This is a genomic window from Burkholderia sp. AU15512, assembly GCF_002223325.1.
Classification (GTDB): domain Bacteria; phylum Pseudomonadota; class Gammaproteobacteria; order Burkholderiales; family Burkholderiaceae; genus Burkholderia.
In genome coordinates, this window is sequence record NZ_NKEX01000003.1 from 226,883 (window position 1) to 284,553 (window position 57,671).

Here is a 57,671-nt window from a genome sequence, read left to right on the forward strand (position 1 = left end):
CTATCACGACCAGTGCCAGCAGACAGGCGCGCTGCTGATGGCCGCGCTCGGGCTGTCGACGACCGAATGCCGCGTCACGTTCCAGTCGCGTTTCGGCAAGGCCGAATGGCTGCAGCCTTACACCGCGCCGACGCTGCGCGAGTTCGGCGAGGCCGGCGTGCGGCGGGCCGACGTGTTCTGTCCCGGTTTCACGGCCGACTGCCTGGAGACGATCGAGGAGATCGGCATGGAAGTGCGCGACGAGTTCCTCGCCGGCGGCGGCAAGGCGTTCCACCGGATTCCGTGCCTGAATGGCGCGTCCGCGTGGATCGGCGCGCTCGGCGAGATCGTCGCCGAGAATCTGCAGGGCTGGCCGGTCAGGGCCGCGCAGCCCGAAACGGTGAGTTGAACGCGATGAATTACAAGATTTCGACCGAACCGGGCGCGAAGCTGCGCATCGACAAATGGCTGTGGGCGGCCCGGTTCTTCAAGACGCGCTCGCTCGCGACCGATGCGGTCGACAAGGGGCACGTGAAGATTGGCGGTGCGGCGGTCAAGCCGGCGAAGGAAGTGCGGGTGGGCGACGAGGTCGAGATTGCGATCGACGGCATCGTCTGGCACATTGCCGTGCTCGGCGTATGCGACGTGCGCGGGCCGGCGAGCGTCGCGCAGACGCTTTACGCGGAGACGGAAGCGGGGCGGGCCGCGCGGCTCGCCGAACTGGAGCGGCGCCGCACGTATCGTGAGCCGGCAGCCGAATTGCACGGCCGGCCGACGAAGCGCGACCGGCGCATCATCGACAGATTTTCTGGTGGGAGCTGAACATCTGGTCGAATGTCGCCCGCGCGCTTCCGTATTCGGTCGTGCGGTCGGTGACGGCTCCCGACAGGCAGATGGTGGTGGTGCCGGCAATGAGTACCAGCGCGACCACCGAGATCGCAAACGTCAGTTTCATGGTACTCCCCTCGCGTTGAAGGGTGAAAACGGCGCCAGGTGGATGTCAGGCGTCAGTCAGCTAGGGGTAAACACGCTTTTCCGACGCTTGAGTGGAGTGTAGTGCAGCGGGCCTGTGCCAAGCTAGTACTTGCCAGGTAAGCGTTGTTACCGGCCGTTTCGCCCGGTCTGGCGGACTATGCGGCCGATGCCCCGGCGTGACGCGCGGTTGTTTCGCGGTATTGGAGAATGCCGGCGAATAACCCTCTTGAAATCGTCGTTTTCACCCTTATTTGCACCAGCAATGTGCGGTGCCACCGGATATACGGTCCGGCGGTTGCCGATTTGGCTTCAACCTCTAATCGACTTTCAGCGACATGGAAAACACGCAAGAGAACCCGGCATCCAAATCGGCCGAAGAGATCGGCAGCGAGAAGCAGGCGGCGCAAGGCGCTGCTCCCGCCGCCGAAGCAGCCGACGCGGCGCTCGCGGAGGCTCAAGCCAAGGTCGCCGAGCTGCAGGAGAGCTTCCTGCGGGCGAAGGCCGAAACCGAGAACGTCCGCCGCCGCGCGCAGGACGACGTCTCGAAGGCGCACAAGTTCGCGATCGAGAGTTTTGCGGAGCACCTGCTGCCCGTGCTGGACAGCCTGGAAGCGGCCGTCAACGATACGTCCGGCGACATCGCGAAGGTGCGCGAAGGCGTCGAACTGACGCTGCGCCAGCTGACGAGCGCGCTCGAGAAGGGCCGCGTCGTCGCGCTGAACCCGGTCGGCGAGAAGTTCGATCCCCACCAGCACCAGGCCATTTCGATGGTGCCGGCCGACCAGGAGCCGAATACCGTCGTCGCCGTGCTGCAAAAGGGCTACATGATCGCCGACCGCGTGCTGCGTCCGGCGCTCGTCACCGTCGCGCAGCCGAAGTAAGGCCCGCGATGCTGCCTGCCGGCGTCGATCCGGCCGCGTTCGACGCGTTCGACATGCAGGCGCTGGACGCCGGCACGTTCGACGCGGCGATCGACGGCGCGGGCGATGCGCTCGCGGTGGTGTTCTTCTGGGGCGTCGACTGCTTCAACTGCGAGATCGCGAAGAAGGCGATGCTCGCCCAGCCCGACGCGATCCGCGCGCTGGACCTGAAGTGGTTCCATTGCAACGTGTACGAACACCACCAGCTGGGGCGCCGCTTCGGGCTGCACGGCGTGCCGACGTGGTTCTTCTTCCACCGCGGCAAGCGGCTCGGCCGCGCGACGGGCTGGCATGGCCTCGCGCAGTTCCAGGCAGCGGTGTCGGCGGCACGCGCGAAAATCGCCGCGGCGGGCGGCAATCCGCCGGGGGCGATCCGCTAGCCGGCGGCGATTGAAAAAATTTAATACCCGCATCGCACGTCGGGTCTTGAAAACGAACCGGACGGACGCATTTCGGGAACAGAGTTGAATTCTGGCGCGCGAAACTGCCCCAAAACGCGGGGTTTTGCGCAGCAAACAAGCATTTCTGGAGATTAGGAAAAAATGGGAAAGATCATCGGTATTGACCTCGGCACCACGAACTCGTGCGTCGCCATCATGGAAGGCAACCAGGTCAAGGTCATCGAGAACTCGGAAGGCACGCGCACCACGCCGTCGATCATCGCCTACATGGACGACAACGAAGTGCTGGTCGGCGCGCCGGCCAAGCGCCAGTCGGTGACCAACCCGAAGAACACGCTGTTCGCCGTGAAGCGCCTGATCGGCCGCCGCTTCGAAGAGAAGGAAGTCCAGAAGGACATCGGCCTGATGCCGTACGCCATCATCAAGGCCGACAACGGCGATGCATGGGTTGAAGCGCACGGCGAGAAGCTCGCGCCGCCGCAAGTGTCGGCGGAAGTGCTGCGCAAGATGAAGAAGACGGCCGAAGACTACCTCGGCGAGCCGGTCACGGAAGCCGTGATCACGGTGCCGGCGTACTTCAACGACAGCCAGCGCCAGGCAACCAAGGACGCCGGCCGCATCGCGGGCCTCGAAGTCAAGCGGATCATCAACGAGCCGACGGCGGCTGCGCTCGCGTTCGGCCTCGACAAGGCCGAGAAGGGCGACCGCAAGATCGCCGTGTATGACCTCGGCGGCGGTACGTTCGACGTGTCGATCATCGAAATCGCGGACGTCGACGGCGAAATGCAGTTCGAAGTGCTGTCGACCAACGGCGACACGTTCCTCGGCGGCGAAGACTTCGACCAGCGCATCATCGATTACATCATCGGCGAGTTCAAGAAGGAGCAGGGCGTCGACCTGTCGAAGGACGTGCTCGCGCTGCAGCGCCTGAAGGAAGCCGCTGAAAAGGCGAAGATCGAGCTGTCGTCGAGCCAGCAGACCGAAATCAACCTGCCGTACATCACGGCTGACGCGTCGGGCCCGAAGCACTTGAACCTGAAGATCACCCGCGCGAAGCTGGAAGCGCTGGTGGAAGACCTCGTCGAGCGCACGATCGAACCGTGCCGCATCGCGATCAAGGACGCAGGCGTCAAGGTGTCGGACATCGACGACGTGATCCTGGTCGGCGGCCAGACGCGCATGCCGAAGGTGCTGGAGAAGGTGAAGGAATTCTTCGGCAAGGATCCGCGCCGTGACGTGAACCCGGACGAAGCCGTCGCAGTCGGCGCGGCGATCCAGGGCCAGGTCCTGTCGGGCGACCGCAAGGACGTGCTGCTGCTCGACGTGACCCCGCTGTCGCTCGGCATCGAGACGCTCGGCGGCGTGATGACGAAGATGATCAGCAAGAACACGACGATCCCGACGAAGCACGCCCAGGTGTACTCGACGGCGGACGACAACCAGGGCGCCGTGACGATCAAGGTGTTCCAGGGTGAACGCGAAATGGCAGCCGGCAACAAGCTGCTCGGCGAGTTCAACCTCGAAGGCATCCCGCCGGCACCGCGCGGCGTGCCGCAGATCGAAGTGACCTTCGACATCGACGCGAACGGCATCCTGCACGTCGGCGCGAAGGACAAGGCGACCGGCAAGGAAAACAAGATCACGATCAAGGCGAACTCGGGTCTGTCCGAGGCTGAAATCGACCAGATGATCAAGGACGCGGAAGCGAACGCAGCGGAAGATCACAAGCTGCGCGAGCTGGCTGATTCGCGCAACCAGGGCGACGCGCTGGTCCACAGCACGAAGAAGGCGCTGACCGAGTACGGCGACAAGCTGGACGCGGGCGAGAAGGAAGCCATCGAAGCGTCGCTGAAGTCGCTCGAGGAAGTGCTGAAGGACTCGTCGGCCGACAAGGCTGCGATCGACGCGAAGGTCGAGGAACTCGGCAAGGTGTCGCAGAAGCTCGGCGAAAAGATGTACGCCGACATGCAGGCACAGCAAGCAGGTGCGGCCGGCGCAGCGGGCGCAGCGGAAGGCGCGGCCCACGCGGGCGGTGCGCAACAGGCTGCCGACGATGTCGTCGACGCCGAGTTCAAGGAAGTGAAGAAGGACTAAGCCGGGTTGCCCCGGTGCCGCACGCCGCGCGCCACCCGCGCGCGGCGCGGCTGACGGGTTGGCTGACAAGCGGTCTGTCTTTCCTTCCGGATGGCCGGATCGACTCCACGCCTGGCGGGCTTCGCGGCCCTCCGGGCACATTTGTTTTTTGGCGGGTGCTGCACGCGCCGTCCGCGGCGGGCGCAGCGCCAGACGAGTCGAGAGACTTTACTGCAGGCGAAAGGAGCCGCCGCGTGCGCGATGCGTGGCGGCACAGTGAATCGATATGGCGAAACGGGATTACTACGAGGTTCTGGGCGTCGCGAAGAATGCGAGCGACGACGAAATCAAGAAGGCGTATCGCAAGCTTGCGATGAAGTATCACCCTGACCGCAATCCGGACAGCAAGGATGCGGAAGAGCATTTCAAGGAGGTGAAGGAAGCCTATGAAATGCTGTCGGACGGCCAGAAGCGGGCAGCGTACGACCAGTACGGCCACGCGGGCGTCGATCCGAACATGGGCGGTGCGGGCGCACAGGGCTTCGGCGGCTTCGCGGACGCGTTCGGCGACATCTTCGGCGACATCTTCGGCCAGGCGGCGGGCGGCGCCGCGCGCGGCGGCCGTGGCGGCCCGCAGGTGTATCGCGGCGCCGACCTGCGCTACAGCATGGAAATCACGCTCGAGCAGGCCGCACACGGCTACGACACGCAGATCCGCGTGCCGAGCTGGGTGTCGTGCGAGGTCTGCCACGGGTCGGGTGCGAAGCCCGGCACGAAGCCGGAAACCTGCCCGACCTGTCACGGCCAGGGCACGGTGCGCATGTCGCAGGGCTTCTTCAGCATCCAGCAGACCTGCCCGAAGTGCCACGGCACGGGCACCTACATTCCCGAGCCGTGCGTGCATTGCCACGGGTCGGGCAAGGTGAAGGAAACCAAGACGCTCGAAGTGAAGATCCCGGCCGGGATCGACGACGGGATGCGGATCCGCTCGGCCGGCAACGGCGAGCCGGGCATCAACGGCGGGCCGCCGGGCGACCTGTACGTCGAGATCCACATCAAGCCGCATTCGGTGTTCGAGCGCGACGGCGACGATCTCCACTGCCAGATGCCGATCCCGTTCACGACCGCCGCGCTCGGCGGCGAGATCGAGGTGCCGACGCTGGCCGGCCGTGCGTCGTTCCCGGTGCCGGAAGGCACGCAGTCGGGCAAGACGTTCCGCCTGCGCGGCAAGGGCATCAAGGGGCTGCGTTCGAGCATCGCGGGCGATCTGTACGTCCACGTGCAGGTCGAGACGCCGGTGAAGCTGACCGACAACCAGCGCGACCTGCTCAAGCAGTTCGAGAAATCGCTGGCCGAGGGCGGCGCGCGTCACAGCCCGCAGAGCAAGAGCTGGTTCGACCGTGTGAAGAGCTTCTTCGAGTAACTCGAGTAACAGCATGACTGAAGGCAACGAGAGCGCGTCGTTCGCGCTCTTGGACGATTGCGACTCGACCGCGCTCGCGCGGTCGAGTCGTTTGTATTCGGGGTTCGTGCGCGAACGCGTGTGCACGGATCCGGCTCGGCTCGACGAGGTCGACGCGGCGGTGGCGCAGGATCTGCGCGACGGGCTGCATGCGGTCGTCGTCGGCGATTACGAATTCGGACGCAACCTGCAACGAGCGCAGCCGGGCCATGCCCCGCTGCGCTTTTTGCTGTTTGCGCGCTGCGAGCGCCTGTCGCGCGACGAAGTCGACGCGTGGCTCGCTCAGCAGGATGGCGGCGGCGCGCCGTCGATCGCGGGCGTCGCGCATGTCGAAAAGAGCGTATCGCGCGATGCGTTCGATGCGGCGATCGCCGCGGTGCACGACGCGCTGCGCGCGGGCGATTCGTATCAGGTCAACTACACGTACCGGCTGAACTTCGACGTGTTCGGCACGCCGCTCGCGCTGTACCGGCGGCTGCGTGCGCGCCAGCCCGTGCGCTACGGCGCGCTGATCGCGTTGCCCGACGGGACGTGGGTCGTGTCGTGCTCGCCCGAGCTGTTCGTCGAGAAGCACGGAGACGTGCTGCGCGCGCGGCCGATGAAGGGCACGGCACCGCGTTCGGCCGACCCTCGCGACGATGCGGCGGCGGCCACGTTCCTCGCGAACGACCCGAAGAACCGCGCGGAAAACGTGATGATCGTCGACCTGCTGCGCAACGACGTGTCGCGGATCGCGCGCACCGGCACGGTTCGCGTGCCGGCGCTGTTCTCCGTCGAGCCGTATGCGTCGGTGTGGCAGATGACGTCGACGGTCGAGGCAGGCTGGCGCGCCGGGACGACGTTCGCGCAGACGCTGCGTGCGCTGTTTCCGTGCGGATCGATCACGGGCGCGCCGAAGCACAAGACGATGGAACTGATCGACGCGATCGAATCGACGCCACGCGGGCTCTATACGGGCGCGATCGGCTGGCTTGACGCTGCGAAGCAACGCGCCGATTCCGACGCGCCGGGCGATCGCCTGGCCGGTTGCGGTGATTTCTGCCTGTCGGTCGCGATCCGTACGCTGACGCTCGATGCTGCCAGTGATGGTGACGACAGCGAAGGTGATGGCAGCGCCGGTGTGGCCGACGCCGAAGCACGCCATCCGACAACGGTGATCGCCGCCCGGCGCCGCGGCACGATGGGCGTCGGCGCGGGCATCGTGCTCGACAGCGTTGCAGCCGACGAATATGCGGAGTGCGAATTGAAAGCGCGATTCCTGACGGACGCCGATCCCGGCTTCCAGCTGTTCGAAACGACGGCCGCCACGCGTGCGGACGGCATCCGGCATCTCGATCGTCATCTCGCGCGGCTGCAGCGTAGCGCGGATGCGTTCGGCTTCCGCTTCGACGCCGATGCGTTACGTCGCGAGATCGACGCGCGCTGCGCGGCGCTCGACGGCGACGGCGCGTACCGGATGAAGCTCGCACTCGCGAAGGACGGCACGATCGAGATCATCGCGGCACCGCTCAAGCCGCTGCCGGCGGGGCCGGTCGGCGTGCTGCTGGCGTCCGCGCACGGCTTCGAGCCGACCCGTGCGGGCGATGCGCTGCTGCTGCACAAGACCACGCGCCGCGCCGAATACGATCGCGCGTGGCAGGCGGCGGAGGCGCTCGGCGGCTTCGACATGCTGTTCGTCAACGAGCGCGGCGAGGTGACGGAAGGCGGGCGCTCGAACCTGTTCGTGAAGCTCGATGGCCAGTGGGTGACGCCGCCGCTCGAGTCCGGCGTGCTGCCGGGCGTGATGCGTGGCGTGCTGCTCGACGATCGTGCGTTCGGCGCGACGGAGCGGGTCGTGACCCGCGACGATCTCGCGCGTGCGGAGGCGCTGCTGCTGACCAATGCGCTGCGCGGCGCGCTCGACGCGGTACTGAAGTAACCGGCGGATAATCGACCGCTGCCGGCAGCGTGAGAAAGAAAAAACGCGGCGCCCCGCAAAGGGCGCCGCGTTTTTTTCATCGAGGCGCCGGCGAACGCATCGCCGGCACCGCGCCGGACGTCAGAACGAATGCTCGGGGCCGGGGAACGAACCGTCCTTCACCGCGCGCACATACGCTTCGACGGCCGCCTGGATGTTCGGCTCGCCCTGCATGAAATCCTTCACGAAGCGCGGCCGCTTGCCGGGGAACACGCCGAGCATGTCGTGCAGCACGAGCACCTGGCCCGAGCAGTCGGCGCCTGCGCCGATGCCGATCGTCGGCACGCGCAGCATCTGCGTGACTTCGGAACCGATCAGTGTCGGCACGGCTTCGAGCAGGACGACCTGCGCACCGGCCGCTTCGACCGCACGCGCGTCGCGCAGCAGTTGCGCCGCACCGGCTTCGGTCTTGCCCTGCACCTTGAAGCCACCGAACGCATGCACCGACTGCGGCGTGAGGCCCACGTGCGCACACACGGGCACCGCGCGCTCGACGAGGAAGCGGATCGTCTCGGCGAGCCATTCGCCGCCTTCGAGCTTGACCATCTGCGCCCCGGCGCGCATCAGCTTGACGCTGCTTGCGAATGCCTCCGCCGGCGTGCCGTACGTGCCGAACGGCAGGTCGGCCATGATCAGCGCGCGCGGCTGCGCACGGGCGACACAGGCGGTGTGATACGCGATGTCGTCGAGCGACACGGGCAGCGTGGTCGTGTGGCCCTGCAGCACGTTGCCGAGCGAATCGCCGATCAGCAGCACGTCGACGCCCGAACGGTCGAGCAGTGCGGCAAAGCTCGCGTCGTAGCAGGTGAGCATCGCGATCTTCTCGCCGGCGTCGCGCATTGCCTGCAGCTTGGGCACCGTGACGGCAGGCCGGCTCGATTCCTGGAGATAGGTCATGGGAAATCCGGTTCGAATGGGGGTGGAACGACAGGCGAGGACGCGTCAGCGCGTCGTCTCGCCCTTGACGAAGAATTCCTTGCGGCCGCGCATCGTCTCGATGCGCTCGACCAGCAGGGCGAGATCTTCGGGGGAATCCAGCGGATTCAGGTGTTCGGCGGCGACCGTCAGCACCGGCGTGCGGTCGTAGTGGTAGAAGAATTCGTTGTACGCGTCGACGAGCGAGCGCAGGTACGCATCGCTGATCTGCAGCTCCATCGGCAGCCCGCGCTTCTGGATGCGCGAGAACAGCACTTCGGGGCTCGCCTGCAGGTAGACGACGAGGTCGGGCGACGGTGCCTGCGGCACGTCCACGTGCGTCGCGACCGAGCGGTAGAGCTGCCACTCGTCTTCCGGCAGGTTCAGCCGCGCGAAGATGTCGTTCTTCTGCGGCATGAAATCGGCGATGACCGGGCGGCCCGTGTCGAGCGCACCGATCAGTTCGCGGGCCTGCTGCGCGCGCTGCAGCGCGAACGATAGCTGCACGGGCAGCGCGTAGCGCGCGGTGTCGCGATAGAAGCGTTCGAGGAACGGGTTGTCCTGCGGGCGCTCGAGCAGCGTCTGCATCGACCAGCGTTCGCCGAGCAGGCGCGCGAGCGTCGTCTTGCCGACGCCGATCGGGCCTTCGATCACGAGATAGCGGTGCGGGGCGCGCAGGTCGGGCGCGGTGACGGTAAGGGGAGTCGGGGTCATCGGCAGCGGTTCTTGTCGGCGTCTTCGCTGGCAGCGAGCGCCTTCTGCATCAGGCACTGGCAGGTCTGCACCTTCTCGACGCGCTGGTCCGCGACGGCGGCAAGGAAGGTGTCGGCTCGGCCGCGAGCGGGGATGTCGAGTGCCGGCTCGATCTCGACGAGCGGCACGAGCGCGAACGCACGGTCGGTGAGGCGCGGATGCGGGACGATCAGGTCGGGCTCGTCGATCGAATCGTCGCCGAACAGCAGGATGTCGAGATCGAGCGTGCGCGGCGCATTGCGATACGGGCGCTCGCGGCCGAAGTGATGTTCGATCTTCTGGCACAGCGCGAGCAGCTCGCGGGCCGACAGCGTCGTGTCGAGCTTGACGACGCAATTGTAGTAGTCGTCGCCGCCCGCTTCGAAGGGCGCCGTGCGATACAGGCTCGATTTGCCGAGGATCGAGATGGTGCGCTGCTGCGCAAGGCACACCACCGCGTCCTTCAGGGTCTGGCGCGCATCGCCGAGATTCGCCCCCAGTCCGATATATGCAACCGTCATGGCATCACTTCCTACGTCGTTCGCCGGCGAGCGCGTCAGTCGTCGGAACCGCCCGAGGCGTCCGGTGCCGGCTCGGCGGCACCTTCACCCGGCTTGCGGTTTCGCACGCCGCCGCGGCGGCGCCGCTTGCGGGGCGATTTTTCCTTCGTGCCGCCCTGCGTCAGCAATGCCTCGCGAGCGGCCGCGTCGCCTTCGATGAAATCCGTCCACCACTGTCCGACTTCCGCATCGAGCTCGCCGGATTCGCAGCGTAACAGGAGGAAATCATACCCCGCTCTAAACCTTTGGTGTTCCAGCAGCCGCATCGCGCTGCGGCCCGAGCGTTTCTCGAGGCGCAACTGCAGGCCCCAGATCTCGCGCATGTCGGCCGAGTAACGCTTGTGGATCGCGAGTTTCTCGGTCTGCATGTCGAGCACGTCGTCCATCGCGCGATGGAGTGCCGGCACCGGAATTTCACCTTCGGCCGTGTATTGCTCGAAGCGCTGGCGCATGTCGTGCCACAGCAGCGTCGCGAACAGGAAGCCCGGCGAGACCGGCTTGCCGGCGCGCACGCGTGCATCGGTGTTGTTCAGCGCGAGCGTGATGAACTTCTCGCCCTGCGGCTGTTCGAGCACCACGTCGAGCAGCGGCAGCAGCCCGTGGTGCAGGCCCTCCTTGCGCAGCCGCGTCAGGCACGCGAGTGCGTGGCCCGACAGCAGCAGCTTCAGCATTTCGTCGAACAGGCGCGCGGCCGGCACGTTGTTGATCAGGTCGGCGAGCGCGTTGATCGGTTCGCGCGTATGCGGCTCGATCTCGAAACCGAGCTTGGCCGCGAAGCGCACGACGCGCAGCATCCGCACCGGATCCTCGCGGAAGCGCGTGGCCGGATCGCCGATCATCCGCAACAGGCGGGCGCGCACGTCGGCCATCCCGTCGTGGTAGTCGAGCACCGTCTGTGTCGACGGGTCGTAGTACATCGCGTTGATCGTGAAGTCGCGGCGCGCGGCGTCTTCGTGCTGCTCGCCCCACACGTTGTCGCGCAGCACGCGGCCGCTCGCGTCCACCGCGTGCGTGCGGCGATCGAGTTCGTCGCGCTTCAGGCGCTTCGGCGGCTCGGCAGCGGCCGCCTCGGGCGGCGCATCGACCAGCGCGCGGAACGTCGACACCTCGATCAGCTCCTGGCCGAACTGCACGTGCACGATCTGGAAGCGGCGGCCGATCAGGCGTGCGCGGCGGAACAGGCGCTGCACCTCGGTCGGCGTTGCGTCGGTCGCGACGTCGAAGTCCTTCGGCGCGATGCCGAGCAGCAGGTCGCGTACCGCTCCGCCGACGATGAAGGCACGGAAGCCCGCCTGCTGCAGCGTGTCGGTCACGCGCACGGCGTTCTTCGAGATCAGCGCCGGATTGATGCCGTGCACGCTGGCCGGCACGACGGTCGGTTCATGGTTGCTGCGCGGTTTTTTCGCGCCGCCGCCGCGGGCGCCCTTCGGGGCGCGCGGGGTAGCAGGGGCCGCTTCGTCGGCCGGAGCCGTTGCGGGAGACGTTTGCTCGGTTTCGTCCTGGCCGAGCAGCTTGCGGATGAATTTTTTGATCACGACGTTCAGAAGAGATCGAGGATGCGCCAGCCGCGGTTGCTTGCATGCGCACGCAGCGTGTCGTCAGGGTTGGTCGCGATCGGGTCGGTGACTTTCTCGAGCAACGGGATGTCGTTGTGCGAGTCGCTGTAGAAATAGGTGTGCGGGAAGTCGCTCCATTGCTTGCCGAGCGACGCGAGCCACGCTTCGGTCCGCACGATCTTGCCTTCGCGATAGCTCGGCGTGCCGGTCGGCCGGCCCGTGTACGGCGAATCGGGATGCCCGTCGGTCGTTTCGACCTCGCAGGCGATCAGCGTGTCGACACCGAACGCGGACGCGATCGGGCGCGTGATGAATTCGTTGGTCGCCGTCACCACGCAGCACAGGTCGCCCGCATCGAGGTGCTTGCGCACGAGCTCGAGCGCGGCGGGTGTCATGGCGGGCCGGATCACCTCGTGCATGTACTGATCGTGCCATTCGGCCAGCTGCGCGCGCGAATACTTCGCGAGCGGCGTGATCATCGCCGTGAGGTACGCGTGGATGTCGAGCTTGCCGGCCTTGTAGTCGGCGAAGAACTGATCGTTCTGACGCGAGAAGCTTTCCGCGTCGACGATGCCGAGCTTCACCATGAAGCGGCCCCATTCGTGGTCGCTATCGGTCGGGATCAACGTGTGATCGAGGTCAAAGAGTGCCAGATTAGTCATGGAAGCGCATTTTACTCGAAGCGGTTCGGGCCCGTGCCCGGTGGTGTGATGTCGTCGCCGGGACGCGCCAGCATGCGGCGCAGCAACGGCAGCGTGACGGCGCGTTTCTGCTCGAGCGAAAAGCGATCGAGCGCGTCGAGCAGCGCCATCAGGCTCGGCATGTCGCGGCGGAAATGGGTCAGCAGGTAGGCGGCGATGTCGTCGGTGAGCGCGATCCCGCGCTCCTTCGCCGCGAGCTTGAGCACGGCGATCTTGCCGGCGTCGGACGGCGGCGACAGGTGGAACACGAGCCCCCAGCCGAGGCGCGTGCGGAGATCCTCGCGCACGTCGAGCGCGAGCGGCGCCGCGGGGCCCGCCGCGACGAACGCGCTCGACGGGTGCGCGCGCACTTCGTTGAACAGGTTGAACAGCGCGACCTGCTGCGTGTCGCTCATCCGGTCGCAATCGTCGATCGCGTAGATGCCGATGCGCGGGTCGAACGTGAACGCGCCGAGCGGGCTCTGCGGCGTCAGGTAGCGCGCATAGCCGTACGACGCGTCGCTCACGAGCGCCTGCAGCAGATGGGTGCGGCCGCAGCCGGGCTCGCCCCAGATGTAGAACGACCGGTCCGGCACGGGGCCCGCCGCGAGCGCGAGGTCGAGCTTCTGCAGGCGCGAGATGAGCTCGTCGTTCTCCTCGTTCATGATGAAGTTGTCGAACGTGGCGGGCGGCGGCGTGCCGAGATCGAGCGTCAGTTGACGAGACACAACAGTCACAATGCGGGTCGGTTGAAAATACGCGCGCCGTACGCCGGGCACGCGCCGGGGCTTGCGTCTTCACGGGCTTCACGCGCGGCCGCACGCACGGCGCCACGCCGGTTTCGGCGCGGTTCGCTCGGCGATGAAAACGGGGACGTGTTGACCAAGATGCAATCCCTGACGATTCGGTGCTGGGAATTCCGGCCAACGGGCCGGCTTCGGGTAAAATCGCATTTTACCGACCTTCTCGCATTCCCCCATGAATCCTCCGAAATCCGCTCCCGACGCTCAGGGTCTGTCCTATCGCGACGCAGGTGTCGACATCGACGCAGGCGACGCACTCATCGACAAGATCAAGCCTTTTGCGAAGAAAACCCTGCGCGACGGCGTGCTCGGCGGCATCGGCGGGTTCGGCGCGCTGTTCGAAGTGCCGAAGAAGTACAAGGAGCCCGTGCTCGTATCGGGCACCGACGGCGTGGGCACCAAGCTCAAGCTGGCGTTTCATCTGAACAAACACGACACCGTCGGCCAGGATCTCGTCGCGATGAGCGTGAACGACATCCTCGTGCAGGGCGCCGAGCCGCTGTTCTTCCTCGACTACTTCGCGTGCGGCAAGCTCGACGTCGACACCGCGGCAACGGTCGTCAAGGGCATCGCGCAGGGTTGCGAACTGTCGGGCTGCGCGCTGATCGGCGGTGAAACCGCCGAAATGCCGGGCATGTACCCGGACGGCGAATACGACCTGGCCGGCTTCGCGGTCGGCGCGGTCGAGAAGAGCAAGATCATCGACGGCAGCACGATCGCCGAGGGCGACGTTGTGCTGGGCCTCGCATCGAGCGGCATCCACTCGAACGGCTTCTCGCTCGTGCGCAAGATCATCGAGCGCGCGAACCCCGACCTGTCGGCCGATTTCCACGGCCGCTCGCTGGCCGACGCGCTGATGGCACCCACGCGCATCTACGTGAAGCCGCTGCTCGCGCTGATGCAGAAGCTGTCGGTGAAGGGCATGGCGCACATCACGGGCGGCGGTCTCGTCGAGAACATCCCGCGCGTGCTGCGCGAAGGCCTCACCGCCGAGCTCGACCAGAACGCCTGGCCGCTGCCGCCGCTGTTCAAGTGGCTGCAGGAACACGGCGGTGTCGCCGATGCGGAAATGCACCGCGTGTTCAACTGCGGCATCGGCATGGCCGTGATCGTGTCGGCGGCCGATGCCGACGCAGCGATCGCCGACCTGACCGCCGCCGGCGAACAGGTGTGGAAGATCGGCACCGTGCGTGCGACCCGCGAAGGCGAGGCGCAGACGGTCGTGGTCTGACGCACTGCCTGCAGCAGATGCAGCAAGGAAAGCCGCCCGGAGTCGATCCGGGCGGCTTTTTTTCATGCCGACGGGCGCGGTGCGCCTGAGTTCGCGGCGCGTGCACCGGCCAGCAACGGCGGGACGAGCAGATAAAGCAGTGCGGCCGCGGCCCAGACGAGCCCCGGCCACGTCGCGCGTGTCGCCGCGTAGGTCGCGGTGACGACCGGCGGCCCCGCGACGCCGATCAGGCTCGCCACGCTCGCGAGCGCGCCTTGCAGTTCACCCTGGCGCGCATCGTCGACCTGCCGCGCGAGCATCGCCTGCAGGGCCGGCAGCGTCATGCCGCCTGCCGCGAACAGCGGCAGCAGCGCGAACGGCACCCACGCGGCGGTCGCGAATGCGATCGCCGCGAGCCCGAGCGCGTCACCCGCGAGGCCCAGAGCCAGCGCGCGGCGCTCGCCGAGTTGCGCGATCAGCGGCCCGATCGCGAATGCCTGCGCGAGTGCGTGACACGCGCCGTAGCCCGCCAGCGACAGCCCCGCGATCGGCGTCGACCAGCCGAAATGCGCCTGGCCATACAGGATCCACAGTGTCGCCGGCGCCTGCGACACCAGCGCCACGATCACGTAAATGCCGATCAGCGGTGCGAGCGCGGGCGCGCCGGTCAGGCGGCGCAGGCTCGCGAACGGATTGAGTGCGCCAACCGCATGGCTTTCGCGGGCCGAACGCGGTCGTGATTCCGGCAGCGCGCGCCAGACGAGCACGAGATTGAGCGCATTGAGCACGGCGGCCGCGACGAACGGTGCGCGCAGGTGTAGCGCGCCGAGCAGGCCGCCGATCAGCGGACCCGCGATGAAGCCGATGCCCATCATCGCGCCGAGCTGGCCGAAGCGTCGTGCTCGATCGGGTTCGGCGGTGACGTCGGTGACATAGGCAGTCGCGACCGCGACGTTCGCGCCGGTGATGCCCGCGATCAGCCGCCCCACGTAAAGCCACGCGAGGGTCGGCGCGAGCGCCATCAGCAGGTAGTCGAGCGCGGCGCCCGCGAGCGACGCGAGCAGGACGGGCCGGCGGCCGAAGCGGTCGCTCAGCGCGCCGAGCAGTGGGGCGCACAGGAACTGCGCGAACGCGTACAGCGCGAGCAGGATCCCGTAATGGGTGTCGGTGCTGCCTGCGTCGGCGAGCGAGCGCAGCAGCCCGGGCAGGATCGGCATCACGATCCCGACGCCGATCGCGTCGAGCAGGACCGTGGCCAGGATGGCAATCAGGGACGGATTCAAGAGCGTGACTCTATCGGTGATAGAGTGGCAATTATTCCACAGCTTTCCCTATCGGTGATAGAGATGAAGGACACAGGGGCGCGGCTGACGCGCGACACGGTATTGCGCGCGGCGCTCGAGCTGCTCGACGAAGTCGGCATCGACGGGCTGTCGACGCGGAAGCTCGCCGAGCGGCTCGGCGTGCAGTCGCCGACGCTTTACTGGCATTTCAGGAACAAGGGCGAACTGCTCGATGCGATGGCCGAGGCGATCATGCTCGAGCGTCACGATGCGTCGCTGCCGCGGCAGGGCGAAGCGTGGGATGCGTGGCTTTTGGACAACGCGCGCAGTTTCCGTCGTGCGCTGCTGGCCTATCGCGACGGTGCGCGCCTGCATGCCGGTACGCGGCCGCGCGCGCTGCATTTCGGCTCGATCGAACGCAAGGTCGCGCTGCTCGGCGACGCGGGTTTCGCGCCGGACGAGGCGGTCGACGTGATGTATGCGCTGGGCCGCTTCGTGGTTGGATGGGTGCTGGAAGAGCAGGCGGAAGCGGACGGCGACGCCGATGCGCCGCTGCCGGACGCGGCCGAGTATCCGCTGCTCGCGAAGGGCTGGGCCGCGCTGCGCGCGCGCGGCGGCGATGAAGCGTTCGAGCGCGGCGTCGCCTTGATCGTCGACGGCGCCCGCGCGCATCTAGCAGTGCGCGAGCGCGGCTGACGCGGTCAGTCCGGCGTGCGGCCGTCGAGCACGCGTTCGAGCGCGTCGAGTGCGCGGGCCGTCGAGTCCGGCGCGATGCAGTCGACGACGATCCGCTCCGGCATCGCGCGCAGCCAGGTGATCTGGCGCTTGCAGAGCTGGCGCGTCGCGAAGATGCCCTTGTCGCGCATCGTCCGGTAATCGGTATCGCCGTCGAGGAATTCCCACGCCTGCCGGTAGCCGACGCAGCGCATCGACGGCAGGTCGGGATGGAGATCCTCGCGACGGCGCAGCCGTTCGACTTCGTCGATGAAGCCCGCGTCCAGCATTGCGTCGAAGCGCTGCGCGATCCGTTTGTGCAATACCGCGCGATCCGACGGTTCGAGCGCGACCGGCACGAAGCGGTAAGCGGCGGCCGCATCGTCGGTGCGGCGCGGCGCGGCAAGCAGCACCGACATCGGCTGCCCGCTCAGCATGAACACTTCGAGCGCACGCTGGATCCGCTGCGAATCGTTCGGCGCGAGTCGCGCGGCCGTGTCGGGATCGACCTGCGCGAGCCGCGCGTGCAGCGCGGGCCAGCCATCGCGCTCGGCTTCGGCATCGAGCGTCGCGCGCACGTCCGGATCGGCGCCCGGCAGGTCGTTGAGTCCCTGCGTCAGCGCCTTGTAGTACAGCATCGTGCCGCCCGCGAGCAGCGGCGTGCGGCCGCGCGCGGCGATCTCGCCGATCAGGCGCAACGTGTCCGCGCGGAAACTCGCGGCCGAATACGCGTCGGCCGGATCGATGATGTCGATCAGGTGATGCGGCACGCTCGCGCGCTCGTCGAGCGAAGGCTTCGCGGTACCGATATCCATGTCGCGGTAGACGAGCGCCGAATCGACGCTGACGATCTCGATCGGGCGGCGCGCGGCGAGCGCCAGCGCCGCGGCTGTCTTGCCCGATGCGGTGGGGCCGAGCAGGCAGGCGATCGTCGTCGGGCTGGGGTTGGCGTGCTGTGCTGCGCTCATTGTCCGCGCATGAAGAGGCGGTCGAGGTCGTTCAGCGTGAGCTGATACCACGTCGGCCGGCCGTGATTGCACTGGTCCGCGCGTTCGGTCGCTTCCATCTGCCGCAGCAGCGCGTTCATCTCGTCGAGCGTCAGGCGCCGGTTCGCGCGCACCGCGTGGTGGCACGCGAGCGTGCCGAGCAGTTCGTGCTGACGCTCGGTGAGCACGCGCGAGCCGCCGAACGCGTGCAGATCGGCGAGCACCGCGCGCGCGAGCGACTGCAGGTCGGCATCCTTCAGTAGCGCCGGGACCGCGCGGATCGCGAGCGTCGTCGGCGACAGCACCGCCAGGTCGAAGCCGAGCGATTCGAGCGTGTCGCGCTCTTCCTCGACCGTCCCGATCTCGACCGGCGTGGCCGTCATCGAGATCGGCAGCAGCAGCACCTGCACGGCGACCGAGCGGTCGGCGAGCGCGTTCTTGAACTGTTCGTACAGGATCCGCTCGTGCGCCGCGTGCATGTCGACGATCACGAGGCCGTGCGCATTCTGCGCGAGCACGTAAATGCCGTGGATCTGGCCCAGCGCGAAGCCAAGCGGCTGCTCGTCGTGCGTGGTCGCGGCGATCGGCGATGCGGTGAAGCCCGACAGCGGTGCGATCGGCGCGTCGGCCGAATCGCGTGCGAGGGTCGTCGTGCCGTCCGGCGTGCCGGCGCCCGTATCCTTGCGGCCGAACAGCGCGTCATAGAGCGCGAGCGGCTGCGCAACGGGCAGCGTGCCCTGGGTCATCCGCGCCTGACGCATCCATGTGTTGCCCGACGACGAGGACGACGACGGCGACGAGAAGCCGCTACCGCCGTTGCCGGTTGCGTGGCCCTGGCTCTGCCCGAGCGGTGTGTCCAGGAACGAAGAAGGCCCGCGTGGCGTCGGTTCGATATGTGCGGCATGGCCGCCCGCCGTGGTTTCCGGCGACGCGCCCGCGTGGCGCGCCAACGCGCGCTGGACCGCATGGAAAACATATTGGTGGATCGAGCGCGAATCGCGGAAGCGCACCTCGATCTTCGACGGGTGCACGTTCACGTCGACGGCTTCGGGCGGCAGGTCAAGAAACAGCACATACGACGGGTAGCGGTCGCCGTGCAGCACGTCCTCGTAGGCCGCGCGCACTGCGTGCGTCAGCAGCTTGTCGCGCACGAAGCGGCCGTTGACGAAGAAGTATTGCTGGTCGGCGCGACCGCGGCTTGCGGTCGGCAGGCCGGCGCAGCCGTAGACCGCGAGCGGGCCGGCCTGCTCGTCGAGCGGCAGGTGCGCGGTCGCGAAGCTGTCGCCGAGGATCTTCGCGACGCGCTGCGCCGGCTCGGTCGCGTTCCAGTGTTCGACCGCCTTGCCGTTGTGCAGCACCGAGATCGCGACGTCCGGCCGCGCGAGCGCCGCGCGGCGAATCATTTCCAGGCAGTGGCCGAACTCGGTCTGCTCGCTCTTCAGGAACTTGCGCCGCGCGGGCGTGTTGAAGTACAGCTCGCGCACCTCGATCGTCGTGCCGGTCGCGCCGGCGGCCGGCGACAGCACGCCCGTCTGCGCGTCGATCTTCATCGCATGCGCGGCATCGGCCGTCCGGCTCGTGATCGACATCTCGGCGACCGACGCGATCGACGCGAGCGCTTCGCCGCGGAACCCGAGCGTCGCGACCGCCTCGAGCTCCTCGAGCGAGCGGATCTTGCTGGTCGCATGGCGCATCAGTGCGAGCGCCAGCTCGTCCGGCGGAATCCCGCAGCCGTCGTCGGTGATCGAGATGCGCTTGACGCCGCCTTCTTCCAGCACGATGCGCAGCGTGCTGGCGCCGGCGTCCATCGCGTTTTCGAGCAGTTCCTTGACGACCGACGCCGGGCGTTCGACGACCTCGCCGGCGGCGATCTGGCTGATCAGCTGGTCGGGCAGGGGCTGGATTGCGCGCAGCGGGCGCGGAGCAGGGGCGGGCGCGGCGCCCGCGGCCGTTTCGGTGATATCGGACATGGCCGAATTATAGCGAGGCGGCGAATGCGTGCCGGGGCGACCGGCGGTTACGTTTTTTCACGGAGCCTTAAGGGAGTTTCGGTATCATGGGTCCGTAACACGCCCGGCCTTGACCGGTGGGCGCTTCAGCCTTTTCGGCCGTTCCGGCCCTATCGCCTTCGAGGAATCGCATTTGGATACGCTGCTTCATTTCGTCAACCTTGTCCTGCATATCGACGCCTTCCTCGGCGATTTCATCCGGCAGTACGGCGCGTGGGTTTATCTCGTGCTGTTCCTGATCGTGTTCTGCGAGACGGGGCTCGTCGTGTTTCCGTTCCTGCCCGGCGATTCGCTGCTGTTCATCGGCGGCGCGTTCGCGGCGACGGGCGAAATGAATGTCGGCCTGCTGATCGTGCTGCTGCTGGTCGCGGCGATTTCCGGCAATACCGTGAACTACCTGATCGGCCGCTGGGTCGGCCCGAAGGTATTCAATACGCATATCCCGGTGCTCGAGCGCTTCCTCGATCGCGCCGCGCTGCAGAAGACCCACTCGTTCTACGACAAGCACGGCGGCAAGACGATCGTGCTCGCGCGCTTCATTCCGGTCGTGCGGACGTTCGCGCCGTTCGTGGCGGGGGCATCGTCGATGAGCGCCGCACGTTTTCAGCTTTTCAACGTGATCGGTGCGCTGGTGTGGGTGCTGCTGCTCGTGCTGCTCGGCTATTTCTTCGGCAACATCCCGTTCATTCGCCAGTACCTGAACGTGATCGTGCTGGTCGGGATCGGAGCGGCGGTCGTGCCGGTCGCGCTTGGCGCGGTGTGGAAGCTGGTGCGGGGGAAGCAGTCGGATAATGCGCCGAAGGCGGGCGGGCGCTGAGCGGGAGCGTTTCGTTCTCGTCTCGGTGCAGTAAAAAAAGCGTGGCGGGTGCCACGCTTTTTTTTCGTCCGGCGACGCCGTTACGCGTTGCGATGCGAGATCGGGGTTTCGGGCGTCGGGTATTGCGCGTCGCGGAACGTCTCGATGATCACGCGGTTGGTGTCGCAATACACCTGCCAGTAGTTCTCGGGTGCCGTGGACGGGCGCACGAACAGCAGCGGGCCTTCCGGCGTGAACTGCAGCACGCCGACGTCCGGCGCCGGAGTGGTCAGCACGTTCGGGATCTGCTGGATCGACGTCTTCAGGCGGTTGATCGCGTCGACCGCATCGACGCTGTTCGCGATCTTCGCGGTCAGGTCGACGCGGCGGTGCGGCGTGGCACTGTAGTTCGCGATGTTGTCCGAGAAGATCTTGTTGTTGCCGACGATCGTCACGATGTTGTCGGGCGTGACGATCGTCGTGCCGAACAGGCCGAGCTCCTTGACCGTGCCCGTGACGCCGCCCGCGTTGATCACGTCGCCGATCTTGAACGGACGCAGCACCTGCATAAACACGCCTGCGGCGAAGTGCGCGAGCAGGCCGCCCCAGGCGGTACCGATCGCGAGGCCGAGGCCGGCGAGCAACGCGGCGAACGAGGTCGTCTGCACACCGAAGATCTGCAGGATCGCGAGGATCAGGAGGATCGTCAGCAGCACGCCGACGACGGACGTCAGGTAGTCGGTCAGTGTCGGGTCGACCTTGCCGCTGCGGCGCACGACCTTGCCGAGCAGGCGGGTACCGATGCGGATCGCCCAGCGGCCGACGAACCACAAGACGATCGCGGCGAGGAGGTTGAGGCCGAAGTCGAGACCGCGGGTCATCAGGAATTGCTGGGCTGTGGCGAGATCGATCATGCGTTCTCCGGATAGGGGATCGGGGCGCGATGTGCGCGTGGCTGCGCAGTTATACCGGTGCGACGGCGGCACAGCAACCGGGGCGAGTCGTTGGACTGTCAGGGATTGTCAGGGTAAATGATATTGGCAACCCGATGATCGTGAGGCGTTCGACAATTGCCTTCCCGGTGTCGATCAGATGGAAGCCGTGCCGACATGTCGCATGCGCGATCGTTCGCATGCTTGCTGACGGCGGTCGCGTCTAAACTCGAGAGACAACGCTCGACGGCACATCTCCTGTTGCGGAGTTAGACGGCGGTCGGCTCGGCGACCGAGAAGGTGACGTGCTGTGGCGCTGCGAGTCGCTGCTGGCGTGACAGAACCCATGTTCCAGGCGTTACTTCGGTGAAACCACATGTCGAATAGACCACTCGACCAAGCGCGTTCGCCGGTGTTTCGACGACGCGACCGACCGCATCGGAATGTGTGTGAATCGCCGACGTGATAGCGGCCAACAGGGATTGCTCGACACCGAGTCCGAAGACGCGGCAGCTCATGACATACTGTTCGATACGCTCGTTCTGCACGATCGCGACGGCGACGAGGCCGTAGTCCGTGTACTTGTCGATCACGTGTGCGACATGCATCATCGTGCCGGTATCGAATGCGCGAGCGCACTCGTCGAATGACCATCGGCGCCCCGTCGTATTGAACTGGTTGGATTTGTTGACCAATTCGAACGCACGCGTGAATCTGGCATCGCTTGTATTCGTCACGTGATGTACCGTTACCTTTACTTGCAGAGATTGCAGGAATTCATCGCGACTCATTTTCGCACGAGCATTTTCGCGCTTGATCTGAGCCTGAATCATTTCAGTGCGGCGGCCGGATTCGTCGGAGACGTGCGCAACCTGTGTTTCGCCGGACCAGAGAAGCACGCGGCGCAGACGATAGATATCGCTGCCGAGAACCCGCATGCCTGGAAACGCCTCTGCCACGGCGGCCCGCTCGACCGGATTGTCATCGATGAAGACAACGTTTCTCGGAAGCAGATTCGTTTCAGCGAGAATTTCCTGGACGTTTTCAACCTTTGTTTTCCAGTTAATCTTGATCGACGCGAAATCGGACATCGAGATCACGCCTCCGACGAAGCCCTCCGTACCCCACAATTCTCCGATGCGTTGTTCGTCGTTCTTGCTCGCGATGGCAAGCAAGATGCCGCGGCGTTTCAGGAATTGAAGGGCTTCGATGAAGCCGAGCGGATAGCCTTCGATGGCGTTGAAGCGAATACCCTCTTCGGCGATCACGCCTCGCCACAGCGTATCGTCGAGGTCGACGATGATGAGCTTGACGGAGTCGATTTGTCTCGCGGACGTGTACATCGCCCGCAGCTCATGCCATACGGCCGCGCAAAACTGGCTCGTCTTGACTTCGTATTGTTGACTATATTGCGCGGGCGGTTCGATGCGTTGACTGTCGAGTGGGTAGTCGAAATCGAAGATCATCGTGCCGTGCGCGTGCACCCAGATGCTGTCATCTTGAATGTATTTCTTGCCGATCGTCGCCGAAATGGAGTCGATGTCGATCGTGTAGGTATTTGGGCGTGCGGCAATCTCTTCGGCGATCAGTTCGTTCAGCTTCTCGGTGTAGAACACGGGATTGCGCAGATCGTATCGCGGCAACATGCGTCCCATGGCGTTCTGCTGAGGAACTAGGAAGTTCGCGACGAATGTCAGGATCTGCTGCGAATCGTTGTAGCTCAATGCGCCGCTCAGCAGTTGCAAAAGACGTTGTCGAGACTCGGTGAACGTATCGACGTAGCTCTGCGGATTCTGATAGTTCAGGTGTGCCGTCATCGTTTCCGGCGCGACGGTGCGCATTGGAAGCACGATGAGCTGAAATGCGTATTCTTCGATCGGATGCGGCGGGCTGGGCGGCAGCTGGCCTGCAAAATTGTAGGGGATGTAGTCGACTTTCGCGCCTTCGAATGCGAACGCGGCGTAGGGCGCGAGCAATTCCGAGAAACATGACCCGATAACCAGTATTTTCGATGCACCGTGCCGGCTGATGGAAAGATCGTTGGGTACGCGATGCAGCCAGTCGTCGAGCGGTTGTGCTGCGGGAGACGTGGTTTCTGTCATGAGTGGATCCACCTCGTCAGATGATGGCATCGAAGCATGTAAGGGAACCGGGCTTCCAGCGACGGGGGAAAATCCAAGCTGGATCGACGTGTTTGGCGGTGAGCGGACCGGCAGTGCGTCGCTACGGCCGCATCCATTCTTGTAGCGCCGCCGAATGGCGAAAATGTGAACCCGGATGCGTCGTCGCTCGATTTCCTGTCAAATCGGCACGCGTCGCCCATGACACAGCATCCGGGATCTCACGGCGAATGATGTTCGCCAACCTGATATACACCATGTGCGACATATGATGCAACCACGATGCGGAGGGAGCGGATGTAGTGCCAGAAGCCATCCTGGTCGGCGCCGGCCCCGATGCTGCAAGTCGAAAGAGGGGGGAATGACTGATGAGGTACGCGTTGCGCGAAGAAAACAACGCGATGAAAGCGGACTCGACGCGTTCCATGCGTTGATTGTGGCGCGCAGGCCTTATTGCTTGCCTGCGGAAGATTCGGTGAGCGAGTGCGATGCGGACAGCGTCGAGCCGGGCAAGGAAGCGGCGCCATAGCGACGCGCCCTTGCCCTTAAGAGAAGCTCAGCCGACCTGGAAGTTTGCGATCGCTTCTTCGTCACAGACGACGCCTGTAACGTTGCGATGCAGGGGAGCTGGCTCGTCGGCTGCCGTCGTTGCGGGCCGCTCGACAGGCGCCGCGCCGGCCTGATGCGTTTCGCCGCCAGCATAGTGTTTCATGAATAGCCGCATTACATGTGCTACACCCGCATCGGTCACCGTACGAAGGTCGTCATCGAAGTACGCGCCGCGATTGTAGTTGCCGGTGATCACTTCGAACGACGGGAAGTAGCCAACGTGGGCATGCGCAGTGCTCAGCTCTTCCGCCGCAACACGCAGTACCGACTTGCTGTACGTTGTCGCCGTCAGTGCATGCTTCGGTTCGTATGTTGCGATCAGCGGCACCGGCGACACGGTCAGGATCACTCGGCATGTCGGATTGATGACGCTGAGCATGCCGATGAACTCGTTCATGTCCGCAATCACTTCGGCTGCCGAGAAATTGACGAACTCGTATTTGTCGCTATCCATTGACCCGCCAGCGACGCCCGGTGCGAGCGGGAAAATCGCCCCGTCGGATTTCGCGCGCCATGACTCGGTAAGCCCCAGCGTGAATACGAACACGTCCATCTGCTCGAGCATGGTACGAACAGCTGCGAAGTGTTCGGCGCGTGATGCAACGAGTTCCTCCTCCGAACCGAAACCCTCAGGCTCGATCTGCGGGCGGAACGGATCGACGAAGCGCCCGTCTTTTCGTTGCCACATCTGGTCGTGAGGTACGAATTCACCGCTTACACGCTTGAGAAGTTGCACGAGCTGGCGTGCCGTGTAAATGTTGCCGTAGCGCGCCGAGAATACGCCAAAATTACGGCTCGCGGCCTGTTCTTTCGTTGACCCCTCGGGCGCTTGCTCCGGGATGAAGTAGTTGAAGCCATTGGCGCTCAGCGTACGCGCGATGTGTTGCGCAAAGCAACTGCCAGCAGTCGCGACCTTCTGGTCTTGTGCGACCAAAAACTTGCCGGACACGACCGGATCGACCTCGGTCGCCGCCGGTGTTGCAACACCCTTTTTCCAGAATTGATGGTCTGGCAGGTTGCGATACGGATTCGCGAAAGCGTCGGCCGCCGGTTCCGTCAACCGTCGATCAAACTCGGCAAGATAGAAATTCACCGGCATGATCGAATCCCGGTCGAATTGCTGGTAAGTTGCAAGCGACCCATCGATGAACGCGCGCAGACCGATGACACCGTTCGGCTCAACCTGCTTGAACGCGTAATCTCCTGACTCGGGGTAGGACGTTGCTTCCGCGACCTCCGGATAAATCGGCCAGATCGGCAGCAATGCGAGCGGATCGTGAGCGTACCGTCCGGGATTCTGATTGATCACGGGCACGCCGAGGCGTTCCAGAACTGCGCGTGCAACATCGGCCACCGTCGACAGTGTCGGATGGTTGTACGTGTGCATAAAGCAGCCGCTGCGCAACCATTTGTCGACGGCACCCTGCAGATTCAGGCCGGTCGCCGCAATTTCTTCTCGCAGCGCCCTTTCGGCATGCGACCAGGCGTTCAGGTATCCGAGCTTCCGGAAAGTCTCACGCGTGAACCGCGCTTCGATCTCGTCTGCAGACAGGCCGCGCAGATAGCCATGAACCACGAGCGACGAGTTGTAATGCATCATCGGGCCCTGAATTGCCTCGGGAACGTCGCTGCCGATGCGCTTCCCTTGCAGATAGGTCATGTCAGGGTGATGGCCGACGAATGCCAGATCCGGGAAGAGCACCAGCTTGTCGCGCGGCATGTCCGCCATGTGCTGTTCGATGAATCGCTGCCCGATGACAACGTCGTATTCCTGGAACAGCCACGGCACCGTCACCGAACCATCCGACAGCGTCGTCAGCAGGAAAAACTGCGGCTCCAGCGTTCCGCTCATCTCGCGCATGCAAGCCGCGAGACTGGCTCCTTGGCAATTCGAAATGATTGCAATTTTCACAGACCAATACCTCGAACATTAAAACCGCCGTTCATCGCGGAACGGCCGCATGTTTGAAAAACGAGCAACAGCCCGGCATATCGCCGATCGATGTTGCAAAATTCACGCAAGTCGATTCTTGCAAAACAAACTATTGTTCCTGAACTCCCTCTTGTGCGGTCGGCTGGCTTCTCGAGGTTGAGCGATGTCGCGTCGTGCGTGCCTTCATTGGGGGGGGCTACGAGATATAGTCTTTAATGCGCTCGAATCACGTCCATCAAACTGCCCGGGTACAATTGAGCACGGCCTGCCGGATCCATTTCTGTCGAAACGTAAGGTCCGCCGTGACTGCCGAGCCTATCAAGAGAGCCATAATACACGGTAAGGACTGAAAGTATGTGGCATGGAATTCAGGCTGCATATTTGCTCGTCGAGACAGGACTTTTCTCGCTGTTTCGCGGATCCAAAGGCTGATCGTCACGTCGCTGACACACACTGTTCTGCTTCCGTGCCGGTGCGGGATGGGTTGACCAAGTTCTTCGCGAAGCGTACAGGCCGGAAACCGCGAGTCCATGTCCATCGGGACGCCGCGCGGTTGGTCGCTTGGTGTCGTGTGTCCTGACGATCGATGGGCTCGTCAGCGCGGTGAAGCGTGGCTCCATGGTCGACGCAGTGAAGCCGTGCGCGGCGGGGAAAGGCGCAGGTGTGTTCGTGGCCGCGGTGTGACGCAGCGCACATGTGATGCGGCCTGGTCATACGCGCTCCGGTCTCGATGCAGTGCAGTTCTTCGATTAGGAAATGGTCCGCGCTGGATATCTGCCGGCGAAGGTACAACAGTGCTCACGAGCGCCGGGGGCGCGAAATGTTTTGATTGGTGGCGCGTGCCCCGGCATCGCGTAGAGATTACCGATAGCTCAATCGGGCTGCACTCTCTTTCCCGCTTCGCGCGTGAAGAACAAGCCGACGAACAGCAGTGTCGCGTCGACGAATACCATGTACGTAATATCGTAATGCGTCTTGACGACGGATCCGAAAAAACCGGCGCGCAGCATTTCGGTGCCATTGACCATGGGCACGAGAAGTGCATATTTTTGCCACGCCTCGGGGAGCCATTCGACCATAAAGGCCGAGCCGGAAAGCGGAAAAACCAGATAGGCGATCGTGTGCCAGAGCCGCTCGACCATTTCGCTCCGCTCGGTAAGCGATCCAATCGTCAGCGCCAATCCTGCCCCGAAAATGGAAAGATATACCCATCCAGCCAAGACAAGCGAGATGTCCTTCGGAGGATCCATCCAACCGACAATGATATAGATGACGCTCAGAATAATGCACGACATCGTAGCGCCGGAGATTTCGAGCAGAATGCGTGCCCAGAAAAAATCCACGACGCGAACGTTGCGGTGATAGAGCAGGCTCTGGTTCGGCAAGATCGCCAGCGCACATCGAGTGGTGCAGTTTCGCCAGACAAGAACGGCCGAATAGCCGGTCAATGCGAACGCAGTAATCGAAATGGATGCGACGTGTTCGGCCTTGACCAGGTTCCATAGCGTCGTGACGCCGACTGTAAATGTCATCGGCTCCAGAAAAATCCACAGGAAGCCTACATTGTGGCGGCCATAGCGTGTCAATATTTCCCGCATCAGCAACGCGCTGATGACGCGTAGCTGAATGCTGATCGATCGGATCAGCGGCGTATTGTGCTGAGATTCAATCATGTGAGCTTAAAGGTTTCTAGAGTGCCGGCGAAGTGGGGCAACCGTGCGACTGAAGGGGCGCCTCTGCAAGGCTGGCAATCGGTGATGCGGTACTTCTTGCTTTCCACGCTGTCCTCGAACACGTCGACGCATTCTTTCAGAATTGGAAGCGATGCCGTGGTGACTTCGGGCACTGTGCAACCGACTGTGGCCAGTGGCCCATTGCCCTGATGGTGTCAGGAACCTGCTTTGGCGTCGTCCCGTACCAAGAATCCGGTCGAGAGTATATATGGAACGCATGGCCGCATGCACGAATACGATGTGTTTGAATCGCCCCGGGATGCGTGCGGAGGTGCGAACAACCGGCTGTCCATTCGCCGCATTCGTGTGTGGTGAACACGATGACCTGGCTGACGATGAGTGGGGGTGACAAGGTGGCAGGGGTAGGGGGGGCTGTGAGTATCGCGCGCCGCTCGTTGTGTGCCGCCAGGGTGCCGGTCGGATGCACGTTGTTTCGCTGCGTTTGAAATTTGCCTTCGCTTTCGGACAGGGCATACATCGTCATTGTCGTGTCCGATGCGCAAGCGTCGGGTGATGGATCTCCGTGCGATCTGCGTCTTAACCACAATCGTTGAATGGCGGAAAGTCCATTCGGGTATTGAGGTCACGAGGCTTTGTGGCATGTTTTAATCATGCCGTGCCCACACGAGAGCAAATCAAGCCAGCTGCATTTCGCTGGTTAAGTTGAGAGGTATGGAGTGTGGGTGCGTGAAGGGGCGCATTCGAATTTTTCTATCGCAAACAGTCGCATTAATGGAATGAACCGTATTGATTGCTCGTTGTCGGTGATTTGACAATCCGTCGGATCGTAAATTTCTTGCCGAAGGATGTCGATAAATCGGCCTTTTGCTGATTTCAATGTGGGAATTTTATTAATTTTAACGTTTGTCGACGATTCGATTTAAATGATGGATTGGTAAGGCGTGCCGCATGCCTTCTGTCGCAATGTGAATTTGGCGCAAACGCTTGCGTTGCGATTCGAGTGACGTCGGTGGGTTGTCTTGATGGGGCGCCAACGTAACGGTAGCGCTGGATATGTGCCGGATCACCGAGGGTTCGGTGCCTTGAGGTCTCGTGCCATCAGTTCCGGGTGCCGTCCCGGCTGGTTTTAACAATGTGACCGTCCGGTTCGGGTGGATTCGATCCGACCGCTCACGGCGGCGCAATAGAGGGCTCGTGCCGATGTCGACGTGCTTTTAGAGCCTGGCAAAGAATCTCGATCCCGCGTGACGCAACTTTGTATTTGTGCTGCAAATTGTGGAGGGCTGTTGCGCGGATGGTTCGGAATTCAAGTAAATTTCACTTGCGCGGTATTCGACGTCGAGTGCGTGATTTATAATTGCCGATCGCTGCTGGCAGGGGTAGATGTGCGTGCCGGCCTCGACAACGGATTTTCCCGGTTTTGCTTCCAGCATCAGGCCGTGATGCTCGACGCGGCAGCTTCGTCTGGTGTCAAGCTGCGGATGCCAGCGGATTCGCGTTGACGAGCCGGGACGGCGGATGTGGCTACTGTGCGCAAGGCGCGCAACTCCTCGAGACGGACAGTGGTGAGAGAAAAGGCGCAGGACGGGCGGCGTTTGAGGGTTGATAAGAGAGTCACCTGTTTTGAATTTATTGATTTCGTATGCGGAGCACGCCATATAAATGAGATCGAATTAGAGGGTAATGGGTCGTGCTCAATTTCGGTTTGTTGCTAATCCCAGTGGTGTCGCTTCGAATTTGGTGAACTCTTGATGAATATGAATGTCGCAGGCCTGCTGCGGGCCGATGGTGAAGATTTTGTTCGTAGCGCCTATCTTTCGTTGCTGTGTCGTGAACCTGATGAAGGCGGAAGGGCTCACTATCTGGAGCGCTTGAATTCAGGTGTGCCGAAGGAGCGTATCCTCGCTGAATTGTATTTGTCGACGGAAGGTCAACAGAAGAGCGTTCGTATCGATGGTATGGACGATGTGGTGGCCACGTATCGGCGCACTTCCTTTGCGCCATTCAAATTCCTGAGCAAGCTTTTTTCTTCTAATGCATCACCGTCGCTTTCCGCAGCGGTTGCACCGTTGGTTCGTGTTGCAGATGCCCACCTCGATGCACCGAGCATGCCGGTGCACGAGACTGCCGTCGCGCAGGTCGAGCCCAAGCCGGTCATTCCCATTCCGGTCGTGGCGCCGCGCGACGAGCCGGCAGTGTGGATGGACCTGACCGCGACGATGGAGTGGCGTGGCGGTGTGGTGGGTATCATTCGTGCGGAACTCGAGGTCGCGCATGGGTTGAAAAAGGTGCATCCGGGCATTCGCTTTTCCATGCAGCGGGGCGGCGGCTTTATTGAAATCCCGCAAGAGAAGATGCAGTGGTTGTTCGATGCCGATAACGTTGCGGAAACCTATATTCGTACGGTCGGCGCCCAGATTTCGAGCGAGCAAAATGACACGTCCGGCAGTCCCTGTCTGGCGGAGGTCCTGAACCTTGCTGCACCCGACAACGTTCCGTTCTTCCATCCGTATATCGCTGGCGATGCGATCTTCTCGTGCGGCTGGATCACGAGCCAGAAGGAAGCCTATTTCTCGAGGCTCAAGAACGAATGTCCGGGCGTGTATCTGTCGTATCTCGTCTACGACGTCATTCTGTTGCGCAAGGGAACGAGCCATCTGTACGACAAGCAGACGCGTGACCAGTTCGCGCAGTATCTTGAGTGGGTGGCGGAAAACGTCGATTTCATCCTATACGGTGGGCAGACGGCCCAGCGCGATGCGACGGAAATCTTCAAGGAGCGTGGCTGGCGCGTTCCGCACAGCGACTTCATCAAGCTGGGGTCGGACATTACGCGTGCGAAAGGCACGCAGGACGACCGGACCATCCTGCGTGATATCGGTATAACCGGACCGTATCTGATTACCGTGGGCTCGATCGAGCCACGCAAGAATCACGACACGATTTATCGGGCTTACCTCATGGCGCTCGAGAAGGATCCGCGCAAGGTTCCGCAGTTGGTGATCTGCGGCAAGCCGTGGTGGTCGGAGGATCTGCTGGATGCGCTCAATCGCGATCCGCGTCTCAAGGGGGTGATCATTCGATTGTCCCCGACCGACGAACAACTGGCCGCGCTGTATCGAAATTGTCTTTTCACCCTGTTGCCCAGCCTGTACGAAGGTTGGAGTCTGACGCTTCCCGAGAGCCTCGATCAGGGCAAGTTCTGCATTGCGAGCGATAACCCTCCGTTGCGCGAAGTGGGGCGTGACCTGGTCGAATATGTTTCGGCTTGGGATGTTGCGACCTGGGCGGAAAAGATCGTGTTCTACGCGAACAACACGCAGGCACTGCTGCAGCGTGAATCGCGGATCTCGAAGGAGTGGACCAAGACGACGTGGCTCGATACCTCCCGCATGATCCGGAGCAAAATCGCGAACCATCAGGCGAGTCATCCGGCCGCGCACGCTGAGCCGTCGATCTGGATGGATCTGACCACGACGTATCTGTATTGGCACGGCGGTGTGCAGGGCATCATCCGAGCCGAACTTACTTACGCGCGGTATTTGCACGAGTTGGCGCCCAATACGCATTTCTTTGCCTGCCACAACGGCTTGATGTTCGAAATCTCGTCGGATAATCTCGCGTGGTTGTTCAATAGCGATGACCTGGCGACGTCTTACCGGCACTTCCACGAGTTCTACAAGGAACATGAAGCCGACGGAACCGGCTGCCGTCATCCGTTCGCGCATGGTGCAGGCCCTGATCATCCCAGTGTGCTGCGAGAGTTCCCGGACAATTCGATCGTGTTTTTCGCGGCGATCGACTGGAATCCGTCGCACGAGATGGCGCGATCCCATCAGGCGGTGCAGCTGGCGCGTCAGAAGAAGAACGTGACGGTTTCCCAGCTCATCTACGACTTCACGCCGATGCTGATTCCGCACCATCACATGAAGGAAACCGCAGACGCATACGAGCCTTTCATCAAGTATTCGTCGGAAAACTTCGATCATCTCGTCTACGGTGGTCAGACGGCGCGACGCGACGGCATTTCGTTCCAGAAGACGCATGGTTGGCCGACGCCTCCCAGCGATTACGTCGAATTCGGCTCGGACATTTCCGAGGCGGACGTCGTGTCGACGCGCGCAAGCGCTTCCGCGGATGCGGCGGTGCTGCAGAGACTCGGTGTCGCATCCCGGTTCATCATCACGGTTGGGACGCTGCAACCTAGAAAGAATCAGGAAATGCTCTATAAGGCGTATGTCACGCTACTGGAGCAAGGACACGAGGCGGAATTGCCTCAGATGCTGTTCATCGGCGGAAAAGGGTGGAACTCGGATGACTTCCTGAAAGTCTTCTCGGAGGATGAGCGAATCAAGGGCAAGATTTTGCTGCTCCGGCCGACTGATGCTGAACTGAATGTGCTCTATCGACATTGCCTCTTTACGCTGCTCCCGTCTTTCTATGAGGGATGGAGTCTGACGTTGCCGGAAAGCCTGAGTTACGGGAAATTCTGCTTGACGTCCGACTGCGATCCGCTGCGTGAAACAGGGCGGGATCTGGTCGAGTACATTAACCCGCTCGATACCTATCGCTGGGCCGAGCGAATCCTCCACTACTCGACTCATCACGAAGAAGTCGCTGCATGGGAAGACCGAATTCGTCACGGTTGGAAGTCGAGGACGTGGCGTGAATCGACCGAGATGCTGCTTGAATCGCTCCGTCGTGCACACATCGAGCGCGGCGCGAAGAGATAAACGGTGGCTGCTTCGAGGCTGCCCGCTTGAGGCGGCCTCCACTACGAATTCACGACGAAATGGCAACGATACTCATCACCGGCATCACGGGCTTCATCGGAACGCATTTGGCGGCGCATCTTACCCGCCAGGGACATCGGGTTGTCGGTACGACGACTGGCACGTCGGACAACGCCATGCAGTGCAGTCTCCACGACTACGAGCAAGTGGCTTCCGTTGTTCGAACGGTCGATCCGGACGTACTAATTCATCTCGCAGCGTTGTCGTCCGTGACGAGCGGCACGACGATGCAATACTACGAAACGAACGTCCTGGGCACGGAGCACGTATTGAAGGCCATCGACAGCCTCGGTGGGCGGCGGCGCATCATGTTTTCCAGCACAGCGGGTGTTTACGGGAATCAGAACACCGAAATCCTGACGGAAAATTTGACGCCGAAGCCCGTGAGTCATTACGGTATCAGCAAGCATGCCGCCGAGTGCCTCGTCATGAATTATCGCGACAAGCATGACATCACGATCTTGCGGCCGTTCAATGTTGTGGGGACGGGCCAGAACGCGGATTTCATCGTGCCGAAGCTCGTCAATCACTTTGCGAAGAAGGCGCCTTCGATCCGATTGGGCAATCTCGATCCGGTGCGTGACTATATCGATGTCGATGTCTGCTGCCGCATGATTGCCGATGTGCTCGATAAGTCCGCTTCTTTCGGTGAAGTGCTGAATGTTTGCGCCGGCTCTGGCAAATCAGTCAGGGATCTACTCGAAATCATGACCCGGATATCCGGTCACGAGATCGACGTCGTGTCGGCGCCGGAATTCATGCGCAAGAACGAGGTGATGCGCTTGCTGGGCGATCCCGCGAAGATCAACGCCATTTTGCCTGCGCGCGATAATACCAATGATCTGGAGAAGGTGATCGGCGAGATGCTGTCGGACGCCAGGAACCGATTGAAGGGCGTGCAGTGACGTGCTTTCGCTCGCCATAGGGCGAGTGGCCATTCATTCGTGACAAGCCGGTGTAGTGCGAATGGTGGTGGTAAGTGAAAACGGCGCATCGTGAGATGCGCCGTTTTATTTTTCGCCGTGCGAATCGTGCGATTACTTTTGTGCGACGCGGCCGTAGGTATCCTCGAAGCGTACGATGTCGTCCTCGCCGAGGTACGGGCCGGACTGGACCTCGATCAATTCGAGCGGAATCTTGCCAGGGTTCTGCAGGCGATGTGTCGCGCCGAGCGGGATATAGGTCGACTGATTTTCGGTAAGCATGATTTCCCGATCCGCATTGGTTACCAGGGCGGTGCCTTTCACGACGATCCAGTGCTCTGCCCGATGGTGGTGCATCTGCAGGCTGAGTTGCGCGCCGGGATTCACGACGATGCGCTTCACCTGAAAGCGGTCGCCCTGATCGATGCCTTCATAGGATCCCCAAGGACGGACGACGCGTCGATGCGTGACTGATTCCTGGCGGCCTGAAGCGTTGAGTTGTTCGACTACCTTCTTCACGTCCTGCACGCGATCGCGATGTACGATGAGCACCGCGTCTGCCGTTTCGACGACGACGATATTCTCGAGACCGATCGCGGCGACCATCCGATGCTCCGCGCGAATATACGAATTCTTTGTCGCGTCGGAGAATACGTCGCCGATCAGGGTGTTGTCGTCACTGTCTTTGTCGGCCAGGTCGGCCAACGCTCCCCAGGTGCCGATATCATTCCAGCCCAGATCCGTCGTTGCGATCACGGCCGCGCGATCGGTTTTCTCCATGACGGCGTAGTCGATCGAATCGTTCGGGCTCAATGCGAAGGCCTGTGCATCAAGGCGAACGAAGTCGTTGTCATGTTGTGCCTGTTCGAGGGCCAGTGCCGTCTGCGTGGCGATGTCAGGCGCATAGCGCTTGATCTCGTCCAGGTAGGTCGAGGCTTTCAGCATGAACATGCCGCTGTTCCAGTAGTACTCTCCGGATTTCACGAAGCTTTCGGCCGTTTGAGCATCGGGTTTCTCAACGAATGCGTCGACCGAATAGATCGGTTTGCCGTCGGCGAGGGCGGCGCCACGGCGGATATAGCCAAATCCGGTATGCGCGCTTTCCGGCGTGATGCCGAAGGTCACCAGATGATTGTCTTTGGCGATCGATGCGGCATGCTGGGCCGCCTTGATGAACGCGGGCTCATTCAGGATTGCGTGATCCGACGGTAATACGAGCAACAGGGCGTCTGGATTTTTCCTGACTGCCATATGTGCCGCGACCGCAATCGCGGGAGCGGTATTGCGGCCGATCGGCTCGAGGACGATCGACGACGGCGTTACGTCGCATTGACGGAGTTGCTCCGCGACAAGAAAGCGTTGTTCGCTGTTTGTCAGGATGATCGGGCGTTCGGTATTGGGAAGATGCTGCAGTCGAATGGCGGTTTGCTGAAGCAGCGTCTGCTCGCCGGTGAGCTTCAGATATTGCTTCGGGTAGCCGCCGCGCGACATGGGCCAGAGCCGCGTGCCGCTGCCGCCGCAAAGAATAACGGGAAATATGGTCATCGAAAATCTCGGAGGTGGTTATGTAAAATTTATGACACTCAAACGGCTGGCAGCAGCGTGTCACTATGAATTAGTTAAGGGTCGTGATATCCGGTTCGTGACTGCGTCGTGCGAGCGAGCCGCCAGTGAATGTGGCTTAATGCGTTGTAGCACCATCTGAATATTTTCAATGCCGTGCGCTGGCGATTTTTCCCGGCCGATATAAGCGGTCTCTCTATGAGAGGTGCCAACTGTAACGCCACAGCTTCAGGCGTAGTATAAAGCTTTGTCTGCCAATGCCAATATATCGGATATCGTAATAATGCTCCTGCGACCAGCATGTCGAGCGTTAGCGTGCGTTTGCGCCATGGTTGTGGGCTGATGGCGTCGTTCGTCAGGCCCCAGCCGGCGTAAAACGGCAGGCCATAGGTAAATACGGCCTTGTGGCGCAACAAGGCGTCGAATCCCGTCAGGGAGGAGAGCGTATGTACTTCGTCCACCTGCTCGATCAGCGACACGATGTCCGAAGTGACATCGATCACATCTGCATGCCCGTCGACGTCGATCGCGCCGATCCGGTTGCCGGACAGTACGTCCGGGTGCGGCTTGTAGACGATGAACGCGTTGGGGCGCTGCGCTCGGACTTCTGCAAGCAAGCCTTCCGCGGTGTTGATGGCGCGAGTTCCCAGCCGTATCGATGCGTCGTCGGCGACCTGTCCGGGTACCAGTACCACGCGTTGGTTGCGCGGTGCCTGCCATTCGGGGCGGCGCCGGCCAAGGTTGTACTTTGTGATTCCGAGGCGAACAATCGTTTCGCGAAGCGCGGCTGCACGGGCGAGTTCCGTATCGTCGAACGGGCACTCGTTGAGAATCCGTGTAAGGTCGCTTGGGGTGCTCGGATCGAAGTACAGGCCGGAATGATCGATTACCTGACTGTAAGGGGGGGTCATGTCCGACCCGAGACCGGCTGAATGAATGAACCCGTCTTCGATTCGATGTCGCGTCACGTCGTCGGGAATGCGGTCGGCCTGACGCGCGCCCCAAAGTACAGCGCTTGCACCGATACGAAGCCGTTCCGGCGAATTGCTCCAGCGCAATGTCCCGCCGCCGGCAGTCAGATAAGGCGTTGCCAGCCTGCGTTTCCACCATTGAAAGCGCAATCCGTACACATCTTTCATGTCGGCGAAGCGCGCACGTACGTGGTGTTGCAGCTCGATTGCATCGAGCGTGCTCTCGAGTGTGCCGGTTTGACCGGGTGACGTGTCCAAATAATGCGAAAACCGCAGAAAGGCAGCGTGGAACAACAACGGGAGCGTCGGGCGGGCAGTGCGGGACGCGAACGTCAGGTTATCGTAGGTCAATCCCCAGCCGGCGTAGTATGGTCGTCCGAACACGTGGAGTGGCGTACCAGCCAGCAGCGCGCCAAAGCCTTCCGATGCGCTAACGACATAGACATGCTCGAAGTGTTCGAGTATCGCGGTGAGCGAATAAGACGGGGGCAAGCGCGGGAGGTCGCTCGATATTGCCCGGGATGCCTGCGACAACCATCGGCCTTGCCCCGCATCGGATGTTGGCGCGAGCCAGAGTTCGGCGGCCGGGTGCGCACGGCGGGCGGCATCTATCATCGCGCGAAAGGCGTCGACACGTGCTGACGCTCGTTCGCGAGGACCGGCCGCACTCCTTTCGCGTTCGTCTATCAGCAATATGCGGTGCGCCGGGCCGCCGGAGGCGAGTGCTTGCGGGAGTGTCGCTGCGCGCTGGCGAAGGTGCAATGCATCGCTTGTCAGCATGCGGCGCATCAGACGATCCGCTTCGGCAGCGTCGAAATCGGCGGCGCCGGATGCGAACCATTGGTTCATTGCGGTTGCGACTGGATCGCAACCCGTGGCTGCCATCGGCAGGCAGAACCATGAAAGGGGGGGCGCGTTGCGTGTATCGCGCGCCGGAAGCGGCCCGGGCCATGCCTGCCATCCAGCCGCGCCGGCCGCGCGCGCAATCCTGACGCACCATGCTCCGAGGGTCTCTCGGGGCCACAGATATCGAGTCCGGCCCAATAGCCATCCGAGCAGGCGTCTACCTTGTCTGAGATAGCGCGGGTCGCTGACCGTCGGGGGGGGCGGCGAAGTCCGATTGAGGGGGTGCATTAGTCCAGCGCCGCGATGAATCTGTCGACCGCAGCGAAATGCGCATCCCACGTTGGTCGTTGAAATCGCTTAACGCGTTGCAATTGATCCGAGCGCTCGATGCTGTTTGGTGCCGAATAGGCCATGATGCGTGCGATCCAGCCTGGGCCATCCAGCGGGTCGAGGTAATCGGGCACGTCGCCGGCGACTTCCGTGAAGACTCCCAGGTTGCTTGCGATGACGGGGATCCGTGACGATAGTGCTTCGACGAGCGGCATGCCGTAGCCTTCCGCAAATGACGGGAACAACAGTGCTCGCGCATGTTGAAGCCAGCCGTGGAGCTGATCGTCGGTGCAGTTTGCCTCTTCGATAACGACGTTTCGAATACTCTCGCAACGTTCGAGCATGTCGATCACGTTTTCGCATTCCCAGCCGCGCCGACCAATGATGATGAGCTTTGGCGCTGCGTCGCCGTATTTTTCTGCAAGCTTGCGCCATACGTGCAGAAGGAACCAGTGGTTCTTACGTGGTTCGATCGTGCCGAGCATGACGAAGTAGGGCGTATCGAGCGGTGCGGGGCGAGAGGGATGGATCAATACGCCTGGCGCGAGATGGGCGACGACGCATGGGGGAAGCGCAAGGCCGGCACGCTGGGCCTCGTCCTCGATCGCGTGCAGTGTGTCGTGTGAATTGGCGATCAGGCCTTTAGCCAGTTGCAGCGCAGTATGAATCCGTGTCCGATGGATATCGGCAATGCCCGGTCGACAATACTCGGCGTGCGTCAGGGGAATCAGATCGTGCACCATGAAAACCGGGTGCGCGTTGCGTTTTTGCATCGCCCGGTAGTATCGGGGGAATTCCATGCCGCTATGGCTCGTATGCAGCAGGACCGCGTGCTCGAATCGTTGCGGGTGCGTCGCCGTGACGAGTGCGCGTGCAATGAGCGATCGCGTGGCCCAAGGTTTTCGCGTTGAAGTCGACAATCGGGAGAACAACCACTGCGAATGGCTTTCCGACAAAACGGCGGAATAGCCGCGTTCGCTCAATACTGCGCGCGCCTGCCCGCCATATCTTTGTATATAGGCGAGGCCTACTCGATCGACGCCCGTGGGGAGCGTGCCCTCCTGGAGTCGCGTGACGAGGCGTGTGACGTCAAGGAGTATGGTTGTCACGCGAATGTCGTGGATTGATGTTAATGGGCGCCGGCTTGTACGAAAAGCTGCATTTTCTACCGCGCCACTGTCGTCCGCGGACGACAGGTTGGTTTGCGACGAGTAAAAAAGAAGTTTATTGTATCTCGCAACGTGAGACAATTCTCGACTTTGGAATTTTGCTTGCTCGTAACAAATGTCGCGATTGCTCCGTTGTGTTACTTGGTCCGCACTCTTGTTGGGCGGCGTATTTTCCGGCTGTTCTACGATTCCTTCCTCGGGGCCGAGTCGCTTTCAGGTTGAGCGTGCCGGCAGTGGGTCCGGGCAGTCCGAGGCGAGCACCGCCGGCATTCAGGTCGTCGACCTGACCGATGCCGTTGCGCGCAAGCTTTTCTCCGAGCGAGGTCAGGGCGATTTCGTTTCGACGCTTGGAATAGACACAAATTTCAGGCAACAGCTTGGCGTGGGCGATACGATCGAAGTCTCGATATGGGAGGCGCCGCCCGCGACCTTGTTCGGCGCCGCGCAGGTTGACAGCAAGTCCGGGCCGACCAATGCACGCGTGACGGTACTGCCGGATCAGACGATCGACGGTGACGGCACGGTCAATGTGCCATTCGTAGGGGCCGTCAAGGCGCAGGGCCGCACGCCGACCCAGCTCGGGCGGGATATTGCGGCTCGGCTCAAGAACATCGCTCATGATCCTCAGGTCCTGGTTAAGCTTTCTCGCAACGTGACGTCGTACGTAACGGTTGTCGGGGACGTGAACACGAGCAGCAGGATGCAACTGTCGGCTCGCGGAGAGCGTCTGCTTGATGCGCTCGCGAGTGCGGGCGGCGTCAAGCAATCGATTGACAAGATTACGTTGCAGGTCACGCGCGGCGACGTTGTCGCGTCGATGCCGATGCAGAGCGTGATTCGCAGTCCGCGCCAGAATGTGCCGCTGCGTGCGGGCGATGTCGTGACCGCCCTGTACCAGCCGTACAGCTTCACGGCACTCGGTGCGACAGGGAAGAATCAGGAAATCAATTTCGAGGCGCAGGGTATCTCGTTGGCGCAGGCGCTCGCGCGGGCGGGCGGGCTCGACGATGCGCGCTCGGATGCGCAGGGCGTGTTTATCTTCCGCCTGGAGGATGCAAAGGCGTTGTCCTGGCCGAATCAGCCGGTACGGACGACCGCGGATGGCAAGGTGCCGGTTATTTACCGGCTGGATTTGCATGATCCGAGTGCAATGTTCGTGGCCCAAAGCTTCGTGATGGACAACAAGGACATGCTGTACGTGTCGAATGCACCGATCGCGGAACTGCAAAAGGTATTGAACCTTGTGTTCTCAGTGGCCTTCCCGGTTGTTAGTGGTGTACAGGCATTTAGGTAAGTAATTGAGGCTGCGTACTTCTTGCTTTCTATTGCCCAACGAGTCATGGCGGCGGACGCCGCTTGATGCTTGAGCCATGCCTGTGTATCGTCAGGCCGGGTTCCGCTGAACATCCGGCCGCAGTGTTGATCGGTAGTTTGCGCTATTGGTGCATAACATTTCATCATGGAGTCTGAGTTTGTGAAAAAGGCGATTATTACCGGCATTACCGGTCAGGACGGGGCCTATCTCGCGCAATCCCTTCTGGAAAAGGGCTACGTGGTATACGGGACATACCGTCGGACGAGTTCGGTCAACTTCTGGCGAATCGCCGAACTCGGGATCGATGATCACGAGAACCTGCATCTCGTCGAATACGATCTGACGGACCTGGGTGCCAGCATTCGCCTGTTGCAGACCACCGGTGCGACAGAGGTGTACAACCTGGCCGCGCAAAGCTTTGTCGGCGTGTCGTTTGAGCAGCCGATCACGACGGCTGAAATCACAGGCATCGGCCCGCTGAATCTCCTCGAGGCGATCCGCATCGTCAATCCGGAGGTGCGCTTTTACCAGGCAAGCACGTCGGAGATGTTCGGCAAGGTCCAGGCGATCCCGCAGGTCGAAGATACGCCTTTCTATCCGCGCAGCCCCTATGGTGTCGCGAAGCTGTATGGTCACTGGATCACCGTCAACTATCGCGAGAGCTACAACATCTTCGGTTGCAGCGGCATTCTGTTCAATCATGAATCGCCGTTGCGCGGCCGTGAATTCGTGACGCGCAAGATTACCGACAGCATGGCGAAGCTGCGTCTCGGCAAGCTGGACGTTCTCGAACTCGGTAACCTCGACGCCAAGCGAGACTGGGGCTACGCGAAGGAATACGTCGACGGCATGTGGCGCATGCTGCAGGCCGAAAAGCCCGATACGTACGTCTTGGCCACCAATCGTACCGAAACCGTACGGGACTTTGTCTCGATGGCGGCTCGCGCAGCGGGCTTCGAGTTGGCGTGGGAAGGCAAGGACGCGTCGGAAGTGGGTATCGACATGGCGACGAACAAGACGATCGTGGCGATCAATCCGAAGTTCCATCGCCCGGCCGAGGTCGATCTGTTGATCGGTAATCCCGAGAAAGCGCGCAAGGATCTGGGCTGGGAGCCGAAGACGACTCTCGAAGAGCTGTGCCAGATGATGGTCGAGGCTGATCTGCGTCGCAACGAGGCTGGTTTCTCGTTCTGATAGCGACGTTTGCCGATGTCCTTCGGGGCATCGCAATGGGGTATCGCACGGGCCATGATGTAGTCGCATCGGGCCCGTTTTGCTTTTGGTGGATGGGATTCGGGAGGCATGTGAAGGTAATTCTTGCGGTGGATTCGATCAGACCTCCGCTCACGGGTATCGGCCGTTACACGTGGGAATTGGCCAAGCATTTTGCTTCACCGGAAGGCGGGCTCGACGCGATTCGTTTCTATTTTGCGGGGACATGGGTCGACGACGTGGCTGGATTGCTTGACGGTCAGCCGGTCGCGCCAAGTCGCAGTCGTTTGCCGAAATGGGCGCGCTCGTTGCCACCGATCAAGGCTTTCCAGCGATGGAGCGGTGACCGGAGGTGGCGTGACCATCTATTCCATTCGCCTAATTATTTTCTGCCCGACGAATGTGCGACAGGTATTGTCACGGTGCACGATCTGTCGGTATTCAAGTATCCAGAGACTCATCCGGTCGAGCGATTGCGCCATTTCGAGCGAGGCTTCGCATCGACGCTTGAGCGCGCCGCGCATCTTGTTACCGACTCGGAATTTACTCGCCGAGAGGTCTCCGATTTCTTCGGTTGGCCAATCGACAATATCACCGCCGTCCCGCTTGGCGTGCCTGCGGAGTTCCGGCCGCATACGAGCGACGAACTCGCTTCGCCGCTCGCTGCCTATCAATTGTCCGCGGGGGGCTACGGGCTTAGTGTATCGACGCTCGAACCACGCAAGCGAATTGATCGCCTGATCGACGCGTACGCGGAACTCCCTGTTGCCTTGCGTTCCCGATATCCGCTCGTATTGGTCGGTAGCAATGGGTGGCTGAACGACGATCTTCACGCAAAGATCAGGAAAGGGGAGGACGAGCAGTGGCTGCGCTACCTCGGATTCGTACCGGAAGCCATCTTGCCGGCACTTTATGCTGGTGCTCGCGCGTTCTTCATGCCTTCGAAGTACGAAGGTTTTGGCCTGCCGGTGCTCGAGGCGCTTGCAAGTGGCGTTCCGACGCTGACTTCCAATGTCTCGTCGCTGCCTGAAGTGGCAGGTGATGCCGGCTGGCTGGTTGAGCCCGACGATCACGATGCCTTGCGCCATGGCATCGAGCGTGTGCTGAGCGACGACGTGTGGCGAGTTGCCGCGAGGGCCCGTGGCCTGGAAATCGCGCGCGACGCGACCTGGGCACGTTGCGCACGCCGCATGCTGGCGGTCTACGAGCGGTTCGAGCAGTCAGCGCGACTCTGATAGGTTTGAAAGCAGCGTCTTGATCTGTGCCGCACTTTCCTGCCAGGTGATGGGGAGAATGGCGCGGCTGTCTGGAGCGATGTCGTCGTCGATTGCGCGCAGCCAGTTACGGAGCGACGAAGCCAGTCCGGTGCCGTCGCTCGCCGAGAAGTAGGTGGCATGCCTGCCAGCTACTTCTCGGAAAACAGGTAGGTCACGCAGGAGCAGTGGCAGGCCGTGTTGTGCGGCCTCGACGATCGGCAGTCCGAACCCTTCTCCTTCGGATGCGAACAGTAGTCCGTCCACGCGAGCATACAAGTCTGCCAGTGCCGCGTCGTCGATGTCCTGTAGCCAGCTCAGCCGCTTCCCGAGTTCGGCATGGCTATCGAGGCGTGTCGTCAGTTCTTGTACCGCCCACCCAGCGTTGCCGACGATAATGAGCGTCGCATCGACGCCGTCGTTCCAAAGCGTGTCGAACGCGTCCAGCACCTGCCGGTGTCCTTTACGTGGCTCGATCGTTCCGACCATCAACACCGTGTGTCCGCGCCCAGTCACGCGTGGTTTGCGTGGAGTCGTGCCGGTCGCGCTGGTGCGGTGCGCCTGGAAGTCGGCTCCGAGATGGAACCAGCCCGTCGGCAGCTCGTGCTCGGAAATGCCGAAGCGTGTACTGAGGAACGCCTGGGTCTCGACTGCGACCGATTTCGATATGCAGTACAGTGCGTCCGCGTGAATTGCGATGGTCGACAGCCATTGCTTGAACGATTGGGCCGAGCGCCGCGTGAACCACTCCGGGTGCTGCATCGGCATCAGATCGTAGACGACGAACGCAAGCAGGACGCCTTGCCGTTTCCATTGAAGGAAATCACGCTGTCGCTTCGGGGCAATCCGGCTCGTCAAGTCGAGGCCGAGGAACACGTCCCTGGGGTTCGCATGAACCGGAGCGTCGCTTGCTGGAGGGAGGGTACCCGCCAGTCTGGCTGCGTAGATATCTGCATAGCGATAGCGATCGCGTCGATTGGCGCGCACCAGTCGCACCACGAAGCCTGGCGGAGGAGACGAAATCAATTGCAGAGCGAGCGAACGCACCACTCGCTGAATACCGGTTCCTGCATCGTGTTGCGCGATGATTGACACGTCGATGAGCAACTGGCGTTCCCGCGAGACTGATGCGGATCGCGTGCTTGTGCGTAGCCGGTCGGCTGCACTGCGTGCATATCGGGTCAGCGGAGCATGCCAGCGAGTTGCGGCACAGTGAGCGAGCGCTGCGCGGTTGAACCTTGTCAGGGGCATCGGTTGGGTGGAATGGGCGCTTCAGTTGATGGCGCTGTTTTCCTGGTAGAACGCGTAGGCTTCTTCGATCTCGTCAAACATGCGCAACCGACCTTGCACCAGCACGGCTGCCCGAGTGCAATGTTCGCGGATGTACGCGGCGTCATGACTGACGATGATGAGTGCCCGATCCGCGCGTCGTTCAAACAATTCGTGGTGGCACTTGGCGTGAAACCGGCTGTCGCCGACAGCAATAATTTCGTCGATGAGGAAGCAGTCAAATTCGATCGCCATCGACAAGGCGAACGCGAGTCGCGCGCGCATACCTGCCGAGTAGCTCTTGACCGGCTCTCGAAGGTAATACCCCAGTTCCGAGAACTCTTGTACGAACGGCTCGGCATCTTTGATGTTGACGCCATAGATGCGACAGATGAACCGCAGGTTGTCCATCCCGGTGAGGCTGCCCTGGAACGCGCCGCCGAATGCGAGCGGCCACGATACGCTCATGTTGCGATGAACCATGCCGGCACTCGGGAGTTCCGCGCCACTGATGAGGCGGATGAGTGTCGACTTGCCGGCACCATTCCTTCCGAGAATGCCGATTTTTTCGCCCCTGTCGACGCGAAGGTCGATCTTTTCGAGGACCCGGCGTCGGCCCTGTCGCGTGTAGTAGTCTTTGGCGATGTTCTTGAGTTCGATCATCCGAAATCAACTATTGAGCGTGCGTTACTGGGGCGATTAAGGCGGAACCGGGCCGGTTGCAGTCCGAGTCCGGCATCGACTGCGCCGCCAACATGGCGCGGCGATGTCGTATGAACCTCGGCTTAGTTGTGGTGCTCGCGCAGGCCTGCCAACAGAAGCGACAGCACGCCCCATGCGATCATACCCAACGCAAATACTTCGAAAATCGACTTCAGGCGCTTGGGTTCGACTGCAACGTCAGGGGTATTCGGCTGTATCAGGCGTTCCAGATAAAGCTGCTTTCGCTGTGCCTCGGCCCGTGCGTTTTCCAGCGCGCTCATTGTCGACGCGAGTTGCTTGTCGGCGAACTGCGCGTCGAGCTGCATGCGAGCGTAAGTCGCAGCTTTGGCCGAAAGTGAGTTCTTGCCGCCGGCAACGCCTGTTGTCGCTTCCTCAATCTGTTTCTGCAGATTGGCGATATTCGTCTTCAGGACGGAAATCTGCGGGTTTTGCGGTGCAATGGACTGAATCTGGGCAAGTTGCGTCTGTGCGGAAAAGAGCTGCGCCTGCAGCGCCGTAACCTGCTGCAATTGCAGGGCGGATTGCTTGTCCGGGTCGAACACTGTATATGACTTTCGGTATTCGGCCAGCGCGGCTGCAGCGTCTTTCGCTTTTGCAGCTGCAGCATCGACTTCACGTTGCGCGAACTGGACCGTATCTGCCGCAGCACGCTGATTCATCTGGTTAATCAATCGTTCGCCCATTTCCAGCAGGCGTTCGTTAATTCGCTGGGAGTCCTCGGCGGTATATGCACGAACCTGCAGCTTCGTAATGCCTGACTCGGAATCCAGTGTGGCCGTGACGACATGCTTGTCGTAATATTTCCACAGTTCTTCGAAGCTGCTGTCCGGCCACGTGTGGAACCGGCTGACAAAGTCACCATGCTTCGTATAGGCATCGAAAATGTAATTATTAGCGTTGAGTTCGCGAAGCGCATCTCGTGACGCCATGTAGTCGATGACGGAGAACGTATCATCCGCGGAGCGCGAGAGTCCGGCACCCTGCAGGAATGCGCCTACGATGCTGCTCTGCGTCTGCTTTTGTGGGCTTTTTACCACGAAGCGCGATTCGGACACGTAGACGTCCGACGCAATGACGCCAAAATACAGCGTCGCAATTGCCGTGGGAATAATGACGGTTGCCGCGAGCAGGCGATTGATCCGCTTGAGCCGCTGAACGAGGCCGGGTTTCTCTTCGGCCGGGGTTGTCACGTCGCTGGTGGTTACGTTTTCCAACTTTTTTCCGTCAATACAGAGTGCAAAGTGGCTGGCGAGCATGACGTCAACATGCGCCAGCCCGGGAGCCGAATTCGGATAAGCGGTGCCGTCGGACAGGCAGCCTGTGCAGGAGAAGCGCCCGGGGGCTTTGCCGGGTCCTCGCCGTACATCTATCGGCTGCTCCGCCTAGATCGGGTAGAGGGTGCGTCGACTTGCGTCTGCTCAAGGCGCCTGATTATAGGCTAGCTGTGCGGCATTCGGCTATGATCGGGGCGGCGACCGGTGCCAGGAGGACACATGCGAACGACTTTATGAACTTTGTCTTCATTCTGTCGTTCTTTCGGCATAAAATTGCGCCCAGCCACCAGCGGAGTTTGGCTCTCGCCGATGTCGATGGGGCTCGTCAGAAGAATAAAGCCTGTCTGGCAGTTTCCAGAGAAATTTTCGCTCCCCTTCCCGATATCCATGCCTCGCTCATTTCTAGTGCTGCAAGGCACGGCTTCAGTGTTTTTCAGTCGTCTTTCGGAAGCGCTCGTATCACGTGGTCACGTGGTTCATCGTGTCAATTTTTGCGGTGGAGACTGGTTTTACGGTAGAACCGGGAAGGTGTCCAACTATTCCGGGAAATTCTCGCAACTGTCGAACTGGTACGCGGACCTCGTGCGTGCCAACGGCATTACAGATGTCGTGATGTTCGGCGACTGTCGCGCGGTCCATCGGCACATGCACCCGGTTTCCGAGCAATTCGGTCTGCGCGTGCACGTGTTCGAAGAGGGCTACGTCCGCCCGCACTGGATCACGCTTGAAAACCACGGTGTAAACGGCCGCTCGCGAATGCCGGTGGATCCGCGGGAATACATGCGGTTGCGCGATGTTGTCCCAGCGGCAGAGCCCGGGGTGCCAACCGGCTACAACCTGTATGAGCGGGTGTTTCACGACATCACGTACCGGGTCGCCAATGCGCTGCTGATGTGGCGTTTTCCGCTTTATCGCAGTCATCGGCCGAAGAACGGCGTGCTCGAGTACACAGGCCTCGCGGTTCGGGCGCTGCTGCAAGGCAAGCATCGGCGGGAGGCCGAAGCGGTCACGCGCGAATTGCTGGCGAACGGGCGGCCGTACTATCTGTTCCCGCTACAGTTGAACTCCGACGCGCAGATCGTCGTGCATTCGCCCTTCAATGGGGTGCGCGATGCGATTGACTATGTTGTGCGCTCGTTCGCGCGGCACGCGCCGCGCGACGCAATCCTGCTGATCAAGAACCACCCGCTCGACACGGGGATGATCGAATACCATCGTTTCGCGATGTCGATCGCGCGCGAGGCCGGCATCGGAGATCGGGTCCGTTTCATCAACTCGGGCCACCTGCCGACGCTGCTCGAGCATGCGCGGGGCGTGGTCGTGGTGAACAGCACGGTCGGCCTGTCGGCCTTGCACCACGAGCGCCCGCTAGTTGTGCTCGGGACTGCCATTTATAATATGCGCGGCTTGACCTGGCAGGGAAAACTGGACGATTTCTGGCACGGCGGCGATCTGCCTGACATGCACCTTTATCACGCCTTCCTCGACTACGTGATGCACCACACGCAAATCAACGGCGACTTCTACACCCGGACCGGTATCGAGATGGCGGTCGCGGGAGCGGTCGAGCGCCTGGATCGCGCGGATGCCTGATCAACTGACGCGCTGCGTCGTCATCACCGGCGCGAGTGCCGGTCTCGGCCGTGCGCTCGCGCTCGCCTATGCGCAGCCGGGGACGACGCTTGGCATCGTCGGCCGCAATACCGTCGAGGTCGATGTAACGGCGGCAGCTTGCCGGGCGCGTGGCGCGACAGTCGACACAGGCACGATCGACGTACGCGATGCGGCGTCGATTGCCGCCTGGTTGACCGATTTCGACACCCGTCACCCGATCGACCTCTTGATCGCGAACGCCGGCGTGGCCAGCACGATCGCCGATGCGAGCGACTGGGAGGGCCTGGAACGAACGGCTCGCGTCATCGACACGAATCTCTACGGCACATTGCACACGGTCCTGCCGGTCATCGACCGGATGCGCGCGCGCAAGCGCGGTCGGATCGCGATGGTCAGTTCTATTGCCGCGCTGCGCGGCATGGCGATCTCGCCGGCCTATTGCGCGAGCAAGGCGGCAATCAAGGCATATGGCGATTCCGTGCGCCCGCTGCTGGCGCGTGACGGCGTGGGCGTGACCGTCATCCTGCCCGGCTTCGTGAAGACGGCCATGAGCGACGTATTCCCCGGCGACAAGCCGTTCCTCTGGAGCGCCGAGCGTTCGGCCGCCTACATCCGTCGACGGCTCGATACGGGCCGAAACGAGATCGCATTTCCCGGGCTACTCGCATTCGGCATGCGCCTCCTGCCGCTGCTGCCCGTTGCAATTGCCGACGCGATCCTCGACCGCCTGTCCTATCTGCCGTCGAAGGATCGGGCCAATTGAGCGCGCGTCTCGCCGTGACGCTGACGGCCGTCGTCGTACTGTCGTTCGCGGTCGACTCGATCGCCGTCCCGCGCGCGCCCCTGCGGCGGCCGCTGTTGTCGTCAGTGCTTCACATTCTTTCCGTAGTATTCCTGCTCGACTTTATGTTCGCCGTCACGTCGCGGCCGCTTTTTGCGGCCTGCTCGGCGCTGGCCCTCGTTGGTCTTGTCGCCGCAGTCAGTAATGCGAAGTACGAGTCGCTGCGCGAGCCGTTCGTATTTACCGATCTGAGCCTTTTCAGTCAGTTGTTCTCGCATCCCCGTCTTTACCTGCCGTTCCTGAGCGCCGGCAAGGTTGTCGCGATCGGTGCCGGCATCGTGCTCGTGATCGCAGGCTTCGTCGTCGAGCGCCCCGTGCCGGCAGGCTCCGGCATGTTGGTATGGCTCACGGTCGCGCTGTCGTTCATGCTGGCCGTGCTCGTGGCCGCTCGTGTGCCGTTGACGCTCGATCCCGACGCCGACCAGCGCCGCCACGGCTTTTTTGCCGTGTTCATTGGCTATCTGCTCAACGGCTTGCGTCCCGCGACGTTCCGGCGGTTCCGCGAGGTGGTGGCGGCTGGGCCGTTCTCAACAGGCAAGCCGGCGAGACGCCCTGACGTGATCATGATCCAGAGCGAATCGTTCTTCGATGCGCGCCGGCTCGGAGAGGCGGTCGAGCCGAGTCTCTTCAGGCGCTTCGACGAGGCGCGTCGCGAGGCAGCCTGGCAGGGCGAGATGACGGTGCCTGCGTGGGGGGCAAACACCATGCGAACGGAGTTCGCGGTGCTGACCGGCACGGAATCCTTTTCGCTCAGGTATGCGCGTTTCTATCCTTACGCATTTGTAAGAAATAAAGTCGCTTCACTTGCATCCTGGTTCGACCGTTGCGGTTACGACACAGTCGCGATTCATCCGTATTACGCCGATTTCTTCGGGCGGCACCGGGTATTTCCGTTACTCGGCTTCACGCGCTTTCTCGATATCCGCCATTTTGGGTCGGCGTCCCGTGCCGGCCCGTACGTGGCGGACGCGGCCGTGTCGGAGTCGATCGTCGCGGAACTCGAGGCGGCAGATGACGCTCGCCCGCGATTTATTTTCGCGATGACCATGGAAAACCACGGCCCGCTGCATCTGGAGGAGGTTTTGCCTGGAGAATCGTCTTCACGGCATACTCTTGGCGAGGACGCATCTTGGCGCGATTTGACCGCATATTTGAGGCACATCGAAAATGCCGATGCAATGATCGGGCGCCTGATCGATTATCTGCGCACCAGCAAGCGTGAAACGGTCGTTTGTTTTTACGGCGATCACGTTCCCGCTCTGCCCCATGTTTTCCAAAAGTTGGGCGTTATGCCGCAACGCAGCGACTACTTTATTTGGCGCAATTACGGCACAGATGCTCCCGAATGCCGGAATTTGGCAGCCGAAGAGCTTGGGGCGGCGCTGCTGCATGTGGTACAAGATGACGGAAATCGTGCGGAAGAGCCGTGCGCATCCGAGAAAGCGACATAAAAGATGAACAGCAAGATTGCAATAATTGGGATCGCTTGTCGGTTTCCCGGAAGCGCAAACAATCTCGGCGACTTCTGGCAACTGCTGCGCGACGAACGCGACGCAGTCACCGAAATCCCCGCCGACCGCTTCGGCACCGATTTCTACCAGCACCCGTCCAAGCGCGAGCCGGGCAAGAGCTACACGTTCTCGGCCGGCGTGCTCGACAACGTCGCCGGCTTCGATGCCGCGTTCTTCGGCATTTCCCCGCGCGAAGCGGCCCAGATGGACCCCCAGCAGCGCCTGCTGCTCGAACTCGCATGGGAAGCGTTCGAGGACGCGGGCGTGCGTCCGGCCGACATGCGCGGCAGCAACTGCGGCGTCTTCGTCGGCGCCGCCAGCATGGATTACGGCAACCGCAACATGGACGATCTGAACGTGATCGATCCATATTCGGCGACCGGCAACACCTTGAGCATCGCGTCGAACCGCGTGTCCTACCTGTTCGACCTGCGCGGCCCGAGCATGTCCGTCGACACGGCCTGCTCGTCGTCGCTCGTCGCACTCCACCAGGCCGTCAAGGCGCTGCAGTCCGGCGAAGCCGACGTGGCGCTCGCGGGCGGCGTCAACCTGCTGCTGCACCCGTTCGGTTTCGTCAGCTTCTCCAAGGCGTCGATGCTGTCGCCTCGCGGTCGTTGCCGCACGTTCGACGCGACCGGCGACGGCTATGTCCGCTCGGAAGGCGGCGCGTTCGTGCTGCTCAAGCCGCTCGATCGCGCGCTCGCCGACGGCGACACGATCCACGCGGTGATCGCCGGCTCCGGCGTGAACTCGGTCGGCCACACGCCGGGCGGCATCAGCGTGCCGGGCGCGGCCGCGCAGGCGTCGCTGCTGCGCAGCGTGTACGCGCGCGCGGGCATCGATCCGCAGTCGCTGGCCTATCTCGAAGCGCACGGCACCGGCACGGCGGTCGGCGATCCGATCGAGGCGCGTGCGCTGATCGACGTCGTGTCGGGCGAGCGCCCGGCGGACCGTCCGCTGCTCATCGGTTCGGTCAAGACCAACATCGGCCATCTCGAGACCGCATCCGGCATGGCCGGGCTGCTGAAGGCCGTGCTGTGCCTGAAGCATCGCGCGGTACCGCGCTCGCTGCATTTCGTCACGCCCAATCCCGGGATCGATTTCGACGGCGGGCGTCTGCGCGTCGTCGATCGATACATGCCGCTCGACGCGGGCGACGCGCCGCTGACGGTCGGCGTCAACTCGTTCGGCTTCGGCGGAACGAACGCGCACGTCGTGCTGACCGAGGCGCCGGCTTCAAACGAGGCGTCGACGGCCGCGCCCGAGCCGACGCATGCGCAACTGTCTCCGCTCGTCCTGACCGCGCGCAGCGCGAATGCGCTCGGCGCGCTCGCGGGCCGCTATCTGACGATGCTCGACAACGGCGGCGACTGGCAGGCGCTGGCCGCCGCGGCCGCACGTCGTCGCCAGTGGCTCGAACATCGCGTGATCGTCGCGCCGGCCGACCAAGCCGAAGGCCGCACGGCGCTTGCGGCACTGGCCCATCCGGCAGCGGAAGGCCTGCCGGCCTGCGTGGCAACCGGCCAGGCCCCGGCCGACGCGGTCCGCACCGCGCTCGTCTTCTCTGGCAACGGCTGCCAGTGGGTCGGGATGGGCAACGAACTCTATGCGGAGAACGCCGTGTTCCGCGCGGCGCTCGACGAAGTCGACGCGCTGTGGTGCGCCGATGGCAGCCCGTCGCTCGTCGACGTGATGCGCGGCGGCCCGAGCGTGGAATGGCTGGCCGGCGCGGGCGCCGAATGGCTCGCCGCGACGGAGAACGCGCAGCCGCTGCTGTTCGCGATCCAGGTCGGCATGATTCGCGTGATCGACGCGCGCGGGATGCGTTACGACGCGGCGATCGGCCATAGCGTCGGCGAGATTGCCGCGGCGTGGGTGACGGGCGCGCTGTCGCTCGCCGACGCGGTTCGCGTGATCAAGATCCGCAGCCGCGCGCAGGCGATGACGCGCGGCAGCGGCCGGATGGCGGCCGTCGGCATCGGCGACGCGGCGGCGCGCGAACTGATCGCGCGCCACGGGCTGGCACGGCGCGTCGAGATCGCGGGCATCAACAGCCCCGACGCGGTGACGCTCGCGGGCGAGCTGCAGGGCTTGCAAGCGCTGGAGGCCGCGCTGCGCGGCAGCGGCAAGTTCTTCCAGATGCTGGATCTCGACTACGCGTTCCACAGCAGCCACATGGACCGCATCGAGCCGGTCGTGCTGGCCGAGCTGGCGAGCCTGCGGCCGCAACCGGGCAACGGCACGTTCGTGTCGACCGTGACCGGCGGCGCGCTGGCCGGCACCGAGCTCGATGCCCGCTACTGGTGGCGCAACATTCGCGAGCCGGTGCGCTTCGGCGACGGCATCGCGCATCTGATCGAGCAGGGCGTCCGGCTGTTCGTCGAGGTCTCGCCGCATTCGATCCTGCGCACGTACGTGAAGCAGGCATTCGCGGCCGCCGGCGCGACCGGTGTGGCGCTGCCGACGCTCAAGCGCGATCACGGCAGCGCGGCGACGCTGCGGCAAGCGATTCTCGCGGCGATCGCGCACGGTGCGAGCGTCGATCCCGACCGCTTCGCGCCCGGCGAAGCGCGTGCTGCATTGCCGTCCTATCCGTGGCAGCGCGACCATTTCTGGCTGACGCCGACCGTCGAAGGCTACGGCCTCGTCAATCGTCGCCGCGAGCATCCGCTGCTCGGCTATCGTCTCCACGAGCACGCATTCGCGTGGGAAAACCAGCTCGATCCGGCGAAGCTGCCGATGCTGGCCGATCACGTCGTCGACGGCGGCGTGGCGTTCCCGGGTGCGGGCTACGTGGAAATGGCGCTCGCCGCGGCACGCACCTTCTTCGATACGCCGGATGCGGCGCTCGAAAACGTCGAGATCCGCACGCCGGTGGTATTCCAGCCGCAGCAGGCAAAGCTGTTCCGGCTCGTGATCGAGCCGCGTACCGCGACCTTCACGATCGAGACGCGCGACCGGATGTCCGACGGTGCATGGACGCTGAACGTGACGGGGCGGATGCTGGAAAGCGGCAACACGCTCGGCGATGCGAGCGTCGTGCCGTCGGGCGCGCTCGATCGTCTGCTCGCGTTGCCCGCCGCCGACGGCGACACGCTGTACGCAAACACGGCGGCCATTGGCCTCGGCTACGGTCCGGCATTCCGCTGGGTTCGCACCGTGCGGGTCGCCGCGGATGACGGCGCGGCGCTGGCCGACATTGCCGCGCCGGCCGCATGCGGCGACGCGCGGGCATTGTCCGCCTATCTGCTGCATCCGGCGCTGATGGACAGCGGGTTTCATCCGCTGTTCGCACTGCTGGCGGCGCACGCGCGCGAAGGCGAGCATCCGGCTTACGTGCCGGTGCAGATCGGCCGGGTCGACTACCTGCGCGGCGACACGGTCGAGCGGGTGCTCGTGCGGATCGACCGCCACAGCCCGCATTCGATCGTCGCGCATTTCGAATTCCTCGACGCGCGCGGCGCGATCGTCGCGCGGCTCGGCGCATGCCGGTTCCGGCGCGTCGATCTCGTCGGCCGCCGGCAGAACCTGCCCGCGCGCTTCGTCTACCGCCTGGAAGAAGTGCCGCTGCCGGGTGACATCAATGCAGCCGGTTTACCGACCCCCGACGCGCTGCTCGCGCAGTCTGTCGCACGGCTCGATGCGGCCGGGCACGACGGCCGCCGGACTCAGCATCTGACCGAAATCCTGCCGCTGCTCGACGTGTTGGCGAGCCTCTATGCGCTCCGCGCGTTCGATGCGCTCGGCGCATTCGCCGGCACTTGGCAGCCGGCGGCCGGGCGTGAGGCATTGGCCGCACGTCTTGCCGACATGCTGGTCGAGGACGGACTCGCTCATCGCGATGGCGCGCTGCTCGTGCGCGACGACGCGGCGTGCGCGGCGTTGCCGCCGCTCGACGAGCTGTGGCGCGGGCTGCTGGCCGAATCGCCGGGGCACGTGGCGGAGCTGACGCTGCTCGCGCATTGCGGCGCGGCGTTGCCGGACGTGCTGAACGGCGCGAAGGACGGTGCCCGTTTGCTGTCGCCGACCGGGCACAGCCTGGTCGAACAACTCCTGGCCGCATCGCCGACGTGGCAGCACGTGCACGCGTTGCTGGCCGCGAGCGTTGAGCAGGCGGTCGACGCATGGCAATCGGCACGCCGGTTGCGCGTGCTCGAGCTGGGCGCGACGGATGGCGACGTGCTGCAGACGCTCGGCATGCATCTCGCGGCCGCGCGCTGCGATCACACAATTGCGGCGACTGCCGGCCAACTCGCCGGGTTCGACGCGGATGCGGAAGCGGCGGTGCGCACGGTTGCGTTGCAGTCAGGCGAGCGGCTGTCGCTGGCGGCCGACGAAGCCGGCCCTTACGACCTGATCGTTGCGAACCGCGCGTTGAGCGGCCGGTACGATGTGGCCGACGCGCTGAATGCAATGCGGTCATGGCTGGCACCGGGCGGATTGCTGCTGCTGGCCGAGTCGCGTCGCGGCCGTTTTTCCGACATCGTATTCGGCGCGCAGGCTTCGTCGACGGAAGCCGATGCGCCCGTGCCGCTGGCGCCGGCGGATCTCGATGCCGCGCTCGAGCGCGCGGGCTTCGTCGACGTCGTGCGGCACGTCGAGCAATCGCTCGATCTGGACGGCACGCCGACGTTCGTCATCGCGCGCAACCCCGCGAGCGCCGTTGTCGCGCAACGCGGCGAGGAACCGAGCGATCTCGATACGCTTGCACGCAGCGAGCAATGGCTCGTAATGCATGCACCGGATGCCGCCGGCAGTTTCGGCGGGCGGCTGGCCGATGCGCTGGCGCGTGCGGGCTATCCGGCCGATATCGTCGACGTTACGCACGCGGCCGATGCGATCGCGTCGTTGCCGGCCGGACGGCCGACGCATGTCGTCTTCTGCGCGCCGGAAACGCCGCTCGCCGAATCGGCGGCGGGGGATGGCCTGATGGCCGCGCAGCGTAACGGCGTGATCGCTCTTGCGGAACTCGTTCGCACGCTCTGTGCGCAGCCGAACGCGGCCACGCGGCTGACCGTCGTCACGCGCGGCGGCGCGCCGTTCGCCGGGACCGCGAATGCGCATCCGGAACAGGCCACGCTGTGGGGTCTCGGTCGCGTGCTGGCGAACGAGCATCCCGAGCTCGCATGCCGCCTGATCGACGTCGATCGCGCGGCGGACCGGATCTCCGACGCGCTGATTCGCGAGCTGACCGGCGCGGCGGTCGAGGAAGAGGTCGTCCTGGGCGCACACGGGCGGCAGGTGCCGCGCATGCTGACCGCCGCGCAGGCCGCGGCCCGCAACGATGGTGCGATCGCGCGTGCGGCCGTGCTCGCGTTTGATGCACCGGGCTCGTTGCGCAATCTCGAATGGTTCGCGTTGCCGGAAAGCCCGCTGGGTGACGATGAGGTGGAGATCGAGCCCGTTGCCACCGGCCTCAATTTCCGCGACGTGATGTATGCGATGGGGCTCTTGTCCGATGAAGCGGTCGAGACCGGCTTCGCGGGTGCGACGATCGGGATGGAACTGTCCGGCCGCGTCGTCCGCGTGGGCAACGCGGTGACGGGATTCGCGCCGGGCGATGCGATGCTCGGCTTCGCGCCGGCCTCGTTCGCGACGCGCGTCAGGACGCGCGCGCAAGCGATCGCACTGAAACCTGAGCGGCTGTCGTTCGAGGAAGCGGCGACCGTGCCGACCACGTTCTTCACCGCGTACTACGCACTCGTCGAGCTCGCGCGTCTGCGTCGCGGCGAGCGCGTGCTGGTGCACGGCGGCGCGGGTGGGGTCGGGATCGCCGCGATCCAGCTCGCGCGCCACTTCGGCGCGGAAGTGTTCGCGACGGCCGGCAGCGACGAGAAGCGCGAGTTCGTGCGCCTGCTCGGCGCCGACCACGTGCTCGATTCGCGCAGCTTGGCGTTCGCGGATGAGATTCGCGCGCTGACGGGCGGCCAGGGCATCGACATCGTGCTGAATTCGCTCGCCGGCGAAGCGATGGTGCGCAGCATCGATACGCTGCGGCCGTTCGGGCGTTTTCTCGAGCTCGGCAAGCGCGACTTCTACGAAAACAGCCATATCGGGCTGCGGCCGTTCCGCAACAACATCAGCTATTTCGGCATCGATGCCGACCAGTTGATGGGGGCGTTGCCGGAGCTGACCGCGCGCCTGTTCGGCGAAGTGATGGCGCTGTTCGAGGCAGGCGTGCTGCATCCGCTGCCGTATCGCGCGTTTCCGGCCGAACGGGCGGAAGATGCGTTCCGCTACATGCAGCAGGCGCGCCAGATCGGCAAGGTGCTCGTGACCTATCCGTCCGGCACGCCGGCCCCGACGCGCGGCGTCACGCGCGCGGGCTCGCTCGCGCTCGATCCGCATGGCACGTACCTGGTGGTCGGCGGCACGGGCGGGCTCGGTTTCGCGAGCGCGTGCTGGATGGTCGAGCGCGGCGCACGCCGGCTGACGCTGGCGAGCCGTTCCGGCGAGCTCGCTGCTACCGCACGCGAGGAAGTCGAGCGCTGGCGCACGACGCTCGGCGTCACGGTCGATGTCGTGTCGTGCGACGTGACCGACGCCGCGGCGGTCGACGCGATGATCGAGGCGATCGTCCGGCGCGGCAGCCCGCTCAAGGGCGTGCTGCATTCCGCGATGTCGATCGACGACGGCCTCGTGCGCAATCTCGACGATGCGCGCATGGCCGCGGTGCTCGCACCGAAGGTGGCCGGCGCGTGGAACCTGCATCGCGCGACGCGCGCGTTGCCGCTCGACCTGTTCGTGGTCTATTCGTCGGCGACGACTTATCTCGGCAATCCGGGGCAATCGAACTACGTGGCAGCCAACACCTTCCTCGAGGCGCTCGTCGAACATCGTCGCGCGGCGGGATTGCCGGGCACGTTCATGGCCTGGGGGCCGCTCGAGGACGTCGGCTTCCTCGCGCGCCACGCGGATACGCGCGAGGCGCTGCAGTCGCGGATCGGCGGTGCGTCGATCACGTCCGACGAAGCGATGGTCGCGCTTGAACGCACGCTGCTCGCGGGCGCGGCCGGCGAGGCCGTGGTCCGGCTCGACTGGCACGCGGTAGCGCGCGGGATGCCGGCCGCGAAGGCGCGCCGGTATTCGCTGCTGCAATCGCACGCGAGCGGCGGCGATGCGCGCGACGGCGGCACGCAGTTGCGGGAAGAAGTGCTGGCGTTGCCGCGCGACGAAGCGATCGCGCTGGTGGCGCGGACGCTGCAGGCGCAGATCGCGCGGATTTTGCACATGACGCCGGATCGCATCGCGCTCGACAAGTCGGTGCTCGACATGGGCATGGATTCGCTGATGGGGATGGAGCTCGGCCTCGCGGTCGAGGAAGCGTTCGAGGTCAAGCTGTCGGTGATGGCGATTGCCGAAGGCGCGTCGGTGACGACGCTGGCCGGACGTATCGTCGATTCGATCGGCGCGTCGACCGATGCGGATGCCGGTTCCGCGACGGATGCCGCGCAGGAGGCCGTCGCGGCGCTCGCGGCGAAGCATGCGATCGACGGCGAAGCGCGCGCGATGCTCGATACGCGGCAGGCGCCCGTGGCGGGCCAGGCGTCGCCGACGCTGGAGGTCGCGCGATGAGCGCGCCGTCCGGGTGGGCGACGCGTCAGGGCACGCTGGCACGGCCGCTGACGATTGACGGTCACGGGCTGCACACGGGGCGCCGGGTAGGCGTGCGGATCCTGCCCGGGCGTCCGGAAGAGGGCGTGACGGGTATCGCGTTCCGTCGCGTCGCGCAGGGGCGCACGCTCGCGACGCTGCCGGTCGATCCCGCGCTGCGCCGCGCGCAGCCGCTGTGCACGATGCTGCGCAATGCCGACGGCGTCGGCGTTCGCACGATCGAGCATCTGCTCGCGTCGCTGCTTGCATGCGAGATCGATCACGCGATCGTCGAGATCGACGCGGAAGAAGTGCCGATTCTCGATGGCAGCGCCGCGCCTTGGGTAGATGCGATCCGCGCGTGCGGCCGTGTCGCGCTCGATGCGCCGAAACGCTTCATTCGCGTGCTGCGGCCCGTCGTCGTCACGGACGGCGAGGGCGACCAGCGGCGCGAAATGCGGATCGAACCGGCGCCGCGTTACGAACTGAGCGTGCGCAATGACCTGCGCGGTTTCGGCGACATGCACTGGGACGGGGCGCTGACGCCGGCCGCATTCGCGACCGAAATCGCACCATCGCGTTCGTACGGCCGCGTGAAGTGGGCGGTACCCGCGATCGTCGCCGGTTATCTGCGCGGGGTGCCGATCCTGCGTGGCGCGCGGCCGTCGTGCACGGCGTCCATCGTCGGCAATCGCGTGCTGGGCGGGATGCGGCTGCCGGAGGAGTTCGTCCGGCATCGCGTGCTCGACCTGGTCGGCGATCTCGCGCTGGCCGGCGCGCCGCTGCTGGCGCGCGTGAGCGCGCTGCGGCCGAGCCACGAGATGAATTTCCGGCTGGTGGATGCGCTGCTGGTGCAACCCGACGCATGGCAGTGGGCCGAGTTTCCCGACGCGTGACACCACGCTTTTTCATGATGCGCGGCGTAACATAGCGCCTTTTCGAGATACAGCGAAGGAAGCAATGGCACTGGGAGAGCATCTTCGCCAGCAACTGGCGGCGAAAGCGCTGAAACGGCAACTGGAGCGCGCGACCGATGCGGCCGCGGCACCGGGCGTGCCCGGCACGCTGGCCGCGCAGACCGCATCGGCGCGCAGCCGCTTCGAATCGATGCCGCAGTATCAGCAGGTCCGGATCATGCGCGAGATGGGCGAGAAGTTGCGCGTCGACTCGCC

General features: G+C 63.4%; 42 protein-coding genes (2 of these 42 running past the window's edge). 22 read left to right on the plus strand and 20 right to left on the minus strand.

Translation table 11 applies throughout. The annotated features are described in order from the left end of the window. On the plus strand, nucleotides 1-388 hold the 3' portion of the coding sequence (gene hemH, locus CFB43_RS03565) for a ferrochelatase (protein ID WP_089494133.1). 677 nt of this gene lie to the left of the window's left edge; 388 of the gene's 1,065 nt are visible here — the last part of the coding sequence; its start codon lies beyond the left edge, outside the window; the stop codon is at nucleotides 386-388. Nucleotides 389-393: 5 nt separating this feature from the next. Next, the gene (locus CFB43_RS03570) at nucleotides 394-801 is read left to right on the plus strand and encodes an RNA-binding S4 domain-containing protein (RefSeq protein WP_011351021.1); all 408 of its coding nucleotides are present in this window, start codon (nucleotides 394-396) and stop codon (nucleotides 799-801) included. Here CFB43_RS03570 and CFB43_RS38300 read toward each other — a convergent pair. Then, the gene (locus tag CFB43_RS38300; protein ID WP_006476841.1) at nucleotides 773-934 is read right to left on the minus strand and encodes a hypothetical protein; all 162 of its coding nucleotides are present in this window, start codon (nucleotides 932-934) and stop codon (nucleotides 773-775) included. The genes CFB43_RS03570 and CFB43_RS38300 overlap by 29 nt on opposite strands. A gap of 355 nt (nucleotides 935-1,289) precedes the next feature. Between CFB43_RS38300 and grpE the strand changes: the two genes are divergently transcribed. The 5 genes from grpE to CFB43_RS03600 all read left to right on the plus strand — a co-directional run bounded on the left by grpE (nucleotide 1,290) and on the right by CFB43_RS03600 (nucleotide 7,728). Next, entirely contained in the window at nucleotides 1,290-1,835 is a 546-nt protein-coding gene (gene grpE, locus CFB43_RS03580; protein WP_089494134.1) for a nucleotide exchange factor GrpE, read from the plus strand. A gap of 8 nt (nucleotides 1,836-1,843) precedes the next feature. Next, complete coding sequence (locus tag CFB43_RS03585) at nucleotides 1,844-2,254, plus strand: thioredoxin family protein (RefSeq protein ID WP_089472186.1); 411 nt, start codon at nucleotides 1,844-1,846, stop codon at nucleotides 2,252-2,254. A 162-nt stretch (nucleotides 2,255-2,416) separates the two neighbouring features. Then, nucleotides 2,417-4,369 carry a molecular chaperone DnaK gene (dnaK, locus tag CFB43_RS03590; RefSeq protein ID WP_089424556.1) on the plus strand — a complete coding sequence of 651 codons (1,953 nt, stop codon included), beginning with the start codon at nucleotides 2,417-2,419 and terminating at the stop codon, nucleotides 4,367-4,369. 265 nt (nucleotides 4,370-4,634) lie between these two features. Further along, the gene (dnaJ, locus tag CFB43_RS03595; RefSeq protein ID WP_089430628.1) at nucleotides 4,635-5,771 is read left to right on the plus strand and encodes a molecular chaperone DnaJ; all 1,137 of its coding nucleotides are present in this window, start codon (nucleotides 4,635-4,637) and stop codon (nucleotides 5,769-5,771) included. A gap of 13 nt (nucleotides 5,772-5,784) precedes the next feature. Continuing rightward, complete coding sequence (locus CFB43_RS03600) at nucleotides 5,785-7,728, plus strand: chorismate-binding protein (RefSeq protein WP_089494135.1); 1,944 nt, start codon at nucleotides 5,785-5,787, stop codon at nucleotides 7,726-7,728. Between the two features lie 120 nt (nucleotides 7,729-7,848). Here CFB43_RS03600 and panB read toward each other — a convergent pair whose 3' ends face one another. From panB to hda, 6 genes are read right to left on the minus strand one after another with little or no spacing between them, the layout of a single operon-like run. Further along, a complete protein-coding gene (gene panB, locus CFB43_RS03605) occupies nucleotides 7,849-8,664 on the minus strand; it encodes a 3-methyl-2-oxobutanoate hydroxymethyltransferase (protein WP_089460443.1) in 816 nt (271 codons plus the stop codon). A gap of 45 nt (nucleotides 8,665-8,709) precedes the next feature. Beyond that, a complete protein-coding gene (locus CFB43_RS03610) occupies nucleotides 8,710-9,396 on the minus strand; it encodes a deoxynucleoside kinase (protein ID WP_089424561.1) in 687 nt (228 codons plus the stop codon). Continuing rightward, nucleotides 9,393-9,935 carry a 2-amino-4-hydroxy-6-hydroxymethyldihydropteridine diphosphokinase gene (gene folK, locus CFB43_RS03615; protein ID WP_089424562.1) on the minus strand — a complete coding sequence of 181 codons (543 nt, stop codon included), beginning with the start codon at nucleotides 9,933-9,935 and terminating at the stop codon, nucleotides 9,393-9,395. Before folK ends, CFB43_RS03610 begins: the two co-directional genes overlap by 4 nt. A gap of 35 nt (nucleotides 9,936-9,970) precedes the next feature. Continuing rightward, nucleotides 9,971-11,509, minus strand: coding sequence for a polynucleotide adenylyltransferase PcnB (gene pcnB, locus CFB43_RS03620; RefSeq protein ID WP_089494136.1), 1,539 nt, complete (start codon nucleotides 11,507-11,509; stop codon nucleotides 9,971-9,973). Nucleotides 11,510-11,514: 5 nt separating this feature from the next. Further along, a complete protein-coding gene (locus CFB43_RS03625; RefSeq protein ID WP_089424564.1) occupies nucleotides 11,515-12,192 on the minus strand; it encodes an HAD family hydrolase in 678 nt (225 codons plus the stop codon). A gap of 11 nt (nucleotides 12,193-12,203) precedes the next feature. Next, nucleotides 12,204-12,938, minus strand: a complete 735-nt coding sequence (gene hda, locus CFB43_RS03630) for a DnaA regulatory inactivator Hda (protein ID WP_006484992.1) — start codon at nucleotides 12,936-12,938, stop codon at nucleotides 12,204-12,206. Nucleotides 12,939-13,188: 250 nt separating this feature from the next. On the opposite strand from hda, the gene purM reads away from it, so the two are divergent. Then, nucleotides 13,189-14,244 (plus strand): phosphoribosylformylglycinamidine cyclo-ligase, encoded by a 1,056-nt coding sequence (purM, locus tag CFB43_RS03635; protein ID WP_006484927.1) that lies wholly within the window; start codon nucleotides 13,189-13,191, stop codon nucleotides 14,242-14,244. A 62-nt stretch (nucleotides 14,245-14,306) separates the two neighbouring features. Here purM and tet read toward each other — a convergent pair whose 3' ends face one another. Next, a complete protein-coding gene (gene tet, locus CFB43_RS03640) occupies nucleotides 14,307-15,506 on the minus strand; it encodes a Tet(A)/Tet(B)/Tet(C) family tetracycline efflux MFS transporter (protein ID WP_089494137.1) in 1,200 nt (399 codons plus the stop codon). Nucleotides 15,507-15,569: 63 nt separating this feature from the next. On the opposite strand from tet, the gene tetR reads away from it, so the two are divergent. Further along, nucleotides 15,570-16,202: a tetracycline resistance transcriptional repressor TetR gene (tetR, locus tag CFB43_RS03645; protein ID WP_089494138.1), complete on the plus strand. Its 633-nt coding sequence runs from the start codon at nucleotides 15,570-15,572 to the stop codon at nucleotides 16,200-16,202. A 5-nt stretch (nucleotides 16,203-16,207) separates the two neighbouring features. Here the strand turns inward: tetR and miaA are convergent, their stop codons facing one another. Together miaA and mutL are read right to left on the minus strand one after the other, a co-directional pair. Next, a complete protein-coding gene (gene miaA, locus CFB43_RS03650) occupies nucleotides 16,208-17,188 on the minus strand; it encodes a tRNA (adenosine(37)-N6)-dimethylallyltransferase MiaA (protein ID WP_089494139.1) in 981 nt (326 codons plus the stop codon). Beyond that, nucleotides 17,185-19,176, minus strand: a complete 1,992-nt coding sequence (gene mutL / locus CFB43_RS03655) for a DNA mismatch repair endonuclease MutL (protein WP_089494140.1) — start codon at nucleotides 19,174-19,176, stop codon at nucleotides 17,185-17,187. The genes miaA and mutL overlap by 4 nt, the downstream gene beginning before the upstream one ends. Nucleotides 19,177-19,348: 172 nt before the next feature. Between mutL and CFB43_RS03660 the strand changes: the two genes are divergently transcribed. Next, on the plus strand, nucleotides 19,349-20,032 hold the full coding sequence (locus CFB43_RS03660) for a DedA family protein (RefSeq protein ID WP_089494141.1): 684 nt from the start codon (nucleotides 19,349-19,351) through the stop codon (nucleotides 20,030-20,032). Between the two features lie 80 nt (nucleotides 20,033-20,112). Here CFB43_RS03660 and CFB43_RS03665 read toward each other — a convergent pair whose 3' ends face one another. Then, complete coding sequence (locus tag CFB43_RS03665; RefSeq protein WP_089494142.1) at nucleotides 20,113-20,925, minus strand: mechanosensitive ion channel family protein; 813 nt, start codon at nucleotides 20,923-20,925, stop codon at nucleotides 20,113-20,115. Between the two features lie 287 nt (nucleotides 20,926-21,212). After that, on the minus strand, nucleotides 21,213-23,045 hold the full coding sequence (locus tag CFB43_RS03670; protein WP_179254793.1) for an HAD-IIIC family phosphatase: 1,833 nt from the start codon (nucleotides 23,043-23,045) through the stop codon (nucleotides 21,213-21,215). Between the two features lie 379 nt (nucleotides 23,046-23,424). Here CFB43_RS03670 and CFB43_RS38305 point away from each other — a divergent pair, with 379 nt between their 5' ends. Further along, nucleotides 23,425-23,592: a hypothetical protein gene (locus tag CFB43_RS38305; protein WP_179254794.1), complete on the plus strand. Its 168-nt coding sequence runs from the start codon at nucleotides 23,425-23,427 to the stop codon at nucleotides 23,590-23,592. A 27-nt stretch (nucleotides 23,593-23,619) separates the two neighbouring features. Here the strand turns inward: CFB43_RS38305 and CFB43_RS38310 are convergent, their stop codons facing one another. Both CFB43_RS38310 and CFB43_RS03680 read right to left on the minus strand, forming a co-directional pair. Then, on the minus strand, nucleotides 23,620-25,584 hold the full coding sequence (locus CFB43_RS38310) for a GSCFA domain-containing protein (RefSeq protein WP_179254795.1): 1,965 nt from the start codon (nucleotides 25,582-25,584) through the stop codon (nucleotides 23,620-23,622). An 893-nt stretch (nucleotides 25,585-26,477) separates the two neighbouring features. Further along, nucleotides 26,478-27,278 carry an ABC transporter permease gene (locus CFB43_RS03680; RefSeq protein WP_089494144.1) on the minus strand — a complete coding sequence of 267 codons (801 nt, stop codon included), beginning with the start codon at nucleotides 27,276-27,278 and terminating at the stop codon, nucleotides 26,478-26,480. A 1,772-nt stretch (nucleotides 27,279-29,050) separates the two neighbouring features. On the opposite strand from CFB43_RS03680, the gene CFB43_RS03685 reads away from it, so the two are divergent. Beyond that, entirely contained in the window at nucleotides 29,051-32,032 is a 2,982-nt protein-coding gene (locus CFB43_RS03685) for a glycosyltransferase (RefSeq protein ID WP_089494145.1), read from the plus strand. A 59-nt stretch (nucleotides 32,033-32,091) separates the two neighbouring features. Beyond that, nucleotides 32,092-32,997, plus strand: a complete 906-nt coding sequence (locus tag CFB43_RS03690) for an NAD-dependent epimerase/dehydratase family protein (RefSeq protein ID WP_089494146.1) — start codon at nucleotides 32,092-32,094, stop codon at nucleotides 32,995-32,997. Between the two features lie 132 nt (nucleotides 32,998-33,129). On the opposite strand, the gene CFB43_RS03695 is transcribed toward CFB43_RS03690, so the two are convergent. From CFB43_RS03695 to CFB43_RS03705, 3 genes are all read right to left on the minus strand, one after another. After that, nucleotides 33,130-34,560, minus strand: a complete 1,431-nt coding sequence (locus CFB43_RS03695; protein ID WP_089494147.1) for a mannose-1-phosphate guanylyltransferase/mannose-6-phosphate isomerase — start codon at nucleotides 34,558-34,560, stop codon at nucleotides 33,130-33,132. Nucleotides 34,561-34,634: 74 nt separating this feature from the next. Then, entirely contained in the window at nucleotides 34,635-36,683 is a 2,049-nt protein-coding gene (locus CFB43_RS03700) for a capsular polysaccharide biosynthesis protein (protein ID WP_089494148.1), read from the minus strand. Beyond that, the gene (locus CFB43_RS03705; RefSeq protein ID WP_089494149.1) at nucleotides 36,683-37,834 is read right to left on the minus strand and encodes a glycosyltransferase family 4 protein; all 1,152 of its coding nucleotides are present in this window, start codon (nucleotides 37,832-37,834) and stop codon (nucleotides 36,683-36,685) included. The genes CFB43_RS03700 and CFB43_RS03705 overlap by 1 nt, the downstream gene beginning before the upstream one ends. A gap of 175 nt (nucleotides 37,835-38,009) precedes the next feature. Here CFB43_RS03705 and CFB43_RS03710 point away from each other — a divergent pair, with 175 nt between their 5' ends. The 3 genes from CFB43_RS03710 (at nucleotide 38,010) to CFB43_RS03720 (ending at nucleotide 41,656) form a co-directional block, all read left to right on the plus strand. Further along, entirely contained in the window at nucleotides 38,010-39,188 is a 1,179-nt protein-coding gene (locus CFB43_RS03710; RefSeq protein WP_089494150.1) for a polysaccharide biosynthesis/export family protein, read from the plus strand. 165 nt (nucleotides 39,189-39,353) lie between these two features. Continuing rightward, a complete protein-coding gene (gmd, locus tag CFB43_RS03715; protein ID WP_179254796.1) occupies nucleotides 39,354-40,403 on the plus strand; it encodes a GDP-mannose 4,6-dehydratase in 1,050 nt (349 codons plus the stop codon). A gap of 110 nt (nucleotides 40,404-40,513) precedes the next feature. Beyond that, on the plus strand, nucleotides 40,514-41,656 hold the full coding sequence (locus CFB43_RS03720) for a glycosyltransferase family 4 protein (protein WP_089495238.1): 1,143 nt from the start codon (nucleotides 40,514-40,516) through the stop codon (nucleotides 41,654-41,656). Here the strand turns inward: CFB43_RS03720 and CFB43_RS03725 are convergent. The 3 genes from CFB43_RS03725 to CFB43_RS03735 all read right to left on the minus strand — a co-directional run bounded on the left by CFB43_RS03725 (nucleotide 41,642) and on the right by CFB43_RS03735 (nucleotide 44,880). Continuing rightward, nucleotides 41,642-42,781 carry a glycosyltransferase family 4 protein gene (locus CFB43_RS03725; RefSeq protein ID WP_226204415.1) on the minus strand — a complete coding sequence of 380 codons (1,140 nt, stop codon included), beginning with the start codon at nucleotides 42,779-42,781 and terminating at the stop codon, nucleotides 41,642-41,644. The two genes, CFB43_RS03720 and CFB43_RS03725, sit on opposite strands and share 15 nt — an antisense overlap. Before the next feature lie 165 nt (nucleotides 42,782-42,946). After that, nucleotides 42,947-43,606: an ABC transporter ATP-binding protein gene (locus CFB43_RS03730; protein ID WP_089494153.1), complete on the minus strand. Its 660-nt coding sequence runs from the start codon at nucleotides 43,604-43,606 to the stop codon at nucleotides 42,947-42,949. Nucleotides 43,607-43,728: 122 nt separating this feature from the next. Then, on the minus strand, nucleotides 43,729-44,880 hold the full coding sequence (locus tag CFB43_RS03735; protein WP_089495239.1) for a hypothetical protein: 1,152 nt from the start codon (nucleotides 44,878-44,880) through the stop codon (nucleotides 43,729-43,731). A gap of 447 nt (nucleotides 44,881-45,327) precedes the next feature. Here CFB43_RS03735 and CFB43_RS03740 point away from each other — a divergent pair, with 447 nt between their 5' ends. From CFB43_RS03740 to CFB43_RS03765, 6 genes are all read left to right on the plus strand, one after another. Continuing rightward, on the plus strand, nucleotides 45,328-46,533 hold the full coding sequence (locus tag CFB43_RS03740) for a capsule biosynthesis protein (RefSeq protein ID WP_179254823.1): 1,206 nt from the start codon (nucleotides 45,328-45,330) through the stop codon (nucleotides 46,531-46,533). Further along, a complete protein-coding gene (locus CFB43_RS03745) occupies nucleotides 46,526-47,317 on the plus strand; it encodes an SDR family NAD(P)-dependent oxidoreductase (RefSeq protein WP_089494155.1) in 792 nt (263 codons plus the stop codon). Before CFB43_RS03740 ends, CFB43_RS03745 begins: the two co-directional genes overlap by 8 nt. Next, nucleotides 47,314-48,846 carry an LTA synthase family protein gene (locus CFB43_RS03750; RefSeq protein WP_089494156.1) on the plus strand — a complete coding sequence of 511 codons (1,533 nt, stop codon included), beginning with the start codon at nucleotides 47,314-47,316 and terminating at the stop codon, nucleotides 48,844-48,846. Before CFB43_RS03745 ends, CFB43_RS03750 begins: the two co-directional genes overlap by 4 nt. Nucleotides 48,847-48,849: 3 nt before the next feature. Continuing rightward, the gene (locus CFB43_RS03755) at nucleotides 48,850-56,481 is read left to right on the plus strand and encodes a type I polyketide synthase (RefSeq protein WP_089494157.1); all 7,632 of its coding nucleotides are present in this window, start codon (nucleotides 48,850-48,852) and stop codon (nucleotides 56,479-56,481) included. Next, nucleotides 56,478-57,395, plus strand: a complete 918-nt coding sequence (locus CFB43_RS03760; protein ID WP_089494158.1) for a UDP-3-O-acyl N-acetylglycosamine deacetylase — start codon at nucleotides 56,478-56,480, stop codon at nucleotides 57,393-57,395. Before CFB43_RS03755 ends, CFB43_RS03760 begins: the two co-directional genes overlap by 4 nt. A 64-nt stretch (nucleotides 57,396-57,459) precedes the next feature. After that, nucleotides 57,460-57,671: the beginning of an aminotransferase class I/II-fold pyridoxal phosphate-dependent enzyme gene (locus CFB43_RS03765; RefSeq protein ID WP_039361294.1), read on the plus strand. It continues 1,117 nt past the right edge of the window; only the first 212 of its 1,329 coding nucleotides appear in the window; its start codon is at nucleotides 57,460-57,462; its stop codon lies beyond the right edge, outside the window.

Bases quoted from the DNA above. Each gene is read 5' to 3' on its own strand.
- CFB43_RS03570 (WP_011351021.1), top strand. From the start codon at position 394: ATGAATTACAAGATTTCGACCGAACCGGGCGCGAAGCTGCGCATCGAC.
- CFB43_RS38300 (WP_006476841.1), bottom strand. From the start codon at position 934: ATGAAACTGACGTTTGCGATCTCGGTGGTCGCGCTGGTACTCATTGCC.
- grpE (WP_089494134.1), top strand. From the start codon at position 1,290: ATGGAAAACACGCAAGAGAACCCGGCATCCAAATCGGCCGAAGAGATC.
- CFB43_RS03585 (WP_089472186.1), top strand. From the start codon at position 1,844: ATGCTGCCTGCCGGCGTCGATCCGGCCGCGTTCGACGCGTTCGACATG.
- dnaK (WP_089424556.1), top strand. From the start codon at position 2,417: ATGGGAAAGATCATCGGTATTGACCTCGGCACCACGAACTCGTGCGTC.
- dnaJ (WP_089430628.1), top strand. From the start codon at position 4,635: ATGGCGAAACGGGATTACTACGAGGTTCTGGGCGTCGCGAAGAATGCG.
- CFB43_RS03600 (WP_089494135.1), top strand. From the start codon at position 5,785: ATGACTGAAGGCAACGAGAGCGCGTCGTTCGCGCTCTTGGACGATTGC.
- panB (WP_089460443.1), bottom strand. From the start codon at position 8,664: ATGACCTATCTCCAGGAATCGAGCCGGCCTGCCGTCACGGTGCCCAAG.
- CFB43_RS03610 (WP_089424561.1), bottom strand. From the start codon at position 9,396: ATGACCCCGACTCCCCTTACCGTCACCGCGCCCGACCTGCGCGCCCCG.
- folK (WP_089424562.1), bottom strand. From the start codon at position 9,935: ATGACGGTTGCATATATCGGACTGGGGGCGAATCTCGGCGATGCGCGC.
- CFB43_RS03625 (WP_089424564.1), bottom strand. From the start codon at position 12,192: ATGACTAATCTGGCACTCTTTGACCTCGATCACACGTTGATCCCGACC.
- purM (WP_006484927.1), top strand. From the start codon at position 13,189: ATGAATCCTCCGAAATCCGCTCCCGACGCTCAGGGTCTGTCCTATCGC.
- tetR (WP_089494138.1), top strand. From the start codon at position 15,570: ATGAAGGACACAGGGGCGCGGCTGACGCGCGACACGGTATTGCGCGCG.
- miaA (WP_089494139.1), bottom strand. From the start codon at position 17,188: ATGAGCGCAGCACAGCACGCCAACCCCAGCCCGACGACGATCGCCTGC.
- mutL (WP_089494140.1), bottom strand. From the start codon at position 19,176: ATGTCCGATATCACCGAAACGGCCGCGGGCGCCGCGCCCGCCCCTGCT.
- CFB43_RS03665 (WP_089494142.1), bottom strand. From the start codon at position 20,925: ATGATCGATCTCGCCACAGCCCAGCAATTCCTGATGACCCGCGGTCTC.
- CFB43_RS03670 (WP_179254793.1), bottom strand. From the start codon at position 23,045: ATGACAGAAACCACGTCTCCCGCAGCACAACCGCTCGACGACTGGCTG.
- CFB43_RS38305 (WP_179254794.1), top strand. From the start codon at position 23,425: ATGACTGATGAGGTACGCGTTGCGCGAAGAAAACAACGCGATGAAAGC.
- CFB43_RS03680 (WP_089494144.1), bottom strand. From the start codon at position 27,278: ATGATTGAATCTCAGCACAATACGCCGCTGATCCGATCGATCAGCATT.
- CFB43_RS03685 (WP_089494145.1), top strand. From the start codon at position 29,051: ATGAATATGAATGTCGCAGGCCTGCTGCGGGCCGATGGTGAAGATTTT.
- CFB43_RS03690 (WP_089494146.1), top strand. From the start codon at position 32,092: ATGGCAACGATACTCATCACCGGCATCACGGGCTTCATCGGAACGCAT.
- CFB43_RS03695 (WP_089494147.1), bottom strand. From the start codon at position 34,560: ATGACCATATTTCCCGTTATTCTTTGCGGCGGCAGCGGCACGCGGCTC.
- CFB43_RS03700 (WP_089494148.1), bottom strand. From the start codon at position 36,683: ATGCACCCCCTCAATCGGACTTCGCCGCCCCCCCCGACGGTCAGCGAC.
- CFB43_RS03710 (WP_089494150.1), top strand. From the start codon at position 38,010: ATGTCGCGATTGCTCCGTTGTGTTACTTGGTCCGCACTCTTGTTGGGC.
- gmd (WP_179254796.1), top strand. From the start codon at position 39,354: ATGGAGTCTGAGTTTGTGAAAAAGGCGATTATTACCGGCATTACCGGT.
- CFB43_RS03730 (WP_089494153.1), bottom strand. From the start codon at position 43,606: ATGATCGAACTCAAGAACATCGCCAAAGACTACTACACGCGACAGGGC.
- CFB43_RS03740 (WP_179254823.1), top strand. From the start codon at position 45,328: ATGCCTCGCTCATTTCTAGTGCTGCAAGGCACGGCTTCAGTGTTTTTC.
- CFB43_RS03745 (WP_089494155.1), top strand. From the start codon at position 46,526: ATGCCTGATCAACTGACGCGCTGCGTCGTCATCACCGGCGCGAGTGCC.
- CFB43_RS03755 (WP_089494157.1), top strand. From the start codon at position 48,850: ATGAACAGCAAGATTGCAATAATTGGGATCGCTTGTCGGTTTCCCGGA.
- CFB43_RS03760 (WP_089494158.1), top strand. From the start codon at position 56,478: ATGAGCGCGCCGTCCGGGTGGGCGACGCGTCAGGGCACGCTGGCACGG.